40 protein-coding genes and 1 tRNA gene are annotated in these 48506 nt (G+C 73.3%); 22 read left to right on the top strand and 19 right to left on the bottom strand.

Annotated elements, in window-relative coordinates; translation table 11 throughout:
- Positions 1–189: 189 nt before the first annotated feature.
- A complete protein-coding gene (locus ABD345_RS32070) occupies positions 190–891 on the bottom strand; it encodes a response regulator (RefSeq protein WP_344557298.1) in 702 nt (233 codons plus the stop codon).
- 185 nt (positions 892–1076) lie between these two features.
- The gene (locus ABD345_RS32065) at positions 1077–1616 is read right to left on the bottom strand and encodes a hypothetical protein (RefSeq protein WP_344557297.1); all 540 of its coding nucleotides are present in this window, start codon (positions 1614–1616) and stop codon (positions 1077–1079) included.
- A gap of 435 nt (positions 1617–2051) precedes the next feature.
- Here ABD345_RS32065 and ABD345_RS32060 point away from each other — a divergent pair, with 435 nt between their 5' ends.
- The gene (locus ABD345_RS32060; protein ID WP_344557299.1) at positions 2052–3935 is read left to right on the top strand and encodes an APC family permease; all 1884 of its coding nucleotides are present in this window, start codon (positions 2052–2054) and stop codon (positions 3933–3935) included.
- Positions 3936–3955: 20 nt separating this feature from the next.
- Here ABD345_RS32060 and ABD345_RS32055 read toward each other — a convergent pair whose 3' ends face one another.
- The 8 genes from ABD345_RS32055 to ABD345_RS32020 form a co-directional block, all read right to left on the bottom strand.
- On the bottom strand, positions 3956–4741 hold the full coding sequence (locus ABD345_RS32055) for a DUF4232 domain-containing protein (RefSeq protein WP_344557296.1): 786 nt from the start codon (positions 4739–4741) through the stop codon (positions 3956–3958).
- 476 nt (positions 4742–5217) lie between these two features.
- Positions 5218–5748: a GNAT family N-acetyltransferase gene (locus tag ABD345_RS32050; protein WP_344557295.1), complete on the bottom strand. Its 531-nt coding sequence runs from the start codon at positions 5746–5748 to the stop codon at positions 5218–5220.
- A gap of 49 nt (positions 5749–5797) precedes the next feature.
- A complete protein-coding gene (locus ABD345_RS32045; protein WP_344557294.1) occupies positions 5798–7000 on the bottom strand; it encodes a DUF5685 family protein in 1203 nt (400 codons plus the stop codon).
- Between the two features lie 76 nt (positions 7001–7076).
- Positions 7077–7532: a GNAT family N-acetyltransferase gene (locus ABD345_RS32040; RefSeq protein WP_344557292.1), complete on the bottom strand. Its 456-nt coding sequence runs from the start codon at positions 7530–7532 to the stop codon at positions 7077–7079.
- Between the two features lie 78 nt (positions 7533–7610).
- Positions 7611–7991 carry a DUF6188 family protein gene (locus tag ABD345_RS32035; RefSeq protein WP_344557290.1) on the bottom strand — a complete coding sequence of 127 codons (381 nt, stop codon included), beginning with the start codon at positions 7989–7991 and terminating at the stop codon, positions 7611–7613.
- Between the two features lie 185 nt (positions 7992–8176).
- A complete protein-coding gene (locus ABD345_RS32030; RefSeq protein ID WP_344557288.1) occupies positions 8177–9250 on the bottom strand; it encodes an NUDIX hydrolase in 1074 nt (357 codons plus the stop codon).
- Positions 9251–9417: 167 nt separating this feature from the next.
- The gene (locus ABD345_RS32025) at positions 9418–9606 is read right to left on the bottom strand and encodes a YegP family protein (RefSeq protein WP_344557286.1); all 189 of its coding nucleotides are present in this window, start codon (positions 9604–9606) and stop codon (positions 9418–9420) included.
- 384 nt (positions 9607–9990) lie between these two features.
- Positions 9991–11205, bottom strand: coding sequence for a PP2C family protein-serine/threonine phosphatase (locus ABD345_RS32020; RefSeq protein ID WP_344557284.1), 1215 nt, complete (start codon positions 11203–11205; stop codon positions 9991–9993).
- Between the two features lie 405 nt (positions 11206–11610).
- Between ABD345_RS32020 and ABD345_RS32015 the strand changes: the two genes are divergently transcribed.
- From ABD345_RS32015 to ABD345_RS32005, 3 genes are all read left to right on the top strand, one after another.
- Positions 11611–12036, top strand: coding sequence for a DoxX family protein (locus tag ABD345_RS32015; RefSeq protein WP_344557282.1), 426 nt, complete (start codon positions 11611–11613; stop codon positions 12034–12036).
- 112 nt (positions 12037–12148) lie between these two features.
- On the top strand, positions 12149–12811 hold the full coding sequence (locus ABD345_RS32010) for a lytic polysaccharide monooxygenase auxiliary activity family 9 protein (protein ID WP_344557280.1): 663 nt from the start codon (positions 12149–12151) through the stop codon (positions 12809–12811).
- A gap of 153 nt (positions 12812–12964) precedes the next feature.
- Positions 12965–13486, top strand: coding sequence for a DoxX family membrane protein (locus ABD345_RS32005; RefSeq protein WP_344557278.1), 522 nt, complete (start codon positions 12965–12967; stop codon positions 13484–13486).
- Between the two features lie 55 nt (positions 13487–13541).
- Here ABD345_RS32005 and ABD345_RS32000 read toward each other — a convergent pair whose 3' ends face one another.
- Complete coding sequence (locus ABD345_RS32000) at positions 13542–14837, bottom strand: ABC transporter substrate-binding protein (protein ID WP_344557276.1); 1296 nt, start codon at positions 14835–14837, stop codon at positions 13542–13544.
- A gap of 113 nt (positions 14838–14950) precedes the next feature.
- Positions 14951–17164, bottom strand: a complete 2214-nt coding sequence (locus ABD345_RS31995; protein ID WP_344557274.1) for a glycoside hydrolase family 66 protein — start codon at positions 17162–17164, stop codon at positions 14951–14953.
- Positions 17165–18020: 856 nt separating this feature from the next.
- Between ABD345_RS31995 and ABD345_RS31990 the strand changes: the two genes are divergently transcribed.
- Positions 18021–19241, top strand: coding sequence for an ROK family protein (locus ABD345_RS31990; protein WP_344557272.1), 1221 nt, complete (start codon positions 18021–18023; stop codon positions 19239–19241).
- Positions 19242–19301: 60 nt separating this feature from the next.
- Here ABD345_RS31990 and ABD345_RS31985 read toward each other — a convergent pair whose 3' ends face one another.
- On the bottom strand, positions 19302–22517 hold the full coding sequence (locus ABD345_RS31985; RefSeq protein ID WP_344557271.1) for a glucan 1,4-alpha-glucosidase: 3216 nt from the start codon (positions 22515–22517) through the stop codon (positions 19302–19304).
- A 126-nt stretch (positions 22518–22643) separates the two neighbouring features.
- Positions 22644–24446, bottom strand: a complete 1803-nt coding sequence (locus ABD345_RS31980) for a glycoside hydrolase family 13 protein (protein ID WP_344557270.1) — start codon at positions 24444–24446, stop codon at positions 22644–22646.
- Between the two features lie 436 nt (positions 24447–24882).
- On the opposite strand from ABD345_RS31980, the gene ABD345_RS31975 reads away from it, so the two are divergent.
- The 12 genes from ABD345_RS31975 to ABD345_RS31920 all read left to right on the top strand — a co-directional run bounded on the left by ABD345_RS31975 (position 24883) and on the right by ABD345_RS31920 (position 40930).
- Positions 24883–26184 carry an ABC transporter substrate-binding protein gene (locus ABD345_RS31975; RefSeq protein WP_344557269.1) on the top strand — a complete coding sequence of 434 codons (1302 nt, stop codon included), beginning with the start codon at positions 24883–24885 and terminating at the stop codon, positions 26182–26184.
- Between the two features lie 103 nt (positions 26185–26287).
- Complete coding sequence (locus ABD345_RS31970) at positions 26288–27187, top strand: carbohydrate ABC transporter permease (RefSeq protein WP_344557268.1); 900 nt, start codon at positions 26288–26290, stop codon at positions 27185–27187.
- Positions 27184–28116, top strand: coding sequence for a carbohydrate ABC transporter permease (locus ABD345_RS31965; RefSeq protein ID WP_344557267.1), 933 nt, complete (start codon positions 27184–27186; stop codon positions 28114–28116). The genes ABD345_RS31970 and ABD345_RS31965 overlap by 4 nt, the downstream gene beginning before the upstream one ends.
- A 127-nt stretch (positions 28117–28243) precedes the next feature.
- Positions 28244–30511, top strand: a complete 2268-nt coding sequence (locus ABD345_RS31960) for a cellulose binding domain-containing protein (protein ID WP_344557266.1) — start codon at positions 28244–28246, stop codon at positions 30509–30511.
- 402 nt (positions 30512–30913) lie between these two features.
- Positions 30914–31003: a K(+)-transporting ATPase subunit F gene (gene kdpF / locus ABD345_RS31955; RefSeq protein ID WP_014136735.1), complete on the top strand. Its 90-nt coding sequence runs from the start codon at positions 30914–30916 to the stop codon at positions 31001–31003.
- 1 nt (position 31004) lies between these two features.
- Positions 31005–32666: a potassium-transporting ATPase subunit KdpA gene (kdpA, locus tag ABD345_RS31950; protein ID WP_344557265.1), complete on the top strand. Its 1662-nt coding sequence runs from the start codon at positions 31005–31007 to the stop codon at positions 32664–32666.
- The gene (gene kdpB / locus ABD345_RS31945; protein WP_344557264.1) at positions 32666–34759 is read left to right on the top strand and encodes a potassium-transporting ATPase subunit KdpB; all 2094 of its coding nucleotides are present in this window, start codon (positions 32666–32668) and stop codon (positions 34757–34759) included. The genes kdpA and kdpB overlap by 1 nt, the downstream gene beginning before the upstream one ends.
- A 17-nt stretch (positions 34760–34776) precedes the next feature.
- Positions 34777–35394, top strand: coding sequence for a potassium-transporting ATPase subunit KdpC (gene kdpC / locus ABD345_RS31940; RefSeq protein ID WP_344557262.1), 618 nt, complete (start codon positions 34777–34779; stop codon positions 35392–35394).
- Positions 35395–35557: 163 nt separating this feature from the next.
- Positions 35558–38137 (top strand): ATP-binding protein, encoded by a 2580-nt coding sequence (locus ABD345_RS31935; protein ID WP_344557260.1) that lies wholly within the window; start codon positions 35558–35560, stop codon positions 38135–38137.
- A 284-nt stretch (positions 38138–38421) separates the two neighbouring features.
- Positions 38422–38868 (top strand): ATP/GTP-binding protein, encoded by a 447-nt coding sequence (locus ABD345_RS31930; RefSeq protein WP_344557259.1) that lies wholly within the window; start codon positions 38422–38424, stop codon positions 38866–38868.
- A gap of 98 nt (positions 38869–38966) precedes the next feature.
- Positions 38967–40271, top strand: a complete 1305-nt coding sequence (locus ABD345_RS31925) for a M20 metallopeptidase family protein (RefSeq protein ID WP_344557258.1) — start codon at positions 38967–38969, stop codon at positions 40269–40271.
- A 71-nt stretch (positions 40272–40342) separates the two neighbouring features.
- Positions 40343–40930, top strand: a complete 588-nt coding sequence (locus tag ABD345_RS31920) for a GNAT family N-acetyltransferase (protein ID WP_344557257.1) — start codon at positions 40343–40345, stop codon at positions 40928–40930.
- Here ABD345_RS31920 and ABD345_RS31915 read toward each other — a convergent pair.
- Positions 40830–41639, bottom strand: a complete 810-nt coding sequence (locus ABD345_RS31915) for an aminoglycoside phosphotransferase family protein (protein ID WP_344557256.1) — start codon at positions 41637–41639, stop codon at positions 40830–40832. The genes ABD345_RS31920 and ABD345_RS31915 overlap by 101 nt on opposite strands.
- A gap of 83 nt (positions 41640–41722) precedes the next feature.
- Here ABD345_RS31915 and ABD345_RS31910 point away from each other — a divergent pair, with 83 nt between their 5' ends.
- Positions 41723–42031, top strand: coding sequence for a hypothetical protein (locus ABD345_RS31910; protein WP_344557255.1), 309 nt, complete (start codon positions 41723–41725; stop codon positions 42029–42031).
- Positions 42032–42083: 52 nt separating this feature from the next.
- Here the strand turns inward: ABD345_RS31910 and ABD345_RS31905 are convergent, their stop codons facing one another.
- Together ABD345_RS31905 and ABD345_RS31900 are read right to left on the bottom strand one after the other, a co-directional pair.
- Positions 42084–43481 carry an NADP-dependent succinic semialdehyde dehydrogenase gene (locus ABD345_RS31905; RefSeq protein ID WP_344557254.1) on the bottom strand — a complete coding sequence of 466 codons (1398 nt, stop codon included), beginning with the start codon at positions 43479–43481 and terminating at the stop codon, positions 42084–42086.
- A 66-nt stretch (positions 43482–43547) separates the two neighbouring features.
- A tRNA-Cys gene (locus tag ABD345_RS31900) sits at positions 43548–43618 on the bottom strand.
- 211 nt (positions 43619–43829) lie between these two features.
- On the opposite strand from ABD345_RS31900, the gene ABD345_RS31895 reads away from it, so the two are divergent.
- From ABD345_RS31895 to ABD345_RS31885, 3 genes are all read left to right on the top strand, one after another.
- Positions 43830–44252: a helix-turn-helix transcriptional regulator gene (locus ABD345_RS31895; protein WP_425556906.1), complete on the top strand. Its 423-nt coding sequence runs from the start codon at positions 43830–43832 to the stop codon at positions 44250–44252.
- 10 nt (positions 44253–44262) lie between these two features.
- Positions 44263–44676 (top strand): VOC family protein, encoded by a 414-nt coding sequence (locus ABD345_RS31890; RefSeq protein ID WP_344557252.1) that lies wholly within the window; start codon positions 44263–44265, stop codon positions 44674–44676.
- Between the two features lie 140 nt (positions 44677–44816).
- Positions 44817–45551 carry a Clp protease N-terminal domain-containing protein gene (locus ABD345_RS31885; RefSeq protein WP_344557251.1) on the top strand — a complete coding sequence of 245 codons (735 nt, stop codon included), beginning with the start codon at positions 44817–44819 and terminating at the stop codon, positions 45549–45551.
- A 127-nt stretch (positions 45552–45678) separates the two neighbouring features.
- On the opposite strand, the gene ABD345_RS31880 is transcribed toward ABD345_RS31885, so the two are convergent.
- Both ABD345_RS31880 and ABD345_RS31875 read right to left on the bottom strand, forming a co-directional pair.
- Entirely contained in the window at positions 45679–46887 is a 1209-nt protein-coding gene (locus ABD345_RS31880) for an MFS transporter (RefSeq protein WP_344557249.1), read from the bottom strand.
- 110 nt (positions 46888–46997) lie between these two features.
- Positions 46998–47585, bottom strand: coding sequence for an ArsR/SmtB family transcription factor (locus ABD345_RS31875; protein ID WP_344557247.1), 588 nt, complete (start codon positions 47583–47585; stop codon positions 46998–47000).
- Between the two features lie 198 nt (positions 47586–47783).
- Between ABD345_RS31875 and ABD345_RS31870 the strand changes: the two genes are divergently transcribed.
- Positions 47784–48407, top strand: coding sequence for a GNAT family N-acetyltransferase (locus tag ABD345_RS31870; protein WP_344557245.1), 624 nt, complete (start codon positions 47784–47786; stop codon positions 48405–48407).
- Positions 48408–48506 lie beyond the last annotated feature (99 nt).

The raw sequence follows: 48506 nt of genomic DNA, 5'->3' as shown, positions 1-48506 counted from the left end.
CCCCGACGAGCTACCTCGCCGGCCTCCACCTTCGAGGCGCGATGATCTGGATCAAGGACCTCACCAGAATCGCCACTTGATCACGACCAAATACGCGTCCTAGCCCGGTAGCCCGGTAATCCTGCCGGGGCCGGGCCCGGGGCCGGAACGGCGGACGGCCACCCGCCGGAGAGGCGGGGGCGGCCCCGTTCAGTGCCCCCGTTCACCGCCGTGGCCCGGCCCGGAGCCGCCGCCGGGCTGGGCGGCCAGGGTCTGGGTGGCGATCACCGCGGCCTGCACACGGCGTTCGACGCCGAGCTTGGCGAGCAGCCGCGAGATGTGGTTCTTCACGGTCTTCTCGGCCAGGAACACCCGCTCGCCGATCTGCCGGTTGGTGAGCCCTTCGCCGATCAGCGCCAGGATCTCCCGCTCCCGGTCGGTCAGCTGCGGGAACTCCGGCGCGGGCGCGGGCGCCTCGCCGCGCAGCCGGGCCATCAGCCGGGTCGCCGCGCCCGGGTCGAGCATCGACTGCCCGGAGGCGACCGTGCGGATCGCGGTGACCAGGTCGGTGCCGCTGATCTGCTTGAGCACGTAGCCCGCCGCGCCCGCCATGATCGAGTCGAGCAGCGCCTCCTCGTCGTCGAAGGAGGTGAGCATCAGGCAGGCCAGTTGCGGCATCCGCGAGCGCAGTTCCCGGCAGACCGTCACGCCGTCGCCGTCCGGCAGCCGCATGTCCAGCACCGCGACGTCCGGGCGCAGCGCGGGCACCCGGGCCAGCGCCTGCTCGACCGTCCCGGCCTCGCCGACCACCTGGAGGTCCGGCTCCGAATCCAGCAGGTCGTGCACCCCGCGGCGGACCACCTCGTGGTCGTCCAGCAGGAACACCCTGATCGGCGCCGAACCCTCGGACATGGCAGCAACTCCTCCTCGCAGATCCCTACACCCGGCAGTCTGCCAAACCCCACCCGTCCACCGACAGGGCTACCCGCCCCCGACCCCGTTCCGGACGCGGTCCCGACCGGTCCCCGACACGGTCCCGACCGGCCCTTGACGCTTTCCGCCCGGACGTGCTCGAACCGCCTCCGGTTCCGCTCGGCTCAGCGCTCCCCGGCCCCGCCCCGCACCCCACCGTCGCCACCGCCACCACCGCCGCCGCCGTCCCCGCCGTCCGACCAGGGCAGCGCCCGCCCCGACCAGAGCGGCTCCACCCGCCGCCACGAACGCGCCCAGGAGTCCGTCGCCCGCCGCTCCAGCACCCGCAGCCGCCAGCGCAGCCCGAACGCCCCGCCGGCCGCCACCGCCCCGAACGCCAGCAGCCCCAGCACCGCCCGGTCCACCACCCCGTACGGCGCGGCCACCAGGTCCGCCGGGAGCAGCCAGGACGGGAGCAGCCAGGACGGGAACGACCAGGACGGGAACGGTCGCCCCGGGACGCACCCGGCCGCCGCCGCACCGGCGACCAGGCCCGCCGCCGAGGTGCAGCACGCCAGGGCGACCGCCCGCCGCCGGGCTCGGTCCACCCCGCGGCGGAGCGGGTTGCACCGCGCACCCCGGCCCCGCCAGTGGTGCGCCTCCTGACGGCGGTCGAGCCGGCGGCGGGTCAGCAGGCGCACGGACGGGCGGCGCGGGTGGGGCACGCGCGGATTCCTCTCCTCGGCGGGGCGACCGGCCCCCCGTGGGCGGTCGCGCCGCTGGCAGCGTGTCGAAGCCGCGCGGCGCGCGGATAGGGCCGGGCGGTCCCCCCGGCGGGGCCGATGGTCCCGAAACGGGCGAAACGCCACAAGTCGCAGTGCGGGGGCAAACCGTACGCCAACCCCGTCCCAAGGGCCCGTCAACGCCCCGGGACCGGTGCGCCGCTGGGCCGAAGGGTGGGGCTACGCTCCAGCCTGCCCCGGTCGGCGGCGGACGTGACCTACATTGACGTGGGAGTTCGCCCCGCGGGCCGGACCCTCCGGCGGCCCGGGGCACCCCGCGTCCCGACAGGAGTCAGCACAGTGGTCGATCCCGCCCCCGCGGACGGAGGAACGGCCCGGCAGCGGCTCCGCGCCTGGCTGCTCGAAGGTCTGTCCGACATGGCCAAGCAGCACCCCGGCCCGCACGCCCAGGCCACCGACCAGCAGCACGGCCAGCGCTGGTGGAGGGTGATGTGCCTGACCGGCCTCGACTACTTCTCCACCCTCGGCTACCAGCCCGGCATCGCCGCGCTCGCCGCCGGACTGCTCTCCCCGGTCGCCACCGTCGTGCTGGTGCTGGTCACCCTGTGCGGCGCGCTGCCGGTCTACCGCCGGGTCGCCCGGGAGAGCCCGCACGGCGAGGGCTCGATCGCCATGCTGGAGCGGCTGCTGTCGTTCTGGAAGGGCAAGCTGTTCGTCCTCGCGCTGCTCGGCTTCGCCGCCACCGACTTCCTGATCACCATCACGCTGTCCGCCGCCGACGCCACCGCCCACCTGGTGGAGAACCCGCACCTGCGCAGCGCGCTCGGCGGTCACCAGGTGCTGATCACCCTGCTGCTGGTCGCCGCCCTCGGCGCGGTCTTCCTCAAGGGCTTCAGCGAGGCCATCGGCGTCGCGGTCGTCCTGGTCGGCGTCTACCTGGCGCTGAACGTGGTGGTGGTCGCCGTCGGCCTGTGGCACGTGGTCAGCGCCCCCTCCCTGGTCACCGACTGGACGCACGCCCTGACCCTGGAGCACGGCAACCCGGTCGCGATGATCGGCGTCGCCCTGGTGGTCTTCCCCAAGCTCGCCCTCGGCCTGTCCGGCTTCGAGACCGGTGTCGCGGTCATGCCGCACATCGAGGGCGACCCGGACGACACCGAGGAGCGCCCCACCGGACGCATCCGCGGCGCCCGCAAGCTGCTCACCACCGCCGCCGTGATCATGAGCTGCTTCCTGATCACCACCAGCTTCATCACCACCCTGCTGATCCCCGCCGACGAGTTCGAACCCGGCGGCGCCGCCAACGGCCGCGCCCTGGCCTACCTCGCCCACCACTACCTCGGCGGCGCCTTCGGCTCGGTCTACGACCTCTCCACCATCGCCATCCTGTGGTTCGCCGGCGCCTCCGCGATGGCCGGCCTGCTGAACCTGATGCCCCGCTACCTGCCCCGCTACGGCATGGCCCCGCACTGGGCCCGCGCGGTGCGCCCGATGGTGCTGGTGCTCACCGCGATCGCCTTCCTGGTCACCTGGCTGTTCGACGCCAACGTCGACAAGCAGGGCGGCGCGTACGCCACCGGCGTGCTGGTGCTGATCACCTCCGCGGCGATCGCCGTCACCATCGCCGCCCGGGCCGCCCGCCAGCGCGGCTGGACCATCGGCTTCGCGGTGATCGCCGCGGTCTTCCTCTACACCACCGCCGTCAACATCGCCGAACGCCCCGACGGCGTCAAGATCGGCGCCTGCTTCATCGCCGGCATCGTGCTGGTCTCGCTCGCCTCCCGGCTCGCCCGCGCCTTCGAACTCCGGGTCACCGACGTGCAGTTGGACGAGGTCGCGGAACGCTTCGTGCGCGACACCGCGCACCGCACGATCCGCTTCATCGCCAACGAACCGGCCGGGCGCGACCTCGCCGAGTACCGCGACAAGGTGCACCAGATCCGCGCCGACAACGACATCCCGGTCGAGGACGACCTGGTCTTCGTCGAGGTCACCGTCCTCGACCCGTCCGACTTCGAGGCCGAACTGCACGTGCGCGGCGAGGTCCTGCACGACCGCTACCGGGTCCTCACCCTGGAGCACTCCAGCATCCCCAACGCGCTCGCCGCGATACTGCTGCACGTGCGCGACACCACCGGCGAACTCCCGCACATCTACTTCGAGTGGACCGAGGGCAGCCCGTTCGCCCAGTTCCTGCGCTTCTTCCTGTTCGGCCAGGGCGAGGTCGCCCCCGTCACCCGCGAGGTGCTCCGCGAGGCCGAACCCGACCGGGGCCGCCGCCCCCGGGTCCACGTCGGCTGACCCCGGCCGGGGCCCGGGCGTCATGGCCCGACCGGCACCCAGGCCCCGACGCCGAGCTTCCCCGTCGTCCCCAGGTCCAGCTCCGGCGTCACCATCACCGGCGCCGCGCCCGGTGTCGCCCGCACCCGCGCGTACGGGGCGTTCACCGGATCGGACGAGGCGTCGTTCGTGTTGCGCCACACCAGGGACGAACGGGCCCGGCCGCCCGGCGGGACGGTGAAGCGGCTCGCCGGCGCGTCCGCACCCGTCCCCGTCGCGATCGCCGAACCGCCCTCCAGCGTCCGCACCCCCGGCACCGCGGCGTGCGCCTCGTCCAGCACCTCCACCTGGGGGAACCCGTCCAGCACGAGGTCCCCCGTCCCGCAGTTCTCCAGGTGCAGCCCCACCACCCGCAGCCCCATCGCCGCGTCCCCCCGGTCCGCGTACACCCGCACCCCCGAGGCCGGGCACGCCCCGCCCTCCGACGGCGCCTCGGCCGTCGGCACGCTGCGCACCCGTACGACCTTCACCCCGGGGGCCGGCCGGGCTGCCCCGGACGGGCCCGAGGAGCTCGGCGCGACGCTCACCAACGGGTCCGGCCGCACCGGGCCGGTCGGGACGCCGCCCACCGGCCGGTCCGGTTCCACCGGGCCGCCGGTCAGCTGGACCCGCCCCCGCACCGACGCCCCCGGGGCCAGCGCCCGCTGCGTCACCGACGGGTCCACCGACAGCCGTCCCCCGCTGCCCGACCAGCCGAACAGCACCGCCACGTCGGCGGGTTCGGAGCCCCGGTTGGTCACCTCGTACTCCAGGCAGTCCGCGCTCACCGCGACGATCCGCACCGGCTCCCGCACCCACCCCGCCGGCGCCGCCGTCGGCGCCACCCCGCACGGCCCCGCGCTCCCCGAAGCCGAAGCCGCCGCCGTCCCGCCGCCGGGCCCCGCGGTCGACCCGCAGCCCACCACCGCCCCCGCCGCGACCACGACGCCCACACCCACCCGAACCGCCCGCATCAGAACCATTCGGAGAGTCGACCACGAACCGCCCCCGTCGGCCGTGACCCGGGTCACACCCGGTGCAACAGCCCTGCAACGGTCGCGAACCGCGCCCCGGCCGGGCCCGGGCCGCACCGGGGCCAACTCGCCCGCCCCGAGCGGGTTCCGGGGATCCGGGGTCGGCGGCAGGTGCGGTGACCGCCCGTCACGGCCCGCCAACAGCCGTCCCAGGCAGGCGACTTGCCCAACTCCCGTCAGCTGTGCGGGAGTTCGCGGCCGCCCCGAGCACCCGGGCCGGGCCACCCCGCTCAGAACGGCAGCGAGTGCAGCCGCACCGTCCCGTCCCCGGGCCAGCGGGCCCCCGGCGCCAAGCCGGTCCACATCGCCCCGAGCCGGACGGCCTCCGGCCCCGCCGGCTGTTCGGCCGTCACCGGGCCCGGCAGCGCCGTCCACCCCAGGTGCGCGTACAGCGGGGCCCGGTCCGGCAGGCAGAACAGCATCGCGTACCCGAGCCCGTCGGCCCGCGCCGCGTCCAGCGCCGCCGCGACGACGGCCCGGGCCAGCCCGTGGCCGCGCCAGCGCGGCGCGACCAGCACCCCGCCGATCCCCGCCACCTCGAAGCGCCGCCCGCCGGCCTCGACCGGCGCCACCACGGACCCGGCGTGCGCCACCGGCCGGCCGTCCAGGAGCACCCCGAAGTGCCGGTCCTTCGGTCGCCAACTGCCCCCGACCGCCGCCACCTCGAACGGGTCCTCCGACTCGCCCAGCTCCTGCAGCGCGGGCCAGCCGCCCCACTGCGCCAGCTCGGTCGCCGCCGTGAAGTCCGGTCGATCCGCCACCGCCACCACCCTCCGCTCCCGCTCGGTCCGTTCCCCGTTCCGCCCGGGGTCAGCAGTCGCAGCCGCAGTCGCAGCCGTCGCACCCGTCGCAGCCGCAACTGCTGCAGCACCCGTCGTCCCCGCAGCAGTCGCAGCAGTTGCTGCAGCAGTCGCACCCGTCGCAGCAGTCGCAGCCGTTGCGCTGGCAGAAGCCCTCGCGCCGCTCGCGGGTGAACGGGTCGTCGTGGCTGCAGCACAGCAACTGGCAGGTGCAGGCCATCGTCGCCCACACCGCGCAGCCCGGGATCAGCGAACGCGGCTGCTTCGGCTTCCCGGAGTCGTGCGAGTGGTCCGGGGACGACGGGGCGTGGGGATCGGTGCCGGGCGGGGAGGTGCCGGCGTTGGCGCAGGCGTGGTGGCCGCGGCGCCCGAAGACCCGGTCCACGGCCTCGCCGGTCTCGTGCGCGAGCAGCCGGTGGACGAGGGCGCGGTCGGTGAACTCCACCTCGTCGAGCGCGAGCCGGATGCCGTGGACGGCGTCCCGGCAGAGGCGTTCGGCCTCGTCCCGGGGCGTGCCGGTGACGGTGAGCGGGTTCCACAGCCCGCGGGCCTCGTCGTCCGCGCGGTCCTCGGCGGCGTCCAGCAGGTGGGCGAGCCGGCCGAAGAGGCGTCCGGCTTCGGCGAGCGCGTCGGCGTTGCCGGGGCGTCCGGCGAGGACGGCGGTGTGGGCGAAGGCGGCGGCGGTGGCCTCCTCGGTGGGCGCGGTGGCCAGCAGCAGCGGTCCGCCCGCGGTGACGGCGGCCTCGGCGGCCTCCTGCCGCCCGGCGGCGGCCAGCAGGACGCCGGTGTCGAAGCCGACGACGGCGGCGCTGCCCGCGCTCTGCCGGTCCCAGCGCCGGGTGACCCGGCGGGCCCCGGCGGCGACGGTGCGGCGGGCGAACAGCCCGTCACCGTCCTGGACGTGGTCGCGGACCTTCACCGAGGCCAGCGCCAGCGACACCGCCGCCGCCAGGCGGGCCCCCTCACCGCGGGCGACGGGCGCGCTGCGCATGCCGCGCAGCGGGCACGGCCCGGCGGTGCGGCGGTCCGCGGACTTCGGGGACTGGGCTTCGACCAGGACGGATATCACCAGGCCGTCGTAGTTGGTGGCCGTCCGCGCCAACTGCCCGTGGTCGTCGCGCAGCGCGAGGCACAGCCCGCACAGGTGGGCCATCCAGGAGGCGTGCAGCCGCTCCGACAGCCGGTGCCGACACGGCCTGATGATTCCGAACACGCCCTGCCCCTTTTCCCGCCGAGATCCCGGTCATCCTACTGACGCCGTGGTCGCGGGCGGGGTTCCGTCCCCCGGCTCAGCGGTGGTCCGGCAGGTCCAGCGAGAAGTGGAAGGCCACCACCGACATCCGCCGCGCGTGGTAGAAGCGGTGCGCGCCCTGGTTGACCACGCCGGAGTCCAACTCCACGCGCACGCAGCCGGCCCGGGCCGCCCGCTGCTCCAGTTCGCCCATCAGCCAGGCGCCGACGCCGCCGGAGCGGAGCGCCGGACCGGTCACCAGGTCGTCGACGAAGAGTATCCGCCCCCGGCTGGTCGCCAGCGTCCGGTGCGTCGCCACGGCCACGCAACGGCCCTTCCCGGACGGCGCGTTGTCGTACGCGGCGGTGAACACCAGGCCCTGGCCCGCCGCTTCGGCGGCGAACGCGGCGAAACCGGGGCCGCTCAGGGCGGGGCGCAGGGCCCGGATCAGCGGCTCAACGTCCCGGTACAGGGCCGGACTCGGGACGTCCACGTCCCGTGCGAGCAGTTCCATCCGGTCATTGTTCACCGCGCCGGCCGGCCGCCGCATCCGGGTATCCGGTACCCGGATGCGGCGGCCGGCCCTCCGCGCTCAGGGGGTGAACGAGCCGTTCGGGCCGCCGGTGCACAGCAGCCCGGCGGGGGAGGAGAGTTGCCACGGGTGCGCCGGGCCGCCGGGGGCCGGGTCGGGGGCGACGGCCAGCACGTGGCCGGTGTCGAAGGCGAGCTGCAGGCCGCCCGCCGGGGTGACGGTGGCCGCGGTGATGGCGGCGTCCGCGAGCCGGCCGAGCGCGCCGGTGGGGGACAGGCCCAGCGCGGGGTAGAAGTGCTCGACCTCCGTGCCGTGCCGCAGTCGGAAGTCGTTCTCCACCGTCAGCAGCAACTCGCCGTCCAGGCGCAGCAGCAGCCGGTTGCCGCCGCCGAGCGACCGCACCGCGCGACCGTCCAGTTCGGATCCGATCGACCGTGCCATCCCGTGCCTCCCGATCTTCGCGCCGCACCGGCGGACACCGTCCCGACCTGGCCATTCATACCCGCCCGGGGCCCCGGTACCCGCCGCGAACCGCCGGGCGGCCACCGGGAACGGCCACCGGGAACGGGCACCGGGAGCCGGTGCCGGGCCCGGCGGACCCGCTGGGCCCGGCGTGCGCGGTCGGTTCAGCGGGCGGCGACCGGGGGCGCGCCGTTCACCAGCTCGGCCGGTCCGGCGGTCGGCGGCAGCGCGCGCACCGCCAGGCAGGCCGCCAGCCGGCCCGCCGCGGGCGGGGTCAGCACCCGGGTGGCCTCCCGCGGGGTGAACAGCCGCCACTCGGCGATCTCCTCCTCCTGGAGGCGGACCGCCGCCAGCAGCTCCGGCCCGGCCGTCCCGCCGTCGTACACCAGCGACAGGTGCGGCGGGTCCCACGGGTGGACGGTCACCCAGTCGATGCCCAGCAGCCGCCCCGGCTCGCGATCCCAGCCCAGTTCCTCCAGGGCCTCCCGGCGGGCGCCCGCCCGGGGCAGCTCCCGGTCCGCCTCGACCGACCCGCCGGGCAGCACCCACGGCGCCTCGCCCCGCCACGGCTTCAGCCGCACCAGCAGCACCCGCCCGTCCGGGTCGGTGAACAGCATCCGGGCCTTGGCCCGGACCTTGGGGCGGCTGGCGTAGTACGCCTGCTTGCCCAGCGGCGGGGGCGGCGCCTGGAGCCCGGCACCCGGCGGCAGCAGCCCCGCCAGGGCGGCCGCGCCCAGGTACGCGGGGGCCGGGCGGGGCGGCAGGTGCAGGACGGAGTGGCCGACGGGCAGGCCGTCCGCGAGCTCCAGCGGCGCGGCCGAGCGCGGCGCCCGCAGGCAGGCGCCCATCCGGCGCGACAGCAGCGGCGGCACGGCCGACAGCAGCAGGTCGGCGGGCAGGTGGACCATCGCGTCCAGCTCCGCCGCCTCCAGCCGGACCGCCGCCCGCTGCTCGTCGGTCAGCGGCTCGGCCCAGTACAGGAAGGCCGCGATCGGGGGCCGGTCGTGGTCCACCGACCAGTCCAGGCAGGCGAGTTCGCGCAACACCGGGGTGACGCCCAGCTCCTCGCGGATCTCCCGCACGGCGGTGTGCCGGGGCGAGGGGTCCGCCCGCTCCCAGCCGCCGCCGGGCACCGCGATCGGGTGCTTGGCCCGGTACGAGTTCCGGACCACCAGCACCCGCCCGTCCCGGTCGGGGAACAGCACCCCCGCCGCCGCCATGATCTCCCGCCCGCCCACCGCAACCCCCTGTCCGCGCGCCGTCCTCCCCGCCAGCATGCCCGACCCCCGGCCCGCCACCCCGCAACGGCCACGAGCCCGCGCCGGACCCCTCGGTCCGGCACGGGCTCGCACCCCCGGCGCGACCCGGCCCGTCGGGGCCCGGCCCGGCCGGTGCGGCGCCGCCGTCAGGCGTTGACCGGAGCCTCCAGCAACTGCGCGTACGGCGCGAGCTTGCGGATCGACTCGATGTTCTTCAGGCACTGCTCGCGAGACTCCTCCGGCTCGCCGGTCACCACGACCGAACCGTTGCTCGCCTTGAGCCGGAAGCGGTGGTTGCCCGACTCGTCCACGTACAGCTCGAACTTCCCAGCCATCGAAACGCACACCTCTCGTTGGGTACCCCCCTCGACGGCCAACGTAGGGTCAACTCCCCCTCCGCGCCTCCCGGGTGTGCCGTTCGAGTACGCGGCCGCGCTGGTGGCGGGGAGCGGGTGCCTCGATGGCCAGGCGCGGTCCGCCGCCCCGTTTCACCTTCCTTGCACATCGGGGCGAGCGGGCCGCGGGGCGGACGGCCGCGCTCCCGACCGTCGAGGGCGCGGCACCCCGCGCGGATCGGGGCACACCGACCATCCCCCGCAGAGGGGTGCATGACCCGGGCACGGTGAGACAGCCCTCAGGCTGGCGTTGTACTCGAAGTCCGCCTACCGGCCCGATCACCCGAGCGGGCGAGAAGCGCGCCCGGGCGCGAGGCGGCCGTCTCAGGTGTTGGCGCCGGCGTGGGCCCGGCGGCCCCCGGCGGTGGGGCCGTGCCAGTCCAGGCACATCACGGTGGCGTCGTCCTGGAGCTTGCCGTCGCAGGCGTCGGTGACGGCCGCGACCAGGGCGCGCACCACCTCGCGCGGGTGGTCGGTGGCGGTGGCGGCCAGGAGGGCGGGCAGGTCGACCGACTTCGCGCGGCGCTCCTGCATCCCGTCGGTGTGGAGCAGCAGCCGGTCGCCGGGCCGCAGGTCGATGTCCTGCACCTGGTAGCGGTCCTGCCCGGAGACGCCGAAGGGCAGGTCGGCGTGCAGGGGGAGTTCCTCGACGACGCCCTCGCGCAGCCTCAGCGGGCGCGGGTGGCCGGCGTTCACGAGCTGCGCGCCCGTTCCGTCCAGGGGGATCCGCAGCAGCTGGCCGGTGGCCAGGATGCCGGGCTTCTGTGCGAGCAGGGAGCGGTGCGCGTGGTCGGCCTGCTCGGCGAGGGGGGCCGCGACGCGGCGGGCGCCCCGGGAGGCGTTGACCAGGAGGGTGGCGATGAGCGCGGCGTTGAGGTCGTGGCCCATGGCGTCGGTCAGGGACAGGTGCAGCGTCTCGCGGTCCAGGGCGTAGTCGTAGGTGTCCCCGGCGACGCTCTCGGCGGGCACCAGCGCGCAGGCCAGGGTGAACTGGGCGGCTTCGCAGGAGGGTGCGTCCGGCAGGAGCTGGCGCTGGATCTCGGCGGCCAGGCTGACGGGGGCGGTGCGCCGGGCCCAGTGGTAGAGGTCGGTGAAGCGGCGGTCGGTGACCACGATGTAGGCGAGGGCGTGGGCCGCCTGCTCCACCTGCTCCAGCGCCTCCTCGGCGACCTCGGGGGTCGCGGGGAGGGACAGCTCCAGGAAGCCGATGGCGTCGCCGCGGTTGGTGACGGGGGCGATCACGCGGTGTCCGTGCCCGTCGGGCTCGTCCGGGGCGCGGACCAGGCGCTGGGTGCGCAGGACGTCCTCGTAGAGGCTGCCGTCAAGCCTGATCCGTTCGACGCCGCGCCCGTCCAGGGTGGTGGCGTCCTCCGCCACCCGCACCACGCTCTGGCCGACCAGGTCGAGGAACAGGAAGGAGACGTACCGCGCCCCGAACCGCTCGCGCAGGTCGTGCGCCACCACGTCCAGGGAGTCGACCGGCGCCGCGGCCTCGGCCGCCGCCAGTACCTCTCCCAGGACCATCCGCTCCCGCGCCACACCAGCCTCCTCAAAGATCCGCAGGGTTCCCACATTCCCCCGATCGCCCGGGGAATTCCAGCTTCCCGCGGTACGGCCCCCTCCGGTGTCGGCCAGGCGTAGCCGACCTGGAGCACCAAGCCTTTCGTTCAACAAGCAACAAATAAATTCGATCTTGCATTGCTCTGGATCTTGCCAGGGGAGCCAGCCTGACCACCTTTTCAAGCTGCCTTGACCCTTGCAGCCATGTCGGCGGAGGAAAGTTCTGCTTACTTTATTGACAGAAGCAAGAAATGGGGAGAAGTTGTTCAGCGGCCTGCGGCGCGCCCGCGGCCCGTACTGGCAGCCGGCTTCGGGTCGTCCTGTCGAGCCGGTTCGACCGCACTTCGGAAGATCGCCGACATCGGCGGCAGAAAGGAGCCGACCATGGAGCCGACGCCAGCCGCGAAGGCATCTGCGCTCGGCGGTTTCCGCATCGTGACGGGCTTGCTCTTCGCCTGTCACGGAGCGGCGACCCTGTTCAACGTGCTCGGGGGCCCGCACGGGCGGGCGCCCGAGTTCGGGCAGTGGCCCGGCTGGTGGGCCGCCGCGATCCAACTCGTCGGCGGCGCACTGGTCCTCTGCGGCCTGGCCACCCGGTCGGCGGCGTTCGTCTGCTCCGGGTCCATGGCCTACGCCTACTTCGTCCAGCACCAGAGCGAGGGACTGTTCCCCCTGGAGAACGGGGGCGAGCCGGCCGCCCTCTACTGCTGGGCGTTCCTTCTCATCGCCGCCCTGGGCCCGGGCCGCTGGCCCCTCTCGGCCCTGTTCCACCGCCCCGGGCGGGTCCTGGCCGCGCACGGAGGGAGGTGACGCGCCGCCAGGCAGCAGTACCGGCAACGAGCAAGACGCCATGTGCACGAGTCGAACCGCACCGGTCCGTGACACCGGCCGGTGATCCCCCACCACCCAGGAGGAAAGCACCATGCACGTCGAGTCGAAGAAACTGCTCCGCCGCACCGCGGTGAGCGCGGCCGTGCTGTCCACCAGCATGCTCACCCTGTTGCCCCTCGCACCGACCGCGTCCGCCCACGGGACCGTCACCAGCCCGCCCACCCGCAACTACGGGTGCGCCACCCGCTGGAGCGGCCCCGACGCGCCCGGCATGCTGGAGCAGGACCCCATGTGCTACATCGCCTGGCACCAGAGCCCGCTGGCGATGTACACCTGGAACGCCCTGTACGCCAACAACCTCGGCGAGGACATCGAGCACGTCGTCCAGAACGGGCAGATCTGCAGCGCCGGCCGCTCCGAGATGGGCCGCTACGCCCCCATGGACAACCCCGGCCCCTGGAAGACGACCGACGTCGGCAGCAACTTCACCGTCAACGTCGAGGACGTCGCCCGGCACGGCGCGGACTACCTGAAGATCTACGTCACCAAGCAGGGCTTCAACCCCGAGATCGAGCCCATCGGCTGGGACGACCTGGACTTCGTCAAGCAGACCGGCAGCTACCCCGGGCAGCTGAACTACACCACGGACGTCAACACGAGCGGCTACAGCGGACGACACGTCGTCCTGACCGTGTGGAAGGCGTCCCACATGGACCAGAAGTACTTCCTGTGCAGCGACGTCAACTTCGGCTGACAGCAGGCTGATCGGGGCCCCGCGGAACGTACGGCCGCGGGGCCCCCGCCTGTGCGCCCCCACCCAGCACCCCTCCCTCGGCCGGCCACCCCCGCACCGCGCCGAACGGAGCCCCCAAGGGCCCTCTTCCCGTCCAGAGCCGGAGGCCAGACGATGACCGACACCTCCCACACCGGCAGCACCGCGGACGCGCCCCCCGACCCGGTCGGCCGGCCCCGCGCCTCCCGTCGCCGGCGGGTCCAGGGGCAGCTCGCCCGCCGCGGGCAGCGCTACCAGCGCGTCAGCGCCACCGTCCTGCGCGTCTGCGTGGGGCTGCTCTTCTGCTGGTTCGGCCTGCTGAAGTTCTTCCCCGGTGCGAGCAGCGCCGAGGGCGTCGCGGGCCGCGCGATGACGGAGATGACCCTCGGCCTCGTCCCGGCCGGCGTCTCCCTGCCGCTGCTCGCCGTCCTCGAAACGGCCATCGGCTGCTGCCTGGTCACCGGCCTGCTGCTCCGCTGGGCCCTGGCCGCCTTCTTCCTGCACATGACGGGAGTCTTCCTCTCCCTGGCGCTGCTGCCCGGTGAGATGTGGCGCGCCTACGGAGCGGTCCCCACCCTGGAGGGGCAGTACGTCCTCAAGAACGTCGTCCTGGTGGCGGCCTGCCTCCACGTGGCCGCCGACGAACTCGCCCCCTGACCGCGCCGGAGGCGACTCGGGCCGGAGACCGGCCGGTTGCCGGAACGGGGGAGGATCAGGGCTTCGCCGCCAGAACGCCGCTGAGGTCGTGCTGCGCGGCCTTGAGCGCCTTGGCGGGGGTGGTGGCGCCGGTGAGCGCGGCGTTGACGTTGGTGTAGAGGGTCGCGCTGACCTTCGCGTAGTCGGCGGTGGTCCAAGTGGGGCGGGTGACCGGGCGGTTGGCGGCGGCGGCCCGGAAGACGGGGTTGACGGCCTGGACGTCGGCGTCGTTCAGGACGCCCTTGCGGGCGGGCAGCATGCCGCCCTTGATCGCGAGGGTCTTCTGGGCCTCGGGGCCGGTTATCCACCGGACGAAGGTGAGGCTGGCGGCGAGGTGGGTGCCGTGCGGGCTGACGTAGAGGTTCCAGCCGCCCGCAGTGGTGCGGCCGCCGCCGTTCTGCCCTTGGAACGCGGGCAGGCTGACCACGCCGACCTTGCCGCTGACCTTGGAGAGCGGGCTCTCCTGGGCGTTGGTGTAGGCGTACGCCCAGTTGCGCAGGAACGCGACCTGGCCGCTGGTGAAGAGGGCCTGGGCCTCGTCCTCCTTGAAGCCGGTGATGTCCTCGGGGGCGACGCCCTCGTCGATCAGCCCCTTCATGTAGGTGAGGGCCTTGAGGTTCTCGGGGCTGTCGACCTGCGCGGTGGTGCCGCCCGCGTCGATGCTGCTGCCGCCCGCGTCCGCGGCGAACTCGGTCCAGCCGCAGGTGAGGCCCTCGTACCCGGCCCACTGCGCGGCGAACCCGTACTTGACGAGGCCGGCCTTCTGGAGCCGCTCGGCTTCCTGCTGCAACTGCTCCCAGGTGGTGGGGGCGGGCAGGCCGGCCTTCTCCAGGAGGTCCTTGCGGTAGAAGAGGAAGGCGTGGTCGGCGAACAGCGGGGCGGCCATGATCTTCCCCTGGTACTGCAGGCTGTTCAGGAGCGCGGGGTCGAAGGACGCCCAGAAGTCGGCGTCGAAGTGCTCGTTGAGCGGGAGGGCGAGGCCGGCCTCGCCGAGCCGGGTCGGCCAGACGACGTCGCCGTTGTAGACGTCGAAGGAGTCCGAGCCGTTGGCGACGCTCTCGGCGATCGCCGCCCGCGCCGCGTCGGTGTCGGACGGGGCGTCGGCGATGAGGACGTGGATGCGCGGGTACGCCTTCTGGAACTCCTCGATGAGGGTTTCGCGCATGTCGACGTCGGCGGGACCGAACCTGCTCGCGTACCAGGTGATGGTTCCGTGGGGCTCGTCACCGGTGCCGCCGCCGGCGCAGGCGGTGCCGGAGACGGCCAGGGCGGCGACGAGGACGGTGGTGAGGCGGGTTCTGCGGCTGTGCACGAGGTGGCTCCGGTACATGGGCGCCCGATGGGCGGGCGGCAACGGGGGAGAGTGCGGTGTGGCCGCCGGAGCGGGTCCGGCGGCCACGGGTCAGGAAGCGGGGTGACGGGGGGTCAGGCGGTCAGGGTCCACTTCTGGCTGGTCCAGGTGCCGCAGTCCCAGAGGTGGAGGGCGGCGCCGTCGCTGGTGCTCTGGGCGGCGATGTCGAGGCAGCGGCCGGAGGCGGGGTTCTTGAGGGTGCCGTCGGCCTGGGGGACCCACTGCTGGGAGGGGTAGCCGCCGCAGGTCCACAGGTGGGCCTTGGTGCCGTTGGTGGTGGCGCCGCCGACGAGGTCGAGGCACTTGCCGAGGGCCTTGAGCTGGGTGCCGTCGAGGGTCCAGTTCTGGCCGGTGGCGGTGGAGCAGGTGTTCTGCACGACGGCGGTGCCGTCGGCGGAGGCGTCACCGGAGACGGCCAGGCACTTGGTGTCGCCGTTGACCACGTGCCCGGCGCCGGGCGCGGTGGACGGGCTGCTGGAGGGGCTCGGCGAGCCGGTGGCCGGGGCGTCGGCGGTGGGGTCGAAGTAGATGAAGTCCCAGTTGCTCAGCTGCGGGACGGTGAAGGAGACGTAGCGTCCGCCGGCGTCGCTGCCGCTGGTGAAGGCGAGTTCGCTGGAGCGGCCGCCGTCGCGGTCGGGGCTGGCGAGGTGGATGCTCGGCGGGACGGGGGTGTCGCCCAGGTAGTACTTGAGGGGGAGGTTCGTCAGGTTCGGCGCGCCCTGGGCGCCGGAGTCGCGCCACTTGTTGTCGTTGCCGAGCAGGTTGATCAGGTGGATGACGTCGACGCCGTCGTTCTTCATCACGTTGGTCCAGATGGTGTTGCCGGAGCCGTCGGTGCTGGTCGGCTGGCCGGAGATCTGGACGGCGTTGGAGGCGGTGTGCAGGTTGGGGCCGTAGAGGAGGTTCTCGTAGCCGGTGATGACGTCGTAGTACGTCTTCTCCCACGCCTTGAGGTCCGCGGACATGCTCTTGTCCTTGTTGAGGAAGTACTCGGTGTTGAGCATGTGGTCGTTGGGTCCGAGTTCGAGGTGGTCGGCGCCGTTGGCGGCGAACATCGCGTTGGCGAGCTGGACCGAGGTGGTGTTGAAGACGCTGTTGGAGTTGGCGGTGCCCTCCGGCGTGTTGGGCCGGTTCATGTAGGCGGGGGTGATGTGGGACTTGCCGCCGGACGCCTGGCGCTGCTTCTCCAGGTACGCCTTCACCGACGGGTTGGTCTCGTAGTTCCCCCACAGCTCGGTGTAGAGGTAGTCGGCGTTGGACCTGGCCTGCTCGGCGTCGCCGAACCCGTCGACGGCGTTGAACCCGACGGCCTTACCCTGACCCAGGACCTGCTTGGTCCTGTTGACCAGGGAGGCGAAGCCGGCCGGCCGGTCGACCTTGGCGCCGTTGACGTCGTACATCTCCTCCCAGTAGCCGACCTGGTCGATGTGGGCGCCGTCGAAGCCCATCGAGGAGACGCTGTCGGCGTACTGGCCGGTGATGTAGTTCTGCCAGTCGGTGTTGGCCGGGTTCATGAACTTCAGGACCTGGCCGGGGATCATCGTGTAGGTCCAGTCGCTCCCGTCGCCCTTCTTCAGGCGCCAGTCGGGGTTGACCTTGCTCTGGTCGTAGTCGTTCAGCGCGGCGTACGACATCTGGTAGGGCAGTGCGGCCACGCCCCGGCTGTGGCTGGAGGAGATGTAGTTGCGCACCGTCTGCGAGCTGATGGTGTGCCCGGCCCAGTCCGTCCAGGAACCGGCCACGCCGGAGCCGTCGTGCTTGACGGGCTGCTCGTGCTTCCACATCCAGTCGTAGAACTGCAGGTTGTTGATGTGGTAGCGCTGCGAGAGCTCCGCGATGTCGCCGTCGGCGTCGGAGGCGGAGATGTCGCTGCCGTAGAAGGCGAGGAAGCCCGCCCGCGGGAAGCGGGTCCAGGTGCTGGAGACGTCGATGGCGGTCTGGGCGCGGCCGGAGGAGGCCGAGATCTCCACCAGGTAGCCGGTGAAGTCGGTGCTCGGCGGGCGCACCCGCCAGCTGACCTGGCCCGATCCGTCGGCCTGGACGGTCGTGCTGGCGACGGTGTCGCCGAGGTGGGTGAGGGTGAAGGTGACGGGACCGGAGCCGTCGACCCTGGCGGTCACGACCGCGTCCTGCCCGGGGGCGTAGCGCGACGCGTCGGTCCAGGCGTCCGTGACGGTGGCCGCGGAGGCGGTGCCGGCGGGCAGCATGACGCCGGCGAGGCAGGCGAGTGCCGCCCCGGTGACGAGGGCGCCGCGCACGGGGCGGCGGCGGGGGAGGTGTGCTGACATGGGGAGCCTCTTGGGTGGGGGCAGGGCGCCCTGGGGCCCTGCGTGGCGGTCGGTGGCCCGGAGCGGCCGATCCGGTGCGCTCGTGGCGGCGGCATCCCGGTGGTGCGGGCGTGGGCTTGTCGGCGCGGGGAGCCCGGCGGGAGGCGGGACGGGGCAACGCTCCGGAGCGCGGTCAGCGGGCCGCCACCGTCTCGCGCCGGGTGGTGTTCGCGCGATGCGTGGTCGGCCCGCTGAGAGGCTGGCATTGTTAATTTCGCGTGTCAAGAAATAAGACGGAATTCGCTTGCGTGGAGCGCGGGTTCGCCCGGTGTTCAGCTCCGCGGGACGGCGCTCGCGCCGTCGGGGAGCGCGGTCGGCATGGAGACCAGCCACAGGGGAAGCGCCTGGAAGAAGGCGGAATCCGCGGTCGGCGACGGGCGGCAGGCGGAAGCGGGGGAGGCGGGGGAGGTGTGGGGGCGGATCCCAGGGGCATCGTGACCTCGCGGGGACGAGCGGCTCGTGGGGGTGCGCGGCGTGGGCGGGCACCGGATGCTCGGCCCGGGCGAACAGCGTGCCGCCATGAGCGGCCCGGGCCGCACCGCCCCCTCGGCGGCGCGGCCCGGATGTCGGGGCGGCGTGCGCGTCAGGTTCGCCGCGGCCCCGCGGACTCCTCGTGCGGGAGCCGCGTTCGAGGAGGTGGGGCCAGCATCCCCCGCTAAATTTCACCCGTCAAGTAAGTATCATGGCCTTCGGTGGTCCTGTCCGGGAGTCGTGCGATCCTGCGGTTCGGGATGTGTACTTGCGTGCGCGAAGAAACGGGCAGACTTGCAGTGGCGCCGACCGGCCGCCGGATTCGACGAGTGGAGGAATGCCGACCGTGACCATCCAGACGCCCATCGGCCGTACGGTGCCCCGGCTGCTGGCTCCGGCCGGCCCGGCGGCCACCGATCCGATCGGGCAGCGCACCCGGGCGGACGTGTTCGCCGCGATCCTGACCGCGGGGCCGCTGTCGCGTGTGCAGGTCGCGCAGCGGCTTTCGCTGTCGCAGTCGACGGTGACGAAGATCGTCAATCCGCTGATGGAGGCGGGCTACCTCGTCGAGGGGACGGCCGAGCCCGCCGGAGCGCTGGGGCGGCCCCGGCGGATGCTGCAGGTCCGCAAGGACAAGCACCTGGCCGTCGGCGTCAAGATCAGCCCCTCCAAGGTGACGGCCGTGCTGACCGACCTCGGCGCCCAGGTCCTGGCCCGCTGGGAGCAGCCGCTGGCCGACCACCGGATGGAGACCGCGGTGGCGGCGACGGCGGAGGCGGTGCGGCAGCTGGTGGCGTCCGTGCCGGGGGCTTCCGAGCGGATGCTCGGCGTGGGCGTCGGGGTGAGCGGCCACGTGGACCCGGTCAGCGGGGTGTGCCGGTACTCGGCGCTGATGGGCTGGCACGACGTGGACGTGGCCGGGCCGCTGGCCCAGGCGTGCGGGATGCCGGTGGCGGTCAGCAACGACGTCAACACGCTGGTGGTGGCGGAGCAGTGGTTCGGCCACGGGCGGGAGGTCGACTCCTTCGCGGTGGTGACGGTGGGCGCGGGCGTGGGCTGCGGCCTGCTGCTGGGCGGCCGTCCGCACCTGGGGCGCAGCGGGCTGGCGGGGGAGTTCGGGCACGTGCCGCTGGATCCGGCGGGCCCGGTGTGCAGCTGCGGGAACGTGGGCTGCCTGGAGGCGCTGGCGTCCTACGACGCGGTGCTGCGGCGGCTGCGGGAGGCGGGGCTGGGGGAGTGCGCGGACATCGACCAGGCGGTGGCGCTGGCCCGGTCGGGGCGCGGGCCGGACTCGAAGGTCGCGCTGGCGGCGTTCGCGGCGGCCGGTGACGCGCTGGGGCGCGGCCTGGCGGGTCTGTGCAACCTGCTGAACCTGGAGAAGATCGTGCTGGCGGGCGAGGGCGCCACCGCGCAGGACCTGTTCGGTCCGGCGCTGGCCGCGGCGATGCGCGAGCACGCGTTCTCCACGGCCGCGGCCGACTGCGAGCTGGTGGTCGACGAGGTCACCGACGACCTGTGGGCGCGGGGCGCCGCCTGCCTGGTGGTCCGGGACGCGGTGGGCGCCTGAGCGCGGTGGAGCGGCCCGCACCCCGGGACTCGGGTGCGGGCCGCCGTTCCACGGGGGCGGTCAGGGCGCCAGCGGGGTGAAGGGCAGGCGGACGGTGCCGTCCGTCGCCGTCCAGTCGAGGACGGTGGCCTGCGGGTGGGCGGCGTCGGTGATGATGTCGATGGTGTTGGGGTCGCGGGTGTCGGTGTCGCGGCTGTCGAGGGTGTCGTCGACGGCGCCCGCGCCGCCGCCGAAGCGGTACTGCTTGACCCAGGACGGGCCGGTGTTCCAGTAGTCGAGGCCGTAGACGGGGCGGACGTTGCCGATGCCCTCGCCGTCGTCGGCGTCGCCGAGCATGGACACCTGGTAGCGGGCGGTGGCCGGGTCGAGCGGGCCGAAGGCGCTCGCCGGGAGGGTGAGGACGATCTGCTGGCCGGCGGGGACGACGTCCAGCGCGGCGTCGGCGGTGCGGGCGAGGTCGGGCCCGTAGACGCCCTGGCCGAAGCGGGAGCCCTGGTGGCGGCCGTCGCCGACGACGGCGAGCTGCCAGGTGCCGTCGGTGGCGGTGTTGGTGCCGGGCAGGGCCGGGGTGGGGGTGGTGGGGGCCTGGGGGTCGCGGACGTAGACGTTGAGGCGCTGGACGCTGATGCCCTGGCCGCCCCAGGCGTTGGTGATCGGGCCGTCGACGCGGGTGACCAGGCGGACCCGGTCGCCGTCGCGGTAGACGTCGAAGGCGGTGAGGTCGAACGCGCCGGGAGCGAAGGCGCCGTCGGTGGGCAGGGCGTAGCCGCCCGGGCCGTGGTCGTCGCCGGACGGGTCGGTCAGGCCGCCCAGGCGCTGCCCGAAGGCGGTGACGGTGCGCACCTGCTGGGCGGTGCCGCCGTCCTTGCCGACGGCGGCGACGACGATCTTGTTGCTGATGCCGGTGAGGGTGATCTCGGTGTCGAAGCGGCCGCCGGTGACCGGCACCTCCCGCTTGGCGCCGTTGACGGAGACGTAGAGGTGCCGGGCGTCGGTGGTGCCGGTGATCCGGCTGGTGCGGCTGGCGGAGGTGGTGAGGTCCCCGGGGGCGGTGAGGTCGAGGGCGGGGACGGCGGGGGCGTGCTCGGCGCTGTAGCGGTCGGCGACGACGTCCGGGGTCTCGACGGGGCTGCCGTGGCGGATGCCCTGGGCCAGGCGCACGTACTGGGCCATGGCCCAGGCCAGCGGGGCGGCGGAGCCGGTGCCCTTGCCGAAGGTGTGGCCGTAGGAGGTGGGGTCGGCCTGGTCCCAGACCTGCTCGGGGATCAGGTAGCCGTCGTTGGCGGTGGCGGCCATGGTGCGCAGGCGGGTGAGGGCCGAGGCGTCGTCGCCGCGGGCGAGTTCGTACTCGCCGCGCTCCCCGGCCAGCAGCGGCCAGGGCCGTCCGGTGCCGGTCCCGGTCCAGGGCGCGCCGGTGTCGCTCTCGCCGTAGCCGTCGTAGGTGTAGCGCTTCCACAGGTCGCCGCTGGGGGTGGTGACCTTGAGGGAGGCGTCGACGGCGGCCAGCGAGTGGGCGACGGCCGGGTCGGTGGGCGGCTTGACGCCGAGTCGGACGAGTTCGAGGAAGCCCGCGTCGGTGACGGCGTTCTCGGGGTGGGAGCCGGCGCCGTTGGCCCAGTTGCGGGCGGCGCCGTCGTCGGGGTTGCCGCTGTTGCTGATCCGGAGGTAGTAACTTCCGTCGCCGATGGGCCCGTTGGTGGTGTAGGTCCACTCCTGGACCTGGCGCTGCCAGGAGTCGGCGCTGGACTGGTAGACGGCGGCCGCGGCCTGGTCGCCGTTGTGGCGGGCGATGTCGGCGGCGACGGTGAGGGCGGCGATGGTGGCGGCGAGGGTGGAGGGGGAGTAGCCGCCGGTCTCCTCCCAGCGCTCCTGCGGGGTGGTGGGGCCCTGGGCGACGAGGTAGTCGGCGGCCCTGCGGACGTGGTCGCGGTAGAAGGCGCCGTCGGTGCGGCCGGCCTGCTGGGCGAGGAGGATCGGGAAGGCGGTCTCGTCGAGCTGGACGTTGACCTGGTCGGGGGTGCCGTCGGTGTGCGAGGTCTGCGGGAAGTGGCCGTCGGGCAGCTGCTGGCGGGTGAAGAGCCAGTCCACGGCGCGGCGGGCGGCTTCCGGGTCGCCGGCCGCGAGCAGCGCGGTGACCTGCTGGTACTCGTCGCGGGCCCACACGAAGTGGTAACCGCCGCCCCCGCCGCCGTCGTTGGTGGCGCTGACCGCCTGGCCCCAGGGGATGGTGAGGGAGGCGCTGAACGCGCCGGGGTGGGTCTTGTCCTCGTGGGCGCGCACCGTCATCACCGACGCCCAGTACTGCTTCTCCAGGTCGGTGCCCTTGATCTCCTTCGGGACGGGTGCCAGGCGGCGCAGGTAGCCGCGCCAGGTGTCGCGGTAGGCGTCGGCGGTGGTGGCGAAGGGGCGTTCGAGGCTGGTGCGGGCGGTGGCGAGGGCGTTCTCCGCGGTGTCGGCGAAGCCGAGCGCGAGGGTGACGCGGGTGGTGCCGGTGGGGGCGACGGCGATCCGGCCGACCTGGGAGACGTTCCCGGCCCCCGCGGTCCAGTGGGTGCCGGTGAGGGTGTGGTGGGCTTCCAGGTCGGCCAGGCCGTCGCTGGCGCTGCCCACGTAGCCGGTGGTGGTCGCGGTGAAGCCGGTGGAGGAGACCAGGGCGCTGGCGACGGGCTTGCCCGCCACGTGGCTGTCGGTGGAGACCAGGGAGCCGGAGGAGGTGCGGCCGCTGTCGTTGCCCGCGTCGCCGGCGAGCGAGGGGTCGTAGAGCGTGAAGAGCTGGTACGGGCCGGGCTTGAGGGCCTGGAAGGCCAGGTCGACCAGGACGGTGGCCCGGGCGGGGTCGGTGACGTACGTCTTGACCAGCTTCCAGCGCCCGGCCTTGTCGGCGGTGGTCTGGCGGTAGGTCAGCGAGTCCTGTCCGACGAGTTCGACGGTCCGGACGGTGTCCTGGTCCTCGCGCTGGGTGAAGGTGGAGCCGTCGGTGACGGCGAAGGCGAGCTGCCGGACGTCGGGGGTGTCGGCGCTGGGGTAGTAGACCTCGCTCATGGTGCCGCCGGTCAGGGTGTACCAGACCTTGGAGCGGTCGGACAGCGCCGTCCCGACGCCCTCCTTGTCGCCGGTGGTCCAGGTCGCGGCGGCGCCGGGCGCGTCGGCGGCGTCGGCGCTGGCGGGCAGGGCCGGTAGCAGGCCGGCGGAGACCGCCAGGACGGACGTGGCGGCCAGCGCCCCTATGCGGCGGGACGCGGTGCGGGGTCTGGGGTGCGTGTCGTGCTCGGACATGCGGCTCCTCCTTGAGACGGCATGACGGTGGGTGGGGGCAAGCAGTCGGTACGCGGGTGTGCGGGAGCGCCCGGCCCGCTCCTCGGCCGTGCCGGGAGCGGACCGGGGCGTACGAGGGTGGGGCCGTCAGTGCGCGGTGCGGCGCAGGACGAGGCTCTCCCAGGGGCGGAGCGTCAGCGGCTCGCCCAGGGTGTGGGTCAGATAGGCACCGGGGAGCGGGTAGTTGGTGACGAGCCGTTCGGCGCGGTGCCAGCCGTCGGCGTCGGGCAGGGCGGCGTGGCGGACGTCGCCGCTGAGGTTGGCGAGGACGAGCAGCTCGGTGCCGCGGTGGCGGCGGGTGAACGCGTACAGGTGCTCGTCCTCGGGCAGCAGCAGGGCGAAGTCGCCGTGGACGACCGCGGGTTCGGTGTGCCGCAGCTCGATCAGACGCCGGTAGTGGTGGAACACGGAGTCCTGGTCCGCGAGTTGGGCGGCGGCGTTCAGACGGGCGTGGTTGGGGTTGACCCCGATCCACGGGGTGCCGGTGGTGAAGCCCGCGTGCGCGGTGGCGTCCCACTGCATGGGGGTGCGGGCGTTGTCGCGGCCGATCGCGCGCAGCCCGGCCAGCACCTGCTCGGCGTCGGCGCCGGCGGCCACCGCGTGGGCGTAGTGGTTGAGGGACTCGATGTCGCGGAAGTCGTCGATGGCGGCGAACGGGGCGTTGGTCATGCCGAGTTCCTCGCCCTGGTAGACGTACGGGGTGCCGCGGTGCAGGTGCAGGACGGTGGCCAGGGCGGTGGCTGAGCGGACCCGGTGGGCCGGGCCGTCGTCGCCGAAGCGGGAGACGACGCGCGGCTGGTCGTGGTTGTTCCAGTAGAGGCTGTTCCAGCCGGTGGCGGCGAGGCCCTGCTGCCACCGGGTGAGGGAGGTCTTCAGGTCGGTCAGGCGCAGCGGCTTCGGGTCGAACTTGCCGCCCGGGCCGTGGTCGAGCCCGACGTGCTCGAACTGGAAGACCATGTCCACCTCGGCCCGGGCCGGATCGGTGAACAGGCGCGCCTCCTCGACGCTCACCCCGGGCATCTCGCCGACCGTCAGCAGCCGTTCGGGGTGGGCGGCGAACACCTCCCGGTGCAGCTCCTGGAGGTACTCGTGGATGCGGGGGCCGCAGACGTAGAACGGGGAGCCGTCGCCGTGGGCCGCGCCGTCGGCGACGGGCCCGTCGGGGAAGTCCTGGTCCTTGGAGATCAGGTTGATGACGTCCATCCGGAAACCGTCTACGCCCCGCCGCAACCACCAGCGCATCATCGCGTGGACGGCGTGGCGGACCTGCGGGTTCTCCCAGTTCAGGTCGGGCTGCTTGCGGGAGAACAGGTGCAGGTAGTACTCGCCGCTGGCCTCGTCGAGCTGCCAGGCCGACCCGGAGAAGAACGAGCCCCAGTTGCTGGGCTCGGCGCCGGGCTCTCCGGCGGCGAACCCGGGGCGGGGCGGGCGCCACACGTACCAGTCGCGCTTGGGACTGTCGGGCGAGCCGACCGCCTCGCGGAACCACGGGTGCTCGTCGGAGGTGTGGTTGACCACCAGGTCCATGACCAGCTTCATGCCGCGCGCGTGCACGGCGGCCAGCAGCTCGTCGAAGTCGTCGAGGGTGCCGAAGGCCGGGTCGATGCCCTGGTAGTCGCTGATGTCGTAGCCGTTGTCGTCCTGCGGGGAGGGGTAGACCGGCGAGAGCCACAGGACGTCGACGCCGAGCGCGGACAGGTGGTCCAGCCGGCCGGTGATGCCCCGCAGGTCGCCGATGCCGTCCCCGTTCGAGTCGGCGAAGCTGCGGGGGTAGATCTGGTACACGACCGCCGACTTCCACCAGGGGTCCTCCTCCTGCGGGCGGGCGGAGAGGGGCCGCAGGCGCTCGGCGGGCACATCGGGGGACTGGCTGTGGACGTCGACAGACACGGGTGAAGGACCTCTCGGGAGGGCGGGGTCGGTTGCCGCGGGAGCTCCGCGGGGCGGCGACAGGAGTGCGGACGGGCTCAGCACCACGCAGTGGTACGCATCCGGACGGTGGCAAGCAGACCTGCGGGCTAATTACTTTTGCCGAGAAAGTCAGCTGCTGTCAACAATCACCCCTGTTCTTGCAGGGGGTCTGGCTGATGAGTCCGTTCTGTTACGTCACGGTGATCCGCAGGTTGCGAACATTTCTTGACGCTCGAAAGTATGCATGCCACGATCGCCGAAGCAGCGGCTGAGCCACCTGACGAACCGGCTGCACCCGAACACCGAACACGTCTGCCGCCCCTGCGGGGACCCGGGCCCCCGCGCCCGCAGCACCCCGGCGGCACCCGCCTGCACGCCGTGCAGTTGCGCCCGTCCACCATCCGAGGACCACCTCATGAAGCTCTCCCGCAGACGTCCCAGCTCCGCGGTCGCGGCCGCTGCGCTCGCCCTCATGCTGCCCCTCGCCGCGTGCGGCAGCAGCTCCGACACGGGCTCCGGCGGAAAGACCCTCCGCGTCTGGCACTACGAGACGCAGGACAGCGCGCTCAGCAAGGCGTGGGACGCGGCGATCACCACGTTCGAGCAGACCCACCCCGGCGTGAAGGTCGAGTTCGAGCGCAAGACCTTCGACCAGATCCAGCAGAGCGCCGGCATGATCCTGAACTCCGACAAGGCGCCGGACGTCATGGAGTACAACAAGGGCAACGCCACCGCCGGCCTGCTGTCCAAGCAGGGCCTGCTGACCGACCTGACCCAGGTCGCCAAGGACCGCGGCTGGGCGGCGAAGATCAGCGACAGCGCCTCGGTGCCCGCCCGCTACAACGACAGGGGCGAGATGGGCGGCGACAAGTGGGTCGGCGTCCCGAACTACGGCGAGTTCGTCCTCGCGTACTACGACAAGGACCTGTTCGCCAAGTACGGCGTGAGCGTCCCGACCGACATGGCGGGCTTCGAGGACGCCCTGGCCAAGTTCAAGGCCGCCGGCGTCACCCCGCTGGCCAACGCCGGCAACGACCACCCGGCCTCCCACTGGCTCTACCTGCTGGCCCTGTCCAAGGCCGACAAGAAGTGGGTCCAGGACTACCAGACCTTCTCCGGCAAGATCGACTTCCACGGGCCCGAGTGGACCTACGCCGTCGAGACCTACAAGCGCTGGCTCGACAAGGGCTACTTCGACAAGAACGACGTCGGCCTCAAGGGCAGCGACATGACCGAGCAGTTCGTCTCGGGCAAGCGGCCCATCCTGGTCGGCGGCAACTGGTGGTTCGGCGGCTTCAAGACCGACATCAAGGACTTCGACTGGAGCACCGCGGTCTTCCCCGGCAGCAAGATCACCCTGGGCTCCAGCGGCAACCTGTGGGTCGTCCCGCAGCGCTCCAAGAACAAGACGCTCGCCGAGGACTTCATCGACATCACCATGTCGCCGGAGATCCAGGCCATGATCGGCAACAACGGCAACGTCCCGATCGCCGCCCAGCCGGACGCCATCACCGACCCCAAGTCCCGTGAGCTGGTCGGCCAGTTCGACCAGATCCAGAAGAGCGACGGCCTCGGCTACTACCCGGACTGGCCGGCCGCCGGCTACTACGACGTCTTCGTCTCCGCCACCCAGAACCTGATGAACGGCGCCGACGCCAAGTCCGTCCTCGACGAGATCGCCGCGCCGTACGAGAAGCAGGCCGCTTCCCGGCAGTGACGCCACCGCCGGGCCCGCCGCGGGCGGGCCCGGCACCGCCGGACAAGCCCGGGGTGCGGGCCGCGCCGCCCGCGGCCCGCACCCCGACCACCAAGGAGCACCGTTGGACAAGAAAACCCGCCCGCGGTCCGCGGGCTACGCGCCCTACCTCGCGCCGGGCCTGCTGCTGTGCCTGATCTTCCTGGTCGTCCCGCTGCTGATGACCTTCGGCTACAGCTTCACCAGCTGGCAGGGCATCGGGAGCCCGACGTGGACCGGCCTGGACAACTACACCCGCCTGCTGAGCGACGCCGACTTCTGGGCGTCCTTCCGCAACATCTTCTTCGTCATCGTCGGCATCGCCGTCGTCCCGACCCTGCTGGGCCTGCTGCTGGCCGCCGTCCTGTTCGACTACATCGGCAAGAAGCACGGCGACCGCCTGGTCAGCGCCTTCCGCTCCGGCCTCTACCTGCCGCAGGTCATCCCGGTCGCCGTCACCGGCCTCATGTGGGGCTGGATCCTCGCCCCCAAGGGCGCGGTCAACGGCATCCTGGAGAAGGTCGGCCTGAGCAGCCTCAGCCAGAACTGGCTCGGCAACCCCGACCTCGCCCTGTGGGTCGTGCTGTTCGTCCTGGTCTGGATGCAGCTCGGCTACCCGCTGGTCCTCTTCCTCTCCGGCCTGCAGCGCATCGACCCCGAGCTGTACGAGGCCGCCGACCTCGACGGCGCCTCCTGGTGGCAGCGCTTCACCCGGATCACCGTGCCGCTGCTGCGGCCCGAGGTCTACGTCGTCCTGGTGACCACCACCATCGCCGGCCTGAAGGTCTTCGCCCAGATCTTCGTCCTCACCGGCGGCGGCCCGGGCAACTCCACCCTGGTCCCCTCCTACTTCGCCTACCAGAACTTCTTCGAGCGCGCCGACGTCGGCTACGGCTCCGCGATCTCCAGCACCATGTCGCTGCTGGTCCTGCTCATCGCCGGCGCCTTCCTGACCCGCCAGGCCCGCGAGGACGGACGAGCATGAGCACCGACACCCGAAGCGCGGCCCCCGGCACGGCCCCCGAGCCGCGACCGGGCGGGCCCCGCGCCGCCCGCCCGCGTCGGCGCGCCGCCGCACGCTCCGGCTCCGCCCGCCGCACACCGCTGTCCTACGCCGTCACCGCGGGCATCGCGCTGTTCGTCCTGGCCTTCCTCGCGCCGTTCGTCATCATCGTCCTGAACTCCTTCAAGACCACCGCCGACTACCGAAAGAACGGCCCGCTCAGCTGGCCGGAGGCGTGGAACTGGGACATCATCGGCGACGTCTGGAAGCAGGTCGGCTTCACCGAGAAGCTCACCAACAGCGTCACCATCAGCCTCGGCGTCGTCGTCATCGCCATCGCGCTGGCCCTGTTCAACGCCTACGCGATCGGCATCGGCCGCGTCCGCTGGCGCACCCCCCTGCTGGTGTTCTTCCTCGGCGTGAACGTCCTGCCGCAGGAGGGCCTGGTCTACCCGGTCTACTACCTCTTCAAGGAACTCGGGCTCTACGACGGCAAGTTGGGCTACACCATCCTGGTCGGCGTCATCTACAGCGCGTTCGGCACCTACCTGCTCACCTCGGTCTTCTCCGGGTTCCCCCGGGAGCTGATCGAGGCGGCCTCCTTGGACGGCGCCGGCCGCTGGACCATCCTGTGGCGCATCGTCCTGCCGATGAGCTGGCCCACGCTGTCGGTGATGTGCGTGTTCTTCTTCGTGTGGAGCTGGAACGAGTTCCTCTTCCCCGTCGTCCTGCTCATCTCCAACGAGAACCAGACCGTCCCGCTCGGCCTGTCCGTCATGCAGGGCCAGTACACCAGCAACCCGACCGCCCTGAGCGCGGCCGCGCTGCTCGGCGTCCTGCCGATGGTGATCTTCTTCTTCGTCTTCCAGCGCACCCTGACCCGCGGCATGACCGCCGGCGCGGTCAAGTAGCCGCCGGTTCCCGCAGGACGGGCCGCACGCCGTACCGGCGTCGCGGCCCTCGCGCGTCTCCACCCGGCACGGCGCCGGGCCCCTGTACTGGACGACCTACGGCTACAACCAGCCCCACGACGACTACATGCCGCAGGCCGAGTGGCTGAAGAACCTCGACTGGCTGCAGGGCGGCCTGAAGTCGGCCGGGTACGACATGGCCTGCACCGACGGCTGGGTCGACTTCATCACCAGCACCGACGCCAACGGCTACGTCACCAAGTACAACGACAACTGGACCATGGCCTGGTCCGACATGGCCGCCGACCTCCGCGCCCGGGGCATGAAGCTCGGCGTCTACTACAACCCCCTGTGGGTCACCCGGGCCGCCGTCGCGGACCCCACCAAGACGCTGGTCGGCCGGCCCGACATCAAGATCGCCGACCTGGTCAACCCCGGCGACCGGTTCAACGGCAACCACAGCATCTACTGGATCGACGTCACCAAGCCCGGCGCCAAGGAGTTCGTCCAGGGCTACGTCAACCACTTCAAGAACCTCGGCGCCGCCTACCTGCGCATCGACTTCCTCGCCTGGTTCGAGACCGGCTTCGACCAGAACTCGGGCACCGTCGGCGTCGCCCACGGCACCGCCGCCTACCGCACCGCGCTGGGCTGGATGAGCGAGGCCGCCGGCGACGGCATCGAACTCAGCCTCGTCATGCCCAACCTCGCCGACCACGCCGCGGGCGAGCGCCGCTACGGCGACCTCGTCCGGATCGACAACGACGCCGGCAGCGGCGGCTGGGAGCACCTCAGCGGGGGCCGCCAGGGCTGGCAGGCGCACTGGTCCCAATGGGACAACCCGTTCCAGGGCTTCACCGGCTTCGCCGACGTCTCCGGCCGCGGCCAGCTCATCCTCGACGGCGACTTCCTCCTGATGAGCAAGTTCGGCAGCGACGACGAACGCCGCACCGCGATCAGCCTGTTCACGATCGCCGGCTCCCCGCTCGCCGTCGCCGACACCCACGACATGATCGGCACCACCGCGCAGTTCCTCACCAACCCCGAGATCCTCGACCTCAACCGCCGCGGCCTGGCCGGCAAGCCCTACTTCCACAGCGCCACCCCCTACTCCACCGACAGCGCCAGCCGCGACCCCGAACGCTGGTTCGCCCAACTCCCCGACGGCAGCTGGGTGGTGGCCCTGTTCAACCGCCAGTACAGCTCCGCCACCAAGAGCACCGACTTCGCCGCCGACCTCGGACTCACCGCCGCCGCCCCGGTCCGCGACCTGTGGACGCGCCAGGACCTCGGCACCGCCACCGCCCACGCCGTCTCCCTCGCCTCGCACGCCGGCCGGCTCGTCAAGATCACCCCCGGCGGCTCCCCGCGCTTCCAGGCCAACGTCGCCGCCTGGGGCGGCGGCGCCGGATTCGGCAGCACCGCCACCGGCTACAGCAGCTTCGGCTACGCCACCGGCCTCGGCAGCACCGGCGCCCGACTCGTCCTCGCGGTCGACGCCGCGGCCGCCGCCAGTACCAACGCCACCGTCCGCTACTCCGCCCGCACCGCGGCCACCCTCACCCTCGCCGCGACCAGCGAGAGCGGAACCGCGGCCGGAGCCCCGGTGCAGATCACCCTCCCCGCCACCGGCTCCTGGGGCACCTGGGCCACCGCCTCGGTCAAGGTGCCGCTGCTGGCGGGCACCAACGTCCTCACCGTCGAGCACACCGCCGCCGACACCGGCGAGGCGTACGTCGACTGGATCGAGATCGGCAGCGGCGGCGGATCCACCGGCACCCCGCCCGGAGCCCCCGGCACCCCCACCGCCTCCGCCACCACCGCGACCTCCACCACCCTCGCCTGGAGCGCCTCCGCCCCCGGCAGCGCCGCGCTGCGCGGCTACCGGGTCCACCGGGCCGACCCCGACGGCACCGACACCGTCGTGGCCACCACCCCGGACGCCGCCACCCGCACCGCCACCCCCACCGGCCTGACGGCCGCCACCGCCTACACCTTCTTCGTCACCGCGACCGACACCACCGGCGCCGTCTCCGCCCCCTCCGGCGCCGTCACCGTCACCACCACCGGCACCACCACCCCCACCACCGCCACCAAGGTCGCCTACGCCACCGCCGGCGACTGGGGCTCCGGCTTCACCGCCCAGCTCACCCTCACCAACACCGGCACCACCCCCATCGACACCTGGACCCTGGCCTTCACCTACGCCGGCAACCAGCACGTCAGCAGCGGATGGGGCGGCAGTTGGTCCCAGTCCGGCCCGACCGTCACCGTCACCGGCGCCTCCCTCGCACCGGGCGCCTCGCTGGCCCTGGGCTGCGTCGGGACGTACTCCGGCACCAACGCCGCACCCACCGCCTTCACCGTCAACGGCACCCCCGCCAGCGCGGGCTGAGCCCACCCCGCCACCGCGCCCGGCCCGCACACCGCCGACCCCCCCGCAGAAGGTCTGACACGCCGGTTCCCGGTGCCCCGGACAGCGCCGCCGTCCGGGGCACCGGCACGTTTCCGGCCGGGCGCCGGGCTCGGCCGCACGACGCGGGCGTCAAGGCCGCGTCAAGGTCGCCCGTCCGCCCGTATGGGGGGCGTCAGGGAACCGGGAACGGCGCTGACCGGCTGGTTCGCTGCTCTTGCCGGTCCTTCGCCGGCCCCGCCCGGAGCGTCCGCGGACCTCCGGCGGTGACAGCCCCCCTCGACCAGTTGGTGGAGCGATAGCCATGCTCGATCTCGTCTTCGTCGGTGTCACGGTCGCCGTGTTCGCCGTCATCGCCCTCATCGCGAAGGGGGTCGAGAAGCTGTGAGCGCCGAACACATAGCGGGTCTCCTCGTCGCCGCCGCACTCGTCGGCTACCTCGTCCTCGCGCTGATCCACCCGGAGAAGTTCTGACATGGGTGCCACTCTCGCCGGGTGGCTGCAGGCGCTCGCGCTGGTCGGCGCGCTCGCCCTGTGCTACCGCCCGCTGGGCGACCACATCGCCCACCTGCTCACCTCCGCCAGGCACCTGAGAGCCGAGCGGGCGCTGTACCGGGTGGTCGGCGTCGACGGTGACGCCGACCAGCGCTGGCCGGTCTACCTGCGCTCGGTGCTGGCGTTCTCCGCGCTGTCGGTGCTGTTCCTGTACGGGCTGATCCGGCTGCAGACCCACCTGCTGCTCGGCCTGGGCGTGCCCGAGATGGCGCCGCACCAGGCGTGGAACACCGCGATCTCCTTCACCACCAACACCAACTGGCAGTCGTACAGCGGCGAGTCGGCGATGGGCCACCTGGTCCAGACGGCCGGCCTCGCGGTGCAGAACTTCGTCTCGGCGGCGGTCGGCATCGCGGTGGTCGCGGCGCTGATCCGCGGCTTCACCCGCCACCGCACCGACCGGGTCGGCAACTTCTGGGTCGACCTCACCCGCGTCGTGCTGCGCCTGCTGCTGCCGGTCTCGATCGTCTTCGCCCTCGTGCTGGCCGCCAACGGCGTGATCCAGAACTTCCACGGCTTCGAACAGGTGACCACCCTGACCGGCGGTCAGCAGTCGATCCCGGGCGGGCCGGTGGCCTCGCAGGAGGTCATCAAGCTGCTGGGCACCAACGGCGGCGGCTTCTACAACGCCAACTCGGCGCACCCGTTCGAGAACCCGACCGGTCTCACCAACCTGCTGGAGGTCTTCCTGCTGCTGGTGATCCCGTTCGCGCTGCCGCGCGCCTTCGGCAAGATGGTCGGCGACCACCGCCAGGGCTACGCGATCGTCGCGGTGATGGGCCTGTTCTGGGCGGCCTCGACGGCGCTGATCACCTTCTTCGAGCACCAGCACACCGGCAGCGCGCTGCAGGCGGCCGGGGCGGCGATGGAGGGCAAGGAGCAGCGCTTCGGCGTCGCGGCCTCCAGCCTGTTCGCGGCGTCCACCACGCTGACCTCGACCGGTGCGGTGAACTCCTTCCACGACTCGTTCACGCCGCTGGGCGGCGGGCTGACGGTGTTCGACATGATGCTCGGTGAGATCGCGCCCGGCGGCACCGGCTCCGGCCTGTACGGGATGCTGATCCTCGCGGTCGTCGCCGTCTTCGTGGCGGGCCTGATGGTCGGCCGCACCCCCGAGTACCTGGGCAAGAAGCTGGGCGGCCGGGAGATGAAGTTCGCCTCGCTCTACATCCTCACCACCCCCGCCCTGGTGCTGATCGGCACGGGTGTCGCGATCGCGCTGCCCGGCGAGCGGGCCGGGATGCTCAACTCCGGTGCGCACGGCTTCTCCGAGGTGCTGTACGCGTTCACCTCCGCGAGCAACAACAACGGATCGGCGTTCGCCGGCATCACGGTCAACACGCCCTGGTACGACACGGCGCTGGGCCTGGCGATGGTGTTCGGCCGGTTCCTGCCGGTGGTGTTCGTCCTGGCGCTGGCGGGTTCGCTCGCCCGGCAGCAGCCGGTGCCCGCGAGCGCGGGCACCCTGCCCACCCACAGGCCCCTGTTCGTCGGCCTGCTGTCGAGCGTCGTCCTGATCGTCGTCGGCCTCACCTACTTCCCGGCCCTCGCCCTCGGGCCGCTCGCGGAAGGTCTCCACTGATGTCCAGCACCCTTGTCCCCGCACCGGCCGAGCAGGCCGACAAGCCGCACGGAGTGCGGTCCGGCCTGCTCGACCCGAAACTGATCGCCAGGTCCCTGCCCGACGCGGTGAGGAAGCTCGACCCCCGCGTCATGGTGAAGAACCCGGTGATGTTCGTGGTCGAGGTCGGCTCGGTCGTCACCACGGTCTCGGCCCTCGCTTCGCCCTCGGTGTTCGCCTGGTCGATCACCGTCTGGCTGTGGCTCACCACGATCTTCGCCAACCTCGCCGAGGCCGTCGCCGAGGGCCGCGGCAAGGCCCAGGCCGACACCCTGCGCAAGACCAGGACCGAATCCGTCGCCCGACGCCTCGTCGACTGGCCCGCCTCGCCGGCCGAGGAGGCGGTGCCCGGCACCGCGCTGCGGCTCGGCGACCACGTCGTCGTGGAGGCCGGGCAGACCATCCCCGGGGACGGCGACGTGGTGGAGGGCGTCGCGTCCGTCGACGAGTCGGCGATCACCGGCGAGTCCGCGCCGGTGATCCGCGAGTCGGGCGGCGACCGCTCCGCGGTCACCGGCGGCACCAAGGTGCTGTCGGACCGGATCGTGGTGAAGATCGCCTCGGAGCCCGGCAAGTCGTTCATCGACCGGATGATCGCCCTGGTGGAGGGCGCCGCGCGGCAGAAGACGCCGAACGAGATCGCGCTGAACATCCTGCTGGCCTCGCTGACGATCGTGTTCCTGGTCGCCGTGGTGACCCTGCAGCCGATGGCCGCCTACGCGGGCGCGCCGCAGTCGATGATCGTGCTGGTGGCGCTGATCGTGGCGCTGATCCCGACGACGATCGGCGCGCTGCTCTCGGCGATCGGCATCGCGGGCATGGACCGGCTGGTGCAGCGCAACGTGCTGGCGATGTCCGGCCGGGCGGTGGAGGCGGCGGGCGACGTCAACACGCTGCTGCTCGACAAGACCGGCACCATCACCCTCGGCAACCGGCAGGCCGCCGAGTTCCGGCCGGCCGAGGGCGTCACCGCGGACGAGTTGGCCGGCGCCGCGCAGCTCTCCTCGCTCGCCGACGAGACCCCCGAGGGCCGCTCGATCGTCGTCCTCGCCAAGACCGGGTACGGCCTGCGGGCCCGCGCCCGGGGCGAGTCGGCGCACGCCACCTGGGTGCCGTTCACCGCGCAGACCCGGATGTCGGGCGTCGACCTGGACGGGCGGCAGGTCCGCAAGGGCGCGGCCGGTTCGGTCGCCGACTGGGTGACCGCGCACGGCGGTTCGGTCGGTGCGGACGTGGCCGCGCTGGTCGACGGGATCGCCGCGGCCGGCGGCACCCCGCTGGTGGTGGCCGAGCGCGAGGCCGCGGGCGCACCGCGCGTCCTCGGTGTCATCCACCTCAAGGACGTGGTGAAGGAGGGCATGCGCGAACGCTTCGACGAGCTGCGGCGCATGGGCATCAAGACCGTCATGATCACCGGCGACAACCCGCTGACCGCCCGGGCGATCGCCGAGGAGGCGGGCGTGGACGACTTCCTCGCCGAGGCCACCCCCGAGGACAAGATGGCCCTGATCAAGAAGGAGCAGGAGGGCGGCAAGCTGGTCGCGATGACCGGCGACGGCACCAACGACGCCCCGGCGCTGGCCCAGGCGGACGTGGGCGTGGCGATGAACACCGGCACCATGGCGGCCAAGGAGGCCGGGAACATGGTCGACCTGGACTCCAACCCCACCAAGCTGATCGAGATCGTCGAGATCGGCAAGCAACTGCTCATCACCCGGGGCGCGTTGACGACCTTCTCGATCGCCAACGACGTCGCCAAGTACTTCGCGATCATCCCGGCGATGTTCGCGGGCGCGTACCCGGGGCTGCGCCACCTGAACATCATGGGCCTGCACAGCCCCACCTCCGCGATCACCTCCGCGATCGTCTTCAACGCCCTGGTCATCGTCGGCCTCATCCCGCTCGCCCTGCGCGGCGTCAAGTACCGACCCGGCAATGCGAGTTCGCTGCTCGCCCGGAACATCGGGATCTACGGGATCGGCGGCCTGATCGTGCCCTTCGTCGGCATCAAGGCGATCGACCTGATCGTCCGGTTCGTCCCCGGCCTGAGCTGAGAGAGGCCAGAATCCCCATGCCCGCTTTTCTGCGCACCCACCTCACCGCGCTGCGGATGCTGCTGGTGCTGACCGTGATCCTCGGCCTCGCCTACCCCCTGCTGGTCACCGGCGTCAGCCAACTCGCCTTCGCCGACAGGGCCAACGGCTCGATCGTGAAGTCCGACGGCAAGGAGATCGGCTCCAGCCTCCTCGGCCAGAACTACGACCTCCCGAAGCAGGACCCGAACAACGCCGACGAACCGGCCCGGCCGGACCCGAAGTTCTTCCAGCCGCGCCCGTCCGCCGGCTCCTACGACCCGAAGGCGTCCGGCGCCTCCAACCTGGGCCCGAACAGCGACGACCTGCTCAAGGCCGTCAACGACCGCCGGGCCGCGATCGCCGCCTTCGACGGCGTCGACCCGTCGGCCGTCCCGCCGGACGCGGTCACCGCCTCCGGCTCCGGACTCGACCCGCACATCTCCGTCGCCTACGCCGAGGAACAGGTGCCCAGGGTCGCCAAGGAGCGCGGCATCCCGGCGGAGGAGCTGAACCAGCTGATCGAGAAGTACACCGAGGGCCGCTCGCTCGGCTTCCTCGGCCAGGACGGCGTCAACGTCGTCCTGCTGAACAAGGCGATCGGCGAGCGGAGGTGACGACCGACGGCTGACCGCACCGACCCGGGCCGGGACGTGCTCCCCGGCCCGGGTCGGTCTGCTGTCGCAACTGCCGCCCGCTGAGCGGGAGTCGCGCGCAGCCGGAACGCCGATCACGAAGCACCCGCCACCGGCCGTCCTTCGTCGAGAAAGAGCAGCGCCCATGCCCCGTGACCACACTCCCGGCACCGTGCACCGCCGCGGGCAGTTGCGGGTCTACCTCGGTTCGGCCCCCGGCGTCGGCAAGACCTACCGGATGCTCGACGAGGCCCGCCGCAGACGGGACCGGGGTGCGGACGTGGTGGTCGGCTTCATCGAGTGCCACGGCCGACGGCACACCGAGAACATGCTGCGGGGCCTGGAGACGGTACCGCGCCTGACCCGGACCTACCGGGGCGGCGACTTCCAGGAGATGGACCTCGACGCGATCCTCGCCCGCCGCCCGCAGGTCGCCCTGGTGGACGAGCTCGCGCACACCAACATCCCCGGCGGGCGCAACGCCAAGCGCTGGCAGGACGTCGAGGACCTGCTCGCCGCCGGCATCGACGTGGTCACCACCGTCAACGTCCAGCACCTGGAGTCGCTCAACGACGTCGTCCGGAAGATCACCGGGATCCCGCAGCGCGAGACCGTCCCCGACGAGGTCGTCCGGCGCGCCGACCAGCTCGAACTGGTCGACATGGCCCCCCAGGCCCTGCGCCGCCGCCTCGCCCACGGCAACGTCTACCGGGCGGAGAAGGTGGACGCCGCGCTCTCCCACTACTTCCGGGTCGGCAACCTGACGGCCCTTCGGGAGCTCGCCCTGCTCTGGGTCGCCGGACGGGTCGACGAGGGCCTGCGCGACTACCGCGCCGGCCACCACATCGACCGGGTCTGGGAGACCCGCGAACGCGTCGTCGTCGCGCTCACCGGCGGACCCGAGGGCGCGACCCTGGTCCGCCGGGCCGCCCGGATCGCCGACCGCACCGCCGGCGGCGAACTGCTCGCCGTGCACGTGACCCGCAGCGACGGGCTGGCCGGGGCCTCGCCCGGCACACTCGCCGAGCAGCGGCAACTGGTCGAGACCCTGGGCGGCAGCTACCACGTGGTGGTCGGCGACGACGTCCCCGGCAGCCTGATGGCTTTCGCCCGGGCCCACGACGCCACCCAGCTGGTCCTCGGCACCAGCAGGCGGGGCCGGCTCAACCGCTTCCTCACCGGGCCGGGCACCGGACAGACCACCGTGGACGCCTCCGAGGACATCGACGTCCACATGGTCACCCACGAGTTCACCGGCCGGGGCCGGCTGCCCGCGCCGGGGCGCCGCCACTCGCGCCGGCGCACCGTCGCCGGCTACCTGGCGGGGGTCGTGGTGCCGAGCCTGCTGACCGTGGTCCTCTCGCGGTGCCACGCCCGGGTGAACCTCACCACCGACGCGCTGATCTTCCAACTCGGCGTCGTCGGTGTCGCGTTGCTGGGCGGTGCGACCTCCGCCCTGCTGGCCTCGCTGGTCGCCTCGCTGCTGCTCAACTACTTCTTCATCCCGCCGGTCCACACCTTCACCATCGGCGAGCCCAACAACGTCATCGCCCTGGCCGTCTTCGCCGCCGTCGCGCTCACCGTCTCCACCGTCGTCGACCGCGCCACCCGGCTCACCCGGCGCGCGGCCCGGGCCACCGCCGAGGCCGAGACGCTGTCCACCCTGGCCGGCAGCGTGCTGCGCGGCGCCGACGCCCTGCCCGCCCTGATCGAGAAGACCCGCACCGCCTTCGCCCTCGACTCCGTCGCGCTGCTCGACCGCACCAGCGGTGACCCGATCGCGCGTAGCGACACCGAAGGGGAACCGGCCGACGACCGGACCGTCACCGAACTCCCGGTCGGCGGCGGAGCATTGCTGGTCCTCGCGGGGCGCCGACTGCCGGCCGCGGACCAGCGCGTGCTCACCGCGTTCGCCGCCCACGTCGCCGCCGCGCTGGAACGCGACCGGCTGGCCACCGTCGCGGCCGAGGTCGAGCCGATCAAGGCCGCCGACCGGATGCGCACCGCGCTGCTCGCCGCCGTCAGCCACGACCTGCGCACCCCGCTCGCCGTCGCCCTCGCCTCCGTCGGCTCGCTGCGCAGCCCCGACGTCGAGTTCTCGCCCGACGACCGGGCCGAACTCCTCGCCACCGCCGACGAATCGCTGGTCAAGCTGACCCGACTGGTCGACAACCTGCTCGACATGAGCCGCCTACAGGCCGGCGCCCTCACCCTGCACCTGGAGCCCACCCACCTGGACGAGGTGCTGCCCCGCGCCCTCGACTCCCTGCTCGACGCCCACGCGCCCGTCCAGCCGCTCGACCTCGCCACCGCGCCCCCGGTGCTGGCCGATCCGCCGCTGCTGGAGCGGGTGCTGGCCAACGTCATCACCAACGCGCTGCGGTACAACGCGCCCGGCGCGCCCGTCCTGGTCGCCGCCAGCCACCACCTCGACCGGGTCGAGATCCGGGTGATCGACCGCGGCCCCGGCATCCCGCCCGGCGACCGCGACCGGGTCTTCCTCCCGTTCCAACGCCTCGGCGACACCGACAACACCACCGGCGTCGGCCTCGGCCTCGCCCTCTCCCGCGGCCTCGCCGAAGCGATGGGCGGCTCCCTGGAGGTCGAGGACACCCCGGGCGGCGGCACCACCGTGCTGCTCACCCTGCCCGCCGCCGAACCGAGCGTGGACGACCCGACCACGGACGACCCGACCACGGACGAGAACGGAGGGCCGGGACGGTGACGCGGATCCTGGTCGTGGACGACGAACCGCAGCTGCTGCGCGCGCTGAGGACCACCCTGCACGCCCTCCCGCGAGAAGGTCCAGGCCCTGGACGCGGGCGCCGACGACTACCTGACCAAGCCGTTCGTCATGGACGAACTGCTCGCCCGCTTGCGGGCCGTCATGCGCCGACCCGCAGGAGAGCCCGCCGCCGTGCCGCGGTTCACGGTCGGCGCCCACACCGTCGACCTCGCCGCCGCCGTCGTCACCGGCCCGGCTGGCCCGGTGCGGCTCACCCCCACCGAGTGGAAGATGATGCGGCTGCTGCCGGCCAGCCCGAACCGTGGACGGACCCGGACTTCCCGCTCCGGGTGCTGGAACTCCAGCGGGCCCGGCAGCGCCGGTGCGCGCCGCCGCCCGGTGGCGGCGTGCTGCTGCACGACCGCTCGCCCGTGTGCACGCACGCGCTGGCGGTGTACCTCGGCCGGCCCGTCCCGCCCGCGCTGACCGCCGAGTCGGAGCGGATCGTCGACGAGCGGGTCCACCGGCGCGAGGTGTTCCTGGTCCGTCCGATCGGCTTCTGCACGCCCACCGCCGCCCGCCGGATCGACCACCCGGCCTCGCTCGCCTTCGAGCGCGTCCACCTCGCCTCCTACCGCCGGTACGGCTTCCGGCTGCTCGACGTCCCGCCCGGGCCCGTCCCCGCCCGGGCCGACCTGATCGCCGACACCCTGGCCCGGCTCACGTCCTGACCCCCCGTCGCCCCGCCCGCGTCGTACGCTCGACCGGGGCCGAGGCCGAAGCCGAGGCCACGGCGGGGGACAGCGGGGGACACCGACGGAGGACACCCATGGACGCGACGGACGCCACCACCCTGTACGCCGAGCTGGACCGCCGCAGCGCGGCCGTCGCCGAGCAGGTGATCGCCTGGCGGCGGCACCTGCACCGGCACCCCGAGCTGTCCAACCGGGAGGGGGCCACGGCCGAGCTGATCGCCGGGCACCTGACCTCGCTGGGCCTGGACGAGGTCCGCACCGGCATCGCCGGGCACGGCGTGGTCGGGGTGCTGCGCGGCGGCCGGCCCGGCGGCCGGGTGGTGGCGCTGCGGGCCGACACCGACGCGCTGCCGGTCGCCGACCTGTGCGGCACCGACTTCGCCTCCTCGGCCGTCGACCGCGACTACCCCGGCGGCCCCTTCCCGGTCTCGCACGCCTGCGGCCACGACGGCCACACCGCGATGCTGCTCGGCGCCGCCACCGTGCTCGCCGGGGTGCGCGAACAGCTTCCCGGCACCGTGCTGTTCGTGTTCCAGCCCGCCGAGGAGGGCCCGCCGGTCACCGAGGCCGGCGGCGCCCGGCAGATGCTCGCCGAGCACGCCCTCGACGACCCCGAACCCACCATGGTGTTCGGCATGCACCTCACCCCGCACCCCAAGGGCCACGTCGGCTACCGGGCCGGGAACCAGTACGCGGCCTCCTGCCTGGTCAAGATCACCGTGACCGGCCGCCAGGTGCACGGCTCCACCCCCTGGCAGGGCGTCGACCCGATGCCGCCCGCCGCCGCGATCATCACCGGCATCGGCCAGCTCTACCGCCAGCTCGACGCCTACCACCCGGTCACCGTCACCATCGGCCACGTCGAGGACATCGGCCGCTTCAACATCATCGGCGAGCGCGTCACCCTCTGGGGCACCGTCCGCTGCGCCGTCGAGAGCGACATGGCCGACGTCCAGCGGCGCCTGACCCGGCTCGCCGAGCACACCGCCGAGGCGCACGGCTGCACCGCCACCGTCGAGCACCTGCAGGACGTCCCGGCCGTCGACAACCGCCAGGAGTGGCTGGACGCCGCGCTGCCCACGCTGCGCCGGGTGGTCGGAGCGGACCGCGTCCTGGAGACCGGCGCGACCCTCGGCTACGACGACGTCTCCGAGTTCGTCAACGCCTACGGCGGCCTGTACGTCATGCTCGGCGCCCAGGACACCGAACTCGACGCCGCCGGCAACCCCGTCCCCACCCCCGGCGGCCGCGGCATCGTCCCCAACCACAACCCGCACTTCTACCTCGACGACGACACCCTCCCCACCGGCGTCCGGCTCCACGCCCACCTCGCCGCCGACCACCTCACCGGCCGGCTGCTCCCGGCCGACCGGGCCTGAAACCCCTTGGACGGGACGGGAGTCCACCTGCTGCAATGACCGGACGACCCGGTGGCGGAGGGAGCCCGAGGATGCCGGAGATCGCGCTGCGCCTGACGGTGCGCGACCTCACCGAGGCCGACCTGCCCTCCTGCGGCTGGGCCGGCTCGCCCAAGCACGTGCGCGAACTCGTCCACCAGCTCCGCCGCGCCGAGGCGGGCGAGGTCGACTACCTGGCGGTGTGCACGCCGGCCGGCCTCCCCGTCGCGGTCGGCGGCGTCGACTACGCCCCCGCCCCCGGCGCCGGGACGCTCTGGCAGCTCGGCGTCCACCCCGCCCTGCGCTCCTGCGGCATCGGCACCCTGCTGATCCGCGCCGCCGAGCAGCGGATCACGGCCCGCGGCCTCGCCGTCGCCGAACTCGGCGTCGAGGAGTCCAACCCGCGCGCCCGCGCCCTCTACGAACGCCTCGGCTACCGCGCCTTCGGCCGCGCCCTCGACGGCTGGGACGTCGAGGACGCGGACGGCACGCTCCGCCGCTACGAGACGGTGTGCACCCTGATGCGCAGGCGGCTCGCCGTCAGCCCCGCAACTGCCGCTCCAGCGAAGGCCGTTGATCAGCCAGCCAGGACTGCAGCCGGTCCCAGCGGGCCCAGCCGCCGTACGAGTCGAAGGACGTGACGAACGCGGCGTCCCCGGCCGCGACCCGGCGGGCGACGAAGGCCCGGCAGACGGCGGTGGCCTGCTCCAGGACGGACGGCAGGGCGCGGCGGTCGGCGGCGGAGAGAGCGTACGCTCCGGCGAACAGGGCCAGCCGGCGCGGCACTTCGAGGTGCGCGCGGCCGGTCTCGGCAGCCGTCGCCGGGTCGAGCGCCGGCACCCAGTAGCGGGCCGTCAGCGCCACGTCCCAGAGCGGCCGGCCCGGGGCGGCGAAGTCGAAGTCGATCAGCGCGGCCGCCCCGCCCGCCCGGAACACCACGTTCTCCGCGCACACGTCGTTGTGGCACAGCAGCGGCCCGCCCTCCGGATCGGCGAACTCGTCCGGCCAGTGCGCCGCCGGGTCGAACGGCGTGCGCGCGCTCGCCGCGTGCCAGCGGCGCAGCAGCCGGGCCACCGACACCAGCGCCGCGTCGTCCAGCGCCCAGGCCGGGTACGGCGGCACCGCGACCTCCCCCGGCAGGAACTCCAGCCGCTCCCGGCCGCCGGTCACCGGCCCGACCGGCACCGGCGCCCCCGCGAACCCGCCCGCCCGCAGCGCCGCCAGGAACCCGTGCAGGGCGGCGGCGTGCGGCGGCGCGGGCCGCTCCACCACGCCGCCGCGCCGCCGCACCGCGCCCGCGTTGGCCAGCCCGCCCGCCAACAGCTCCCCGCCCACCGGCTCTCCGTCCATCCCGCGATCCTTCCACGGGTGGCCCGCCCACCCGGACCGGCGCGATACTCGAACGGACACCGAACTCCGCGGAGGTGAGGGCGATGCCCGCGACCGTTACCGGAACGACCACCAGGGGAACGACCACCAGGGGAACGACCGCCAGGGGAACGACCGCCACCGGTGGGCCCGGCCCCGGTGCGTTCCACCGGTTCGCCGCCTGGCTGAACGCCAAGCACAACACCTCGCTGGTCTTCCTGCTCGCGCTGTCCCTGGGCCTCGGCCTGGTCGCGGCGCAGCTCGACCAGCTCTGGCTGCTGATCGTGTTCTCGGTGGTGTGGGCCGTCACCATCGTCGCGTTCGCCGCGCAGTTCCTCGGCCGCCACGAACGCGCCCACCCGCACGCCGCCTGAAGCCGCACGCGGCCTGAAGCCGTGCGCGGCCCGGGCCGTGCGCCGCGGGCGGTCAGCTTCCGGACCACACCGTGGTGATGTTGCAGAACTCGCGGATGCCGTGGCCGGACAGCTCCCGCCCGTAGCCGGAGCGGCGGACCCCGCCGAACGGGAACGCCGGGTGCGAGGCGGTCATCCCGTTGAAGAAGACCCCGCCGGCCCGCAGGTCGCGCACGCACCGCTCGCGGTCCGCGTCGTCCGTGGTCCAGACGTTCGAACTCAGGCCGAACGGCGAGTCGTTGGCGACCGCGACGGCCTCGTCCAGGTCGGCGACCCGGTACACGGTGGCGACCGGGCCGAACGCCTCCTCGCGGTGGATCCGCATCTTCGGGGTCACCCCGGTCAGCACCGTCGGCAGGTAGTACCAGCCGCCCGCCAGTGCCGGGTCGTCCGGCCGGGCGCCGCCGCAGGCCACCGTCGCGCCGTGCCCGATCGCGTCCGCGACCAGCACCTCCAGGTCGGTGCGGCCCTGCTCGGTGGCCAGCGGGCCGACCTCGGTGTCCGCCGCGGTCGGGTCGCCGACGGTCAGCGCCCGCATCCGCTCGGTGAACGCGGCCAGGAACTCCTCGTACACGTCCGTGTGCACGATGAAGCGCTTCGCGGCGATGCAGGACTGCCCGTTGTTCTGCACCCGCGCGGTCACCGCCCGCTCGGCCGCGGCCGCCACGTCCGCCGAGGGCAGCACCAGGAACGGGTCGCTGCCGCCCAGTTCCAGCACCGTCTTCTTGATCTCGTCCCCGGCCACCGCCGCCACCGACCGGCCCGCCCCCTCGCTGCCGGTCAGCGTCACCGCCACCACCCGCTCGTCCCGGATCACCGCCTCCACCTGGGACGAGGAGATCAGCAGCGTCTGGAAGCAGCCCTGCGGGAACCCGGCCCGGGCGAACAGCTCCTCCAGCGCGAGCGCCGTGCGCGGCACGTTCGAGGCGTGCTTGAGCAGGCCCACGTTGCCCGCCATCAGCGCCGGGGCGGCGAACCGCACCACCTGCCAGAACGGGAAGTTCCACGGCATCACCGCCAGCACCGGCCCCAGCGGCCGGTACCGGACGTACGCCGACACCCCGCCGGAGTCCGCCACGTCCTGCTGCGCCGGGTGCTCGTCGGCGAGCAGCGCCTCGGCCCGGTCCGCGTACCAGCGCATCGCCTTCGCGCACTTGGCCGCCTCGGCCCGGGCCTGCGCCAGCGGCTTGCCCATCTCCAGCGTCATCGTCCGGGCGACCTGCTCGTTCGCCTGGTCCAGCAACTCGGCGGCCCGGTGCATCAGTTCGGCGCGGTGCGCGAAGGTGGTCAGCCGCCAGGACTCGAACGCGGACTGCGCGCGGGCCAGCCGGCGCTCCACGGCGGCCTCGTCCAGCGGGTCGAAGACCTCGACGCTGCGGCCGTCGGCCGGATTGACGGTGGCGATGGCCATCGGACCATTCCTTCCTCGACTGCCGCCCGGCCAACCGGGCGGGGGCGGACATCGAGGGGAGCGAGGAGGTGGAGACAGGAATCGAACCTATGTACACGGCCCTGCAAGCCGTTGCCTCGCCTCTCGGCCACTCCACCGGGCTCCCTCGCGTGACTCAAAAGCTAGCAGCGGGGGAGCGGGGGACGGGAATCCGAACCGCCCGGACATCACCCGAATGCCCCGTTTCGACCGAAGTGTGACGAACGGTCAGCAGATGATCGAATCATCCCCCCGCCCGTCCGGGGCCGCGACTACCCTGGACCCGTGCAGATCGACGACCTCAAACGCCTCCGCCGGGCCCGCGACACCATGGACCGCGACTACGCCGAACCGCTGGACGTCACCGCCCTCGCCCGGGTCGCCCTGATGTCCGTCGGCCACTTCCAGCGCAGCTTCCGCGCCGCGTACGGCGAAACCCCCTACAGCTACCTGATGACCCGCCGGATCGAGCGCGCCAAGGCGCTGCTGCGCCGCGGCGACCTGTCCGTCACCGAGGTGTGCATGGCCGTCGGCTGTACCTCGCTGGGCTCGTTCAGCACCCGCTTCACCGAACTCGTCGGCGAGAGCCCCAGCACCTACCGGGCCCGCGACCACAGCGCCGCCGAGCACATCACCGCCTGCGTCGCGATGTACCTCACCCGCCCGATCCGCGGCACCGACACCGGGCGGCCGCAGCGGACCCCGGCGCAGGAGATCAGGAACGGAGAAGCACCGACCGGCCCGGATCGGTAGCGTCGGGGGCATGGACATCAAGCTCTCGCAGTGCTTCATCGCCGTCGACGACCACGACGCCGCGCTCGGCTTCTACCGCGACGCCCTCGGCCTGGAGGTGCGCAACGACATCGGCTTCGAGGGGATGCGCTGGGTCACCCTCGGCTCGACCGCCCAGCCCGAGGTCGAGGTCGTGCTCGAACCCCCGGTCGCCGACCCGGGCGCCACCGACGCCGACCGGCAGGCCGCCGCCGAACTGCTCGCCAAGGGCCTGCTGCGCGCCGTCAACTTCCGCACCCCCGACTGCGACGCCACCTTCGAGAAGATCCGCGCCACCGGGGCCGACGTGCTCCAGGAGCCGATGGATCAGCCCTACGGCGTCCGCGACTGCGCCTTCCGCGACCCGGCGGGCAACATGGTCCGCTTCGCCCAGCCCCGGGCCTGAGGGGCCACCGCGCCGTCCGGCCGCCGCCGGTGTAGTGCTGCCGGCGGTGCCGCGGACCACCAGCACCACTCGGACCAGGGTCGATGGGTGGGTGTCAACCTCAGGTTGACGGTACTCGACTGTCAACCTAAGGTTGCCTCATGGCTGACACCACTGGAGCGAAGAAGCCCTCCGTCCGGCTCGACGACCTGATCGAGGGCATCAAGAAGACGCACCCCGAAGCGCTCGACCAGCTGTCCAGCGCGGTGCTGGTCGCCGACCACCTCGGCGACGTCGCCGACCACCTGATCGGCCACTTCGTCGACCAGGCCCGCCGCTCCGGCGCCTCCTGGACCGACATCGGCCGCAGCATGGGCGTCACCCGGCAGGCCGCCCAGAAGCGCTTCGTCCCCAAGGACCCCGGCGAGGTCACCGAGATCGACACCGCGCAGGGCTTCAACCGCTTCACCCCGCGCGCCCGCAACGTCGTGATGGCCGCCCACCAGGCCGCCAAGGACGCGCACAACGGCGAGGTCCGCACCGAGCACCTGGTGCTCGGCCTGCTCGCCGAACCCGACGGCCTCGCCGCCGCTTACCTCGTCACCAGCGGAATCACCCTCGACACCGTCCGGGAGGCCGCCCTGGCCGCCCTCCCGCCCGCCGTCGAGGACGCCCCCGAACTCGTCCCCTACGACGCCGGCGCCAAGAAGGCGCTGGAGCTCACCATGCGCGAAGCCCTCCGCCTCGGCCACAACTACATCGGCACCGAGCACCTGCTGCTCGCCCTGATCGAGCACGAGGACGGCGACGGCATCCTCACCGCCCTCGGCCTCGACAAGGCCGCCGCCGAAACCGAGTTCCTCGCCACCCTCGCCCAACTCCCCAACGGATCCTGACGATCCACCCCACCGCCCCGGGAGCGGCGGGACCGCCCTGGGACGGGGGCGGCCCCGCCCCTCCCGCCTGCCCGCCTCCCGGCCGCACGCGGCGGGACACCCGGCGGGCAGGTGGACCGGTGGGCAGTCAGTCGACGGGCAGGTCCCGGACGCGGGCGAGCGGGCCCCGGCGGAGCCGGACGGCCGCGCCGGACAGCAGCGCCGCGCTGAGCCAGAGCGCGGCGCGCGGGCCCGCGGCGGCCGCGACCGCTCCGCCGAGCAGCGCGCCGAGCGGCAGGGTGGCGTGGTTGAGCGTCATCGCCGAGGTGACCACCCGGGTCAACAGTGCGGCGGGGACGCGGCGTTGGCGGAAGGTCGTGAAGACGACGTTGCCCGCCACCACGCCCGCCACCAGCACCGTCGAGCCCAGCGCGGACAGCGCCACCCCCGCCCCCGGCCGGGCCAGCGGGAGCAGCGCCGCGAACGGCACCGCCAGCAGTTGGACGGCCGCCGTGCCGCGCGCCGTGCCCCAGCGCCGTCCCGCCGGTCCGGCCGGCGCCGCGCCCGCCGCCCCGCCCAGCGCCGAGAGCGCCGCCAGCGGCCCCACCAGCCCGGCTCCGAGCCGCAGTTCGCGCACCAGGTACGGCACCAGGACGGACTGGCCGACCGCCAGCGCCAGGTTCGCCACTGCCCCGTACGCGGTGATCGCCCGCAGGTACGGGTCGTGCAGCAGGTGCCGGAAGCCCGCGGCGACCTGTGCGCGCAGCGGCTCGGGCTCCTCCGGCCGCTCCTTCCCGCGCCCCGGGGCCGGGCGGGTGCGGACCAGCAGCAGGGACAGCGCCGAGCACAGGAACGTCAACGCGTCCGCGAACAGCCCCGAGCGGGCGCCGAAGGTCTGCGCGGCCGGCCCCGCCAGTGCCGGGCCGACCAGCTGGGCGAGTGAAGTGCCGCCCTGGAGACGGGCGTTGGCGGAGGACAGGCGCTCGGGCGCGACCAGTTCGGGCAACTGCGCCTGGAACGCGGCCTGGAAGAACACCCCGCCCGCCCCGGCCAGCAGCGCCACCGCCAGCAGGTGCCCCAGGGTCAGCGCCCCGCACCACCCCGCCACCGGGACGCTCGCCAGCAGCGCCGCCGTCGCCAGGTCGCAGCCGACCATCACGGGCCGCCGGGGCCACCGCCCCACCCACACCCCCGCCGGCAGGCCCAGTAGCAGCCACGGCAGCCACACCGCCGCCGCCAGCAGGCCCACCGCCGCGGGGCCCGCGTCCAGGTCCACCACCGCGACCAGCGGCAGCGCCACCGCGGTGACCGCGCTGCCCGCCGCACTGACCGTCCGACCCGCCAGCAGCAGCCGCAAGTCCCGCCGCTCCCCGGCAAGTCGAGGGTCGGATCGCTGCCCCGATCGCTGCCCCGATCGCCGCGCGGACCGCCGTGCTGTCCGCCGCGCGGGCCGTACCGGTACGGGGGTCACGGCGCGGCGGGCACCGTGTGCCCGACCACCAGGACCGACTCGCGCGCCGCCCCGTCCGCCGGCACGGTCCGGGACGCCCAGGAGTCGATCAGGGCCAGCAGTTGCGCGTTGAACTCCCGGGCCTCCCCGGGCGTCAGCCGCAGCCAGGTCTCGGCCGACATCGCACACCCCTCCCGCCACGGCTCCGGGTACCCGGCACTGCGCGCCGCCCAGCTCCGCAGCAGCGCGAACTGCCGCTCCAGCAGCAGCGATCCGGCCGCCTCATGGGCCGCCGCCGCGGCCGGGTCCCCGGTGAAGTCCCCGCGGGCCCAGCGCACTTCGGCCGCGGTCAGCCGCCACCAGCGCTCCCGCCGGTCCCGCGCCAACTCCGGTGCCTCTTCGATCAGTTCGGCCTTCGCCAGGACCCGCAGGTGGTGGCTGGCGCTGCCGACCGCCTCGCCCGAGCGCTCGGCCAGCAGGCCGACCGTGGCCGGGCCGTGCACCTTCAGCAGGTCCAGCAGCCGCCGCCGGAGCGGATGGGCGAGGGCGGAGAGGGCGAGCGCGTCGGTGATCCGCCGTGCGGCGGTGGGGAGTTCGTCGGCCATGCCGGGAACGTACAAGAGATGTCGTACAACGACAAGAGTACAAGATTCCTTTTAGGTAAGGGAGTTGGCGTCCGGAGGGCGAAACTCCGTTGACGTGCCGACGGGTACCCGGTTCGCTGCTGCCAAACGATCACTGCGGGCGCTCCGCGAACGGACCGTGGACCGGCGGGGGCGGCCGCACCTGCGAGGGGAGCAGACATGGCGTACCGACTTCAGGGCCCGGTGCTGGAGGGGACCAGGGTGCGGCTGGAACCACTGGAGCAGCGGCACGCGGCGGAGCTGGCGCAGGCCGCGGAGGAGAGCCGGGGCAGCTACGGGTTCACCTGGGTGCCGCGCGCCGACGAGGTCGCCGACTACATCGCCACCCAGCACGGACGGGTCGCCACCGGCCGGCTCGCCCCGTACGCGCAGATCTCGCTGGCCACCGGCCGGGCCGTCGGCGCCACCGCCTTCTGGGAGCCGCGCACCCTGCCCGACACCGACGTGCTGTACGCCGTCGAGGTCGGCTTCACCTGGCTCGCCGCCTCCGCCCAGGGCACCGGCGTCAACGCCGAGTCCAAGCTGCTGCTGTTCCGGCACGCCTTCGAGCAGTGGAACGTCCGCCGGGTCGACCTCAAGACCGACGCCCGCAACGCACGCTCCCGCGCCGCCATCGCCTCCGTCGGCGCCCGCTTCGAGGGCGTCCTGCGCAACTGGTCGCGCTCCTGGGCCCCCGGCGAGGACGGCGCCCTGCGGGACGCGGCGATCTTCTCGATCACCGACGACGAGTGGCCGCAGGTGAAGGCCGCCCTCCAGGAGCGCGTCGCCCGCTACGGGAACTAGGGCGCGTATTTGGTCGTGATCAAGTGGCGATTCTGGTGAGGTCCTTGATCCAGATCATCGCGCCTCGAAGGTGGAGGCCGGCGAGGTAGCTCGTCGGGG

Origin of the sequence: Kitasatospora saccharophila (assembly GCF_039529925.1) — a bacterium.
Classification (GTDB): domain Bacteria; phylum Actinomycetota; class Actinomycetes; order Streptomycetales; family Streptomycetaceae; genus Kitasatospora; species Kitasatospora saccharophila.
Note: the sequence above shows the minus strand (reverse complement) of the source record. Positions and strands in the feature narration are given on the sequence as shown.

What these genes read in the sequence shown, in the direction of transcription:
- ABD345_RS31920 (WP_344557257.1), top strand. Translation starts at nt 40,343, where the DNA reads ATGCCGGAGATCGCGCTGCGCCTGACGGTGCGCGACCTCACCGAGGCC.
- ABD345_RS31935 (WP_344557260.1), top strand. Translation starts at nt 35,558, where the DNA reads ATGCCCCGTGACCACACTCCCGGCACCGTGCACCGCCGCGGGCAGTTG.
- kdpB (WP_344557264.1), top strand. Translation starts at nt 32,666, where the DNA reads ATGTCCAGCACCCTTGTCCCCGCACCGGCCGAGCAGGCCGACAAGCCG.
- ABD345_RS32040 (WP_344557292.1), bottom strand. Translation starts at nt 7,532, where the DNA reads ATGGAACTGCTCGCACGGGACGTGGACGTCCCGAGTCCGGCCCTGTAC.
- ABD345_RS32025 (WP_344557286.1), bottom strand. Translation starts at nt 9,606, where the DNA reads ATGGCTGGGAAGTTCGAGCTGTACGTGGACGAGTCGGGCAACCACCGC.
- ABD345_RS31985 (WP_344557271.1), bottom strand. Translation starts at nt 22,517, where the DNA reads ATGTCCGAGCACGACACGCACCCCAGACCCCGCACCGCGTCCCGCCGC.
- ABD345_RS31910 (WP_344557255.1), top strand. Translation starts at nt 41,723, where the DNA reads ATGCCCGCGACCGTTACCGGAACGACCACCAGGGGAACGACCACCAGG.
- ABD345_RS31875 (WP_344557247.1), bottom strand. Translation starts at nt 47,585, where the DNA reads ATGGCCGACGAACTCCCCACCGCCGCACGGCGGATCACCGACGCGCTC.
- kdpC (WP_344557262.1), top strand. Translation starts at nt 34,777, where the DNA reads ATGCCCGCTTTTCTGCGCACCCACCTCACCGCGCTGCGGATGCTGCTG.
- ABD345_RS31975 (WP_344557269.1), top strand. Translation starts at nt 24,883, where the DNA reads ATGAAGCTCTCCCGCAGACGTCCCAGCTCCGCGGTCGCGGCCGCTGCG.
- ABD345_RS31960 (WP_344557266.1), top strand. Translation starts at nt 28,244, where the DNA reads ATGCCGCAGGCCGAGTGGCTGAAGAACCTCGACTGGCTGCAGGGCGGC.
- ABD345_RS32015 (WP_344557282.1), top strand. Translation starts at nt 11,611, where the DNA reads ATGGAGCCGACGCCAGCCGCGAAGGCATCTGCGCTCGGCGGTTTCCGC.
- ABD345_RS32060 (WP_344557299.1), top strand. Translation starts at nt 2,052, where the DNA reads ATGGCCAAGCAGCACCCCGGCCCGCACGCCCAGGCCACCGACCAGCAG.
- ABD345_RS32035 (WP_344557290.1), bottom strand. Translation starts at nt 7,991, where the DNA reads ATGGCACGGTCGATCGGATCCGAACTGGACGGTCGCGCGGTGCGGTCG.
- ABD345_RS31965 (WP_344557267.1), top strand. Translation starts at nt 27,184, where the DNA reads ATGAGCACCGACACCCGAAGCGCGGCCCCCGGCACGGCCCCCGAGCCG.
- ABD345_RS31885 (WP_344557251.1), top strand. Translation starts at nt 44,817, where the DNA reads ATGGCTGACACCACTGGAGCGAAGAAGCCCTCCGTCCGGCTCGACGAC.
- kdpA (WP_344557265.1), top strand. Translation starts at nt 31,005, where the DNA reads ATGGGTGCCACTCTCGCCGGGTGGCTGCAGGCGCTCGCGCTGGTCGGC.
- ABD345_RS31915 (WP_344557256.1), bottom strand. Translation starts at nt 41,639, where the DNA reads ATGGACGGAGAGCCGGTGGGCGGGGAGCTGTTGGCGGGCGGGCTGGCC.
- ABD345_RS31895 (WP_425556906.1), top strand. Translation starts at nt 43,830, where the DNA reads ATGGACCGCGACTACGCCGAACCGCTGGACGTCACCGCCCTCGCCCGG.
- ABD345_RS31890 (WP_344557252.1), top strand. Translation starts at nt 44,263, where the DNA reads ATGGACATCAAGCTCTCGCAGTGCTTCATCGCCGTCGACGACCACGAC.
- ABD345_RS32010 (WP_344557280.1), top strand. Translation starts at nt 12,149, where the DNA reads ATGCACGTCGAGTCGAAGAAACTGCTCCGCCGCACCGCGGTGAGCGCG.
- ABD345_RS32005 (WP_344557278.1), top strand. Translation starts at nt 12,965, where the DNA reads ATGACCGACACCTCCCACACCGGCAGCACCGCGGACGCGCCCCCCGAC.
- ABD345_RS31905 (WP_344557254.1), bottom strand. Translation starts at nt 43,481, where the DNA reads ATGGCCATCGCCACCGTCAATCCGGCCGACGGCCGCAGCGTCGAGGTC.
- ABD345_RS31925 (WP_344557258.1), top strand. Translation starts at nt 38,967, where the DNA reads ATGGACGCGACGGACGCCACCACCCTGTACGCCGAGCTGGACCGCCGC.
- ABD345_RS32070 (WP_344557298.1), bottom strand. Translation starts at nt 891, where the DNA reads ATGTCCGAGGGTTCGGCGCCGATCAGGGTGTTCCTGCTGGACGACCAC.
- ABD345_RS31870 (WP_344557245.1), top strand. Translation starts at nt 47,784, where the DNA reads ATGGCGTACCGACTTCAGGGCCCGGTGCTGGAGGGGACCAGGGTGCGG.
- ABD345_RS31995 (WP_344557274.1), bottom strand. Translation starts at nt 17,164, where the DNA reads ATGTCAGCACACCTCCCCCGCCGCCGCCCCGTGCGCGGCGCCCTCGTC.